Below are 57,671 nucleotides of genomic sequence, written 5' to 3' on the forward strand. Positions count from 1 at the left end.
TTAAGGATAATCGCCATATCGAAGCTGTCGGCATTGATATGCTTGAAGACCTTGCCGAAGGTTTGTGATTGCATTGTGCATTTGCACAAGAATTCCCAAAATTAACTGAATATCTTGTGAAACGGTGGCGGCAAACCAGCCTGCCACGCTTCATGAGGCCAAAGACCTATTTCGCGATTGCGAAAAAACAGTTCCTGCCAATGGCCATCATATTGTAAACATGACGGCACGCCTGACACAGATCAAGCTGCCAAATCCGGTCAACCCGGGGGAGAAACGTCATGAGTGCCACCACAAAAAAACAGGGCCGCATCACGGTTCCTGCCATTCGTGCCCGCAAGGGTGGCGAACCGATTGTTTGCCTGACGGCCTATACCACGCCGATGGCACAACGCCTTGATGAACACTGCGACCTTCTTTTGGTTGGCGATTCATTGGGCATGGTTGTTTACGGCATGGAAAGCACGCTTGCCGTCACGGTCGACATGATGATCAATCACGGCGCGGCTGTGATCCGCGGCAGTTCCAATGCCTGCGTGATTGTTGATCTTCCATTCGGCAGCTATCAGGAATCAAAGGAACAGGCGTTTCGCACAGCATCGCGCATTCTTGCCGAAACCGGATGCGCGGGCGTAAAGCTTGAAGGCGGTGCCGAACTGACCGATACCATCGCGTTCCTGACCCAGCGTGGCATTCCGGTCATGGCCCATATCGGCCTGATGCCCCAACAGGTCAACACCATGGGCGGCTTTAAAAGCCAAGGCCGTGGGGAAGAAGCGGCGACCAAAGTTATCAATGACGCCAAGGCGGTTACCGCCGCCGGGGCATTTGCGGTTGTTATCGAAGGCACGGTCGAGCAAATCGCACGCCGTATCACAGAGGAAATCGATATTCCGACCATCGGCATTGGCGCCTCTGTCGCCTGTGATGGTCAGGTGCTGGTGACCGAGGATATCCTCGGTCTGTTTTCCGACTTCACGCCAAAATTCGTCAAACGCTATGCCAATCTGGGTGATCAGGTCACCAAGGCAGTTGAAAGCTATGCCGCCGAGGTCCGCGCACGTCAGTTCCCAACCGACGAGCATTGCTTTGGCATGACCAAACCCGGCAATTTGCGCGCAGTGAAATAACGGCACCGATCCATATGTCCAATAAACGATCGATACCCATTCAATGACGCTTAAAACCGTTCACAGCGTTGCAGAACTGCGCGCGATTGTTGCCAACTGGCGCGCAGAAGGTCTGCGTATCGCGCTGGTCCCGACAATGGGGGCGTTACATTTCGGGCATATTAGCCTGACCGAGTATGCCCGGCAAACGGCTGATCGCGTGATCGTCAGCATCTTTGTCAATCCAACCCAGTTTGGTCCGGATGAAGATTTCGGTGCCTATCCTCGAACCCTGCCCGATGATCAAAAAATACTTGATGGCGCCGGAGTGGAATTGTGTTTTGCCCCGTCGGTTACAGAAATGTATCCCGATGGCTTTGCCACAAAAGTCAGCGTTGATGGATCCATGACCGATGTGTTGTGCGGGGCGGCCCGGCCCGGCCATTTCGATGGCGTGGCCCAAGTCGTTACCAAGCTTTTACTGCAAGCCCTGCCCGATTGTGCGGTTTTCGGTCAAAAGGACTATCAGCAACTGATGGTCATTCGTCGCTTTGCCGCTGACCTGAACATTCCGGTCAACATTATTGGCGCGCCAATTTTGCGCGAAGATGACGGCCTGGCCATGTCATCACGCAACCGGTATCTAACCGCCGATGAACGCAAGGCGGCCCCAACCCTGAACCGGGTTCTGACCGAAATCACCAATGCGGCCGCACAGGGTGCCGATATCGACCCGCTTCTTGACGCAGGACGCAAAGAAATCATAACGGCTGGTTTCGGGCCGGTTGACTATCTTGAAGTCCGTGACGAAAACACGCTGGAACTTGTGGCAAAACAGGTCATAAAACCCAGCCGTATCTTTGTTGCTGCCCGTCTGGGCAAGGCGCGTCTGATCGACAACCGCGCCATCGAACCTGGCAAAATCGCGGGTTAAACAAAGCACTGGGCGAAATGAATCACGGATTGGGGCTGGATCGGCATCAAAAGCGCAGAACATGGCGCTTTTACGCCTGATTGCACTTGACTCTCTTTCGCCCATCGCATAAACCCAGCCCAACAATGGTCGCCCAAGAGGTGACTCCCCCAGTCCTCGAGTTGTCGAGCACTGGGTTTTAGTTTTTTGTGCGCAGACGGTGGAAACACCGGAAACACAGACGGGATTTGGGATGTTTGAAGGACTAAGCGATCGCCTTGGCGGGGTTCTTGATAAGCTGCGCAAACGTGGCGCGCTGAAAGAATCCGATGTCAAGGAAGCCATGCGCGAAGTACGCGTCGCCCTGCTTGAGGCTGATGTTGCGCTGCCGGTCGTTAAAACCTTTATCACCAATGCCACCGAACGTGCGGTTGGTTCCGATGTTCTGCGTTCGGTCACACCGGGCCAGATGGTCGTCAAGATTGTTCATGACGAACTGAAAAACATGCTGGGCGAAGGCGAGGATATCAACCTTGCTGCCGCCGCCCCGGTGCCGATCTTGATGGTCGGTTTGCAGGGTTCCGGTAAAACCACCAGTTCGGCCAAGATTGCGCTGCACCTGACCAAAAAGCGCAATAAAAAAGTTCTGCTGGCGTCGCTTGATATTTATCGCCCGGCCGCCCAGCAGCAGTTGAAGGTTCTGGCCGACGACAATGGCCTGGGTATCCTTCCGATCGTTATGGGCGAAAAGCCGGTGTCGATTGCCAAGCGCGCCATGGATATGGGCCGCAAAGAAGGTTATGACGCGGTTATCCTTGATACCGCCGGTCGCCTGCATATCGACATGGAACTGATGAGCGAAGTCGCCCAGATCCGTGATGCAGTCAATCCGGCCGAGACCCTTTTGGTCACCGATGCGATGACCGGTCAAGACTCGGTCAATGTCGCCAAGGAATTTGCCGAAAAAGTCGGCATCACCGGTATCGTCCTGACCCGTATCGACGGTGATGCACGTGGTGGTGCGGCACTTTCGATGCGCCAGATTACCGGCTGCCCGATCAAGATGCTCGGCACGGGTGAAAAAATCGATGAGATGGAAGCCTTCCATCCTGATCGTATCGCCAGCCGCATTCTGGGGATGGGCGATGTCGTCAGTTTGGTTGAAAAAGCTGCCGAGACGATCAAGAAAGAAGACGCCGAGAAAATGGCGAAGAAGCTCGCCAAAGGTCAGTTTGACCTTAACGATCTTCTTTCCCAATTAAAGCAGCTTCAGAAAATGGGTGATCTTTCCGGCATCATGGGGATGCTGCCGGGCATGGGCGCGCTGAAAAAACAGATGTCGCAGACCAAGCTTGATCCCAAACTTCTGACGCATCAAGAAGCGATCATCTTGTCGATGACGCCAAAAGAACGTGAAAACCCGGCCCTGATCAAGGCATCGCGCAAAAAACGTATTGCAGCTGGTTGCGGTCTTTCCGTCCAGGATGTGAACAAGCTTCTGAAACAATATCTGACCATGTCCACCATGATCAAAAAGATGGGCAAAATGGGCAAGAAGGGTCTGTTTGGTGGCATGCCGAAAATGGACCCGGCAATGCTTGAAGGCGGCGAGATGCCTGACCTTGGTCAATTACCAAAAGGATTTCCCGGTACCGGGGGCGGATTACCGCCCGGGTTTCCGGGATTGGGCGGCGGTGGATTGCCGCCGGGATTTCCGGGGTTTGGTAAAAAGAAATAACCAAGCCCCCGGTTCTGAAGAATTTATCTAAGAACCAAACACCTCGGTTCGTCGAACCGGATTAAATTGATCCCTCGGGGTCGCAAATTGAAGACTACAAACCCAAGCTGAAAGGAACTTATCCGAATGGCTGTTAAGATTCGTCTTTCCCGTGGCGGTGCCAAAAAGCGTCCGTACTACCGTATCGTAGTTGCAGATGCCCGTGCCCCACGTGACGGCAGCTTCATCGAGAAAGTCGGTACCTATGATCCGATGCTCCCGAAGGATGCCGACAACCGCGTAACCTTTAAAGAAGAACGCATCAAATATTGGCTCGGCGTTGGCGCACAGCCAACCGATCGTGTTGCACGTTTCCTGGGCAAAGCTGGCCTGGCTGATGCGTTCAAACCGACCGTACAGCCGCAGAAGTCTGCTCCGAAAGCGAAAGCCCAGGAACGTCTTCGTGAAAAAGCTGAAAAAGCCGAAGCCGCTGCTGCTGCAGCTGCCGAAGCTGCTGCGGCTCCTGCTGAAGAAGCTGCCAGCGAAGAATAAGCTTTTCGCACGCTTTGATCAGATACCGGAAATTTGTGAACCGAAATGGCTGACATTCGTAAATCCAAAACCGACGATGCATTTGTCTGCGTCGGCATGATCACCGCCCCGCATGGGGTGCGTGGTGCCGTGCGCGTCAAAAGCTATACCGTCGACCCGGATAACCTTGTCGGTTACGGCCCGTTGTTCGACGCCAAGGGACAGGCGAAATTCAAACTGTCTCCTGTCGGGCATGTTCGCGACCAGTTGATTGCCAAAATCGATGGCGTGGACGACCGGGACGCCGCCGAACGGCTACGTGGTACCAAACTTTATGTACCGCGGACGGCCTTGCCGGAAACGGAAGACGAAGACGAATTCTATCTTGCCGATCTTGTCGGCCTGAAAGCCCATCACGTTGATGGATCTCTTTTCGGGACCGTTCGGGGTGTGGCTGATTTTGGCGCAGGCGATGTTATCGAAATCGCGCTGGAAGAAGTCCGTGGCAAAGTCGTCGTTCTGCCGTTTACCAAGGAAGTCGTGCCCAAAGTGGTCCTTTCGGAACGCATGCTGGTGGTAAATCCGCCCGAGGGGCTTTTGCAGGATGAAGAAGGACCGGGAAATCGTACCCGCCGTCCGGGCAACTCTCGCAAGGACTCTCAGGCCGACCGCGATTCTGATGCCGTCACTGCTGATGCAGTAGGCGCGGAAACCGCGACCGGCAGCGGAAAGGAGGCCTGATCGATGTCTGTGTGGCAGGCCAAGGTTGCAACCCTGTTCCCGGAAATGTTCCCGGGCGCGCTCGGCCAAGCTTTGGCCGGACGGGCACTGGAAAACGGGATCTGGTCGTTGGATGTCAAAGACATTCGCGATCATGCAACCGACCGTCACCGCACTGTAGATGACAATCCTTTCGGGGGCGGGGCTGGTATGGTCATGCGCCCGGATATTGTCGACGCCACCCTGTGTGAATTGCATGCGCAAGCACCGCAATTACCGCTGATTTATCTCAGCCCACGGGGAAAAACGCTGAACCAGAAACGTTGTCGCGAATTGGCAGCAGGCCCTGGTGCCATCCTGTTATGTGGTCGTTACGAAGGTATCGACCAACGTGTACTGGATGAACATCAGGTCGAGGAAATCAGCGTTGGCGATTACATCCTCATGGGCGGCGAACTGCCGGCCATGGTCCTGATTGAATCGTGCATTCGCCTTATCGAGGGTGTGGTCAACAAAACCGAATCCGTCGACGAGGAAAGCTTTGAAACCGGGTTGCTTGAATATCCGCATTACACGCGCCCGGCCAACTGGAACGGGCGTGAGGTGCCGGAAATTCTGCTTTCCGGACATCATGCCAAGGTACAAGCCTGGCGGCATGCTCAGGCAGAAGAAATTACCCGTGCTCGACGTCCTGACCTTTGGGATCAGTATGTCGCACACGGGCACATCAAAGAGGGTTAAACCATGACCAACGCAATCATCCAGCAGATCGAAAAAGATCAGCTCGATAAAATCGCTGCAAAACGCGAAGTTCCGGAATTCGACGCAGGCGACACCGTCCGTGTTCACCTGAAAGTTGTTGAAGGTACCCGCGAGCGTATCCAGCAGTTCGAAGGCGTCTGTATCGCCAAGAAAAACCGCGGCCTGAACTCGTCCTTTACCGTGCGTAAAATCGCATCGGGCGAAGGTGTCGAGCGTATCTTCCAGAACTATTCCCCGGCGATCGACAAAATCGAAGTCGTCCGTCGCGGTGACGTTCGTCGCGCAAAACTTTACTACCTACGTGGCCGTACCGGTAAATCGGCACGTATTGCCGAACAGACCACCGGTCACAAAGGCAAACTGACGGCTGCAGAACGCAAGAAATAATCTGCGTTCCTCTCTGTCGGAATAGATCAAGCGGGCTCACCTTCGGGTGGGCCCGCTTCTGTTTGCCGACTTGCCATGAACCCGAGAGACGAACAGCTCCAAAATACGCGCTATGCGTGTGGCATATCGAATCGCCCGTTTTCAGGCCAACCGATATAACGCGCAGAAACCTTGCCAATCACCTATAATTTTTCATTATATCAGATATCTCTTGTTTTCCTCTATATCTCCTGAATTTGATGCTTTTAGCTACTACAAGATGCTTGTTTCTCTTCAACTCTATTTTCGGATGTGCTCACGTAAAAAACACGCGCTCGGTCGCTTGTGATTTGGGGGCTTGAGTGTATAAAGGCACTCCCGCGGCAAAAACGATCAAACCCGCGCGGTTCTGGATAATAATATTTCGCAATTCGGGACAAACCCGAAAACCCGGAGGAACAGGCGTTTCAATGCGCCTTACGGCACAGCAGTCCAAAGATTGCGGCCTTGCCAATATCCCCGGCCGAATGTCCGAAGCCCGCGCATATGTCTGATCGTTGCTGCATACAAGATCGATTTTAAGAGGAGGTCGAGATGGGTGCGCCTAAAACCCTTTTTGACAAGATTTGGGAAAACCACGTGGTCGACACGCAGGACGATGGTACCTGCCTGATTTATATTGACCGCCATCTCGTTCACGAAGTGACCAGCCCGCAAGCCTTCGAGGGGCTTCGGAATACGGGCCGCAAAGTGCGCCATCCGGAATTGACCCTTGCGGTTCCTGATCACAACGTTCCAACCACGGACCGTTCCCAGGGCATCAAGGAAGAAGACAGCCGCATTCAGGTTGAAACCCTTGACCAGAACGCGCGCGATACCGGCATTCATTATTTCCCGATGAACGATTTGCGTCAGGGCATCGTCCATATTGTCGGCCCCGAAGAAGGCTTTACCCTTCCGGGTGTGACGATGGTTTGCGGTGATTCGCATACCTCGACCCACGGTGCATTCGGCGCATTGGCATTTGGCATCGGCACGTCCGAGGTTGAACACGTTCTGGCAACCCAGACCCTGGTCCAGAAACCGGCAAAAAACATGCTGGTCAAAGTCGAAGGCGATCTGCATCCGGGCGTCACCGCCAAGGATATCACCCTTGCCATCATTGGCCATATCGGCACCGCCGGTGGCACCGGTTATGTAATTGAATATGCCGGTTCAGCCATTCGTGCGCTGTCAGTCGAAGGCCGCATGACCGTTTGCAACATGTCAATCGAAGCCGGCGCACGCGCGGGCCTGATCGCGCCAGACGAAAAAACCTTTGAATATATCAAGGGCCGTCCGATGGCACCGAAAGGTGCAGCATACGAACAGGCTGTCGAATATTGGAAAACCCTTCCGTCCGATAAAGGCGCACATTACGATAAAATCATCGAACTTGATGCTGCTGATATCATCCCGCAGGTCACCTGGGGCACCAGCCCGGAAGACGTCGCACCGATAAATGGCAAAGTACCTGCACCATCGGACGCCAAAGACCCGGGCAAGCAAAAAGCCATCGCACGTTCGCTTGAATATATGGGTCTGACGGCTGGCACCAATATCGAAGACATCAAAATCGATCGTGTCTTTATCGGTTCCTGCACCAATGGCCGCATCGAAGATCTTCGTGCTGCGGCTGTGGTTGCCAAAGGCCGCAAAGTCTCCGATCACGTCAGTGCCATGGTCGTTCCGGGTTCCGGTCTGGTCAAGGAACAGGCTGAAGCAGAAGGCCTGCACGAAATCTTCCTTGAAGCTGGTTTTGAATGGCGTGAACCGGGTTGCTCGATGTGCCTGGCAATGAACCCGGACCGTCTGGAACCGGGCGAACGTTGCGCATCGACCTCGAACCGCAACTTCGAAGGCCGTCAGGGCCGTGGTGGCCGCACCCATCTGCTTAGCCCGGCAATGGCCGTCGCAGCAGCAGTGACCGGTCATCTGACTGACGTTCGCAAACTCGGTTAAGGCAGGACCCATGGCAGAACGAGCATTCATCAGTTTCCGTGATGGCGCCACGCGCTGTGGCAGGGCCCCGATCCTCGAACAGTTGCTTCCGCAGCTGACGGGGATCAATTTGCCCGAATTCGTTGCGAAGGATATCGACGCAACCGAGGAACTGATCGAGGCACTCGGTCTTGCCTGGGAAACTGGAAGCAAGGGATAAGATTAATGGATAAGTTCACGACGATTACCGGTGTTGCGGCACCGCTGCCGATGATCAATGTCGACACCGACATGATCATCCCGAAACAATTCCTGAAAACCATCAAGCGTTCCGGCCTTGGCAAGAACCTGTTTGATGAAATGCGCTTTGACGATCAGGGCAACGAAATCCCGGATTTTGTTCTGAATAAACCGGCGTATCGCAAGGCCAAGATCATCGTTTCGGGTGATAATTTCGGCTGTGGATCATCACGCGAACACGCACCTTGGTCGCTGCTTGATTTCGGCATTCGCTGTGTTATCGCACCAAGCTTTGCCGACATTTTTTATAATAACTGCTTCAAGAACGGCATTCTGCCGATCCGCTTGCCGCAGGAAGATGTCGACAAACTGATGGATGATGCGGATCGCGGCGAAAACGCCACCCTGACCATCGATCTTGAAAAACAGGAAATTCATGGCCCGGATGGTGGTTGCATCAAGTTTGATGTTGAACCATTCCGCAAACATTGCCTGTTGAACGGTCTTGATGACATTGGCCTGACCTTGCAGAAAGGCGATGCCATCAACGATTTCGAAGCCAAGCGCGCCGCAAGTCAGCCCTGGCTGTCGCTGTAATTCAAAGTGGCGGCAATCCAGACGGGTTTGCCGCCATTTTTGTCGATACGGGGTCAACGGCCCCGACAAAATCTGGGAAGGATTGTTTGATGACCACCACCAAAAAAGTTCTGACGCTGCCGGGTGACGGTATTGGCCCGGAAGTCATGCGCCAGGTTAAGCGCGTCATGGACTGGATGGCCAAGAAGCGCAGCGTCAATTTTGAAATCACCGAAGGTCTGATCGGTGGCGCATCGATTGATGCACACAACAACCCGCTGACCGACGAGACGCTTGCCGATGCAATGGCTGCTGATGCCGTTCTGCTTGGTGCTGTTGGTGGTCCGAAATGGGATAATCTTCCGTTTGATATCAAACCCGAACGTGGCCTTTTGAAAATCCGCAAGGAAATGGGCCTGTTTGCCAACTTGCGCCCGGCCATTGTGTTTGATGCGCTTGTCGGTGCTTCGACGCTGAAAGAAGACGTCGTCAAGGGCCTGGACATCATGATCCTGCGCGAACTGACCGGCGGGATCTATTTCGGCCAGCCACGCGGCATCGAAGAACGCGATGGTGTCCGTTTTGGTTTCAACACCCTGGTTTATTCCGAACCGGAAGTCGAACGCATCGCACGCGTTGCATTTGACATGGCCATGAAACGCGACAAGCGCCTGTGCTCAGTCGACAAAGCCAACGTTTTGGAATCCACGGTTCTGTGGCGCGAAGTTGTTGAACGTGTTGCCAAGGACTTCCCGGAAGTTGACGTCAGCCACATGTATGTCGATAACGCGTCCATGCAGCTGGTGCGTAATCCGAAACAGTTCGACGTGATGGTTACCACCAATATGTTCGGTGACATCCTGTCTGATTGTGCCGCCATGCTGACCGGGTCACTTGGCATGCTGCCATCCGCATCGCTGGGTGCAACCGATAAAAACGGCGCGCGCAAAGCCCTTTACGAGCCGGTACACGGTTCCGCCCCGGACATTGCCGGTCAAGACATCGCCAACCCGCTGGCAACCATCCTGTCATTTGCGATGATGCTGCGTTATTCGTTCAATATGAGCGATGACGCCACCATGATCGAAACCGCCGTTCAGAACGTCCTGAAAGGAGGCCTGCGAACTGCAGACATCATGCAGCCAGGCATGGCCAAGGTTTCGACCACCGTTATGGGTGAGTCGCTGATCAGTGAGCTGGACAAGATTGCCTGATCTTTATCGATCCGCATGAACTGACAAAGGCCGGGTCATTGATCCGGCCTTTGTTATTGCCCGCATCCAAGGTGCGCCAAAAAGGCAAGCTTGTCCGGATTGCGATGAACAAAGATATCGACCACCAAACCATCTTTTTGCGCCATACAAACCGCGGTCACCAGCCTGTCGTCCTCATGCTGCAGCATCCAGTAATTCGCCCCATCGAAAATGATACTTTCGACCGCATTTTCGGGTTTTTTGCGCCAAACCCCGACAAAAAAGCGTGCAACATTTTCAGCACCATAAATCGGGTTTGCCGATGCAGATGCTTTGCCACCGCCATCGGAGTGCATGATCACATCGGGTGCCAATTGCCCAATAATCGCACTCAGATCCCCCCCGATCAAAGCTTCAACAAAGGCACTAACCTGTTTTTTATCTGCTGTCGCACTGTCGGGGACCGGGGTCGGGTCATGATCATGCTCACGATTGACCTTGCGTCGCGCGCGAAACAGAATTTGCCGCGTGTTGTTTTCTGTACGTTCGATAACCGGGGCGATTTCATCATGCGACCAATCGAACACGTCATGCAGCACAAGGGCAACACGTTCAACTGGCCCTAGGCGTTCAAGCATCAAAACATATGCCTGCCCCAGACCGTCACGTTCAATCAGATTGGTTTCGGCTTCGGCATCAATCACCGGCATCCAGGGCTCGGGTAACCATTGTCCGACATAGCTTTCACGCTGACGCCGTGCCGATTTCAGGACATCAAGGCAGATATTGCTGCAAACCCGCACCAGCCAGCCGGTTACATCACGGATGTCATCGATATTCACCGCCCGCCAACGCAGCCATACATCCTGCACGGCGTCTTCGGCATCGGCATGACTGCCCAGCATGCGATACGCCAGCGCATGCAATCGTCCGCGATGGGCCTCGAAAAGCTGATCGGCCATCTGATCCCCGTCAACCACATGAAGCGATACGGGCCAAGCCCGTATCGCTGTTGGTATTCATCGTGCCCGGTACGATGGATGAACCAAAGTCCGTATCGGGTTGATCATCGTATTCAGGCAAACTCATGCTGTGCAATTCCAAGCCGGTTCCAGGCATTCATCGTTGAAATGATACAGGTTAGCTCGGAAATGGCATCTTCTTCGAAATGATCCAAAAGATGGCGATAGCTTGCGGAAATCGCGTCTTTGCTTTCGACCTTTGTCAGGCATTCGGCCCAATCAAGTGCCGCACGTTCGGCTGTATCAAAACCATTAGCATTACGCCACACCGGCAGCATGGTCAGTTTGACCGGATCACCACCCTGTTCGGCAAAGCTTTTGGAATGCATGCGTAAACAGAACGAACAATCATTGATCTGTGAAACACGACATTCGATCAGATCCCGCAAAACACGCGGGATACGGGGATTATCTTCAAGCTTGCCAGCTAGTACCAGCATGGCTTCGAACAATTTCGGACTGGATTTCGGAAAGGCAAAGCGGCTCATTGTGTTTCTCCGTGATTGCACACCGGGGAATTTCCCCATGTACAATCAGGACGAAACAACAAGCTGCCCCGTTACAGGCCTTGCAGAAAAACTTCACCAAATCGCAAAGACTAGAAGATCCGCGCCTTTTTTAGAGCCTTTGCCACTTCGTCATGCATGACCCAGTGCCAGTCTTCGCTATTTTGCTGCTCGCCATCAGCCAGTGTAAAGACCGCCGCCAAATAATCACTGACATCAGATTTGCACATCGGCAATTCGGCAGCCACCGCAATCTTGTGGGCCAATTTGCCGTATTTCCTGTTACCGATCCGCGATCCGAAATGGCCGATGGTCTTGGCCAGTTGATCCCCGGTGATTTCACGTCCGGGCGCCTTGACATGCGCACGCAACATATCGCGTTCGCAACTCGATATATCAATGGCTTGAAGGGCGCGGACATAGTCATCGACACGGCCAATATGGGGGCCGGTCCGATGGGTGATTTGGGTGGAATATGCACGTGTAACCGGGGTTTCCCGGTGCGTCATGTTCAGCATGTTGTTTCCTCCCGAAGGAACAACCGGATGTTACCGCCGCGTGCCATGCCGGTTGCCCCATGGTCGCGGTATCGGAATGCGGACTCTGTGGTCCGTTTCATCGTTAAATACATATGGGGTGGACCACCGCAAAACGACAGCCCACCTATTGATGTTTCACGTAAAGCGGTATCCGGGTTTGGTGAAAACAAACTGGCCAACACGCATCCCGCCACCGCCTTCGCGTTCGTCAAAGGCGTTGATGCAGCCCGCCAGATAGAACTCCCACATACGTTTGAATTCGGTGTCGTATTTTTCCGGGTCAAGTTGATCGGAAATTGCCCGAAACCGGTCACGCCACGCAACAAGGGTCCGGGCGTAATTCAGCCCTGCATGGAAATGCGATGCCTCGACCTTAAGATCGGCATTTTCCGCAGCCTCGATCACTTCGTGCACGGCGGGAATATATCCACCCGGAAAGATATAACGATCAATCCAGGGAGATGTGAATTCCGGGCGCGGTTTGATGATCGTATGGATCACAGCCCGACCGCCTGCCTTCAACAATTTACCGACTTTTTCAAAATAGGTCTTAAACTGCGGCCGCCCGACATGTTCAAACATGCCAACTGATACCACCCGATCGTATTTTTCCCCATTGGCATCGGCAAACAGGCGATAATCCAACAAGTGGTAATCTAACCCGCTATGGAAATTATCTGGCAGTTCCGCCTTGCGATCCAGTGCCCAGTTATATTGCTCGGTCGAAAGGGTAATGCCGTGAACCTCGGCCCCGGTGCTCCGCCTTATGAAACGGCTTAGCCCACCCCATCCACAGCCGATATCCACCACCCGAAGATCGGGTTGATCAATCCTGAGCCGCTGCGTCGTCAGGGCCATTTTACGGTTTTGAGCTTCTTCAAGTGTTTGCGCCCCGTCATCCCAGAACGCACAGGAATACTGCATGTCCGGGTCAAGAAACCGGGTATAAAGATCGTTGCCAATATCATAATGGTGACGTACGCGACGTGACGCGGCCTTGACCGAAGTGAATTGCGCAATCTGAAATTTAAGTGCCTGGATTTTTTCGATGAACTGACCAAATCCGTTTGTAGAATGGCCACCTTCAAAATTAAGCCGCAATACCCTGATCAGGTCTTCCAACTCGCCCGAGACAACATCAAAACCACCGCGCATATAGGCTTCGCCTAATCCCGGGTCGGGGCTAAGTGCCATTTTCAGCGTATTGGACCAATCAGGTACCGTCATCGTCGCCCTGGGGTCGCTGCCGTCGCCCAGAACAATTTCATGTCTTTCATCTGCCCGGAATACCAATGTTCCGTGCGTGATATGTTCCCGAAAGAAATCGAGAACCTTTTTTTGTGTCCAGTCCAATGTCATCGGGTACGTCATCTGCCGTCCTTTTTAAGCCGGTAATGCCATCGCCCCATGTAGAACCCACCAATGAGTTCCACATAAGCACCGGACCCTAAATCAGGATCGTCTGGCCAATCGTTCGCAAAGGAAATGCCAATAAAGGCGCGGTCAGGAGGCCGTGTGCCCGTGAACCAAGAAAACAGAAGTATCAAAGCCTGCGCCGAACGATTCTGATTTAGGGTTCGATGCTCAAACCCCATTGGTAATTCTGCCAGATTTTTTTGCAATCTCAAGAAGTAAAAGCCAACGATATCCTTGCGTGTTCCTTGAGAAAACCTTACATCTCGCCCCATACTGTACAAAAGATTATCCTCAGGCATAAATGCGAACCGTCCGCCCCACCAAAAAGGGGAAGGCCAACATCGCAATTGCCGCAAAGATTGAAAGAGGCCCCTGATGGGTTACAGAATCGCCGTTGTTGGCGCGACCGGTAATGTCGGGCGCGAAATGCTCAATACGCTCGAAGAACGTAATTTCCCGGCCGACGAAATTTTCGCGCTGGCGTCGTCACGGTCCGTCGGACGCACCGCTTCCTATGGTGACGAAGATCTGATTGTTGCCGATGCCGCGACCTTCGATTTTTCCAAAGTCGATATCGCTCTTTTCTCGGCTGGTAGTGCGACGGCAAAAACACTGGCACCCAAAGCCGCCGCTGCGGGCTGTGTCGTGATCGACAACTCCAGCTATTGGCGGATGGAACCGGGTGTGCCGCTGGTGGTGCCCGAAGTTAATGGCGATGCACTGGCCGGTTATGCCAAGAAAAACATTATCGCCAACCCGAACTGCTCGACCATCCAGATGGTCATGGCCTTAAAACCCTTGCATAACTTGCAGCCGATCAAACGCGTTGTCGTATCGACCTATCAGGCAGTGTCCGGGGCCGGGCGCGCTGCGATGGATGAACTGTTCAACCAGACCAAGGGCATTTACGTCAACGATCTGCCAGTCAAGGAACAGTTCACCAAACAGATCGCGTTTAACGTTATCCCCCATATCGACGATTTCATGGATGACGGTGCGACCCGTGAAGAATGGAAAATGGCGGTCGAAACCCGCAAGATCCTTGACCCCGATATTGCGGTTCATGCGACCTGTGTTCGGGTCCCGGTCTTTGTCGGTCACGGCGAAGCGGTCAATATCGAATTTGAACATCCGGTCACCGTCGAAGAAGCCCGCAAGGCCATGAAGGCTTTCCCCGGTGTTTCTGTCGTCGACTACCGGCGGGACGAAGGGTATGTCACCCCGCAGGAAGTCCAGGGCGAGGACAATGTTTTCATTTCACGTGTGCGCAAAGACCCGACGGTCGAGAACGGTCTTTCGCTATGGTGTGTTGGTGACAACCTGCGTAAGGGTGCGGCCCTTAACGCAGTTCAGATCGCTGAAAAACTTGTCGCAGATTACCTGCCAAAGAAATAAGCGTGCCACTATAATCGTTTTTGAAACCCGCCGCATTCCGGCGGGTTTCTTTTTGCCCGTGTCATTCGCACTGGTCAGAACCGTAAAAAAACGATAGGGAAATTAGGAATGATCGATCAATGCGCCCGCCATCAGCGCCACGATCCATAAAGAAAAATAAATCGAGGATAGGGATGGTGAAACGAACACGTAAAGAAGCTGCAAGGCTTGATGAAGCCGCCCGTGCGGGCTGGCTTTACTATTGTGCGGGCAACACCCAGGATGAGATCGCGACCAAACTTGGCGTTTCACGACCAACGGCTCAACGTCTGGTATCGGCAGCAATCAGCGAAGGTCTGGTCAAGGTCCGGCTTGATCATCCGATTGCTCGTTGCATGGAACTGGCAGCCGCCATCTGCGAGAAATATGATCTGACCAATTGCGACGTGGTGCCCACCGATCCAGCCGCTCCCGATGACATGTTTGGTATGGCGCAAACCGCCGCCGGATATCTTGAACGCATTCTGCAATCAAGCGAACCACAAATCATCGCCGTCGGCACCGGGCGTGCCATGCGCGGCATGGTCGACGAAGTCCAGCGTATCGACGGTCGCCACCACAAGATCGTCTCGCTTGTCGGAACCATTGCCCATGATGGGGCGGCAAGTTTTTATGATGCGGTCACCGACCTTGCAGATCGCACGCGCGCGCCACACTATCCATTGCCCATTCCGGTAATTGTCGAATCTGCTAACGCACGCACAAGCATGCAACAACAGCCACCAATGGATAACATCATGAACCTTGCCGCCAAGGCCGATATCAGGTTTGTCGGTGTCGGTGATCTTGGTGCAGATGCCCCGCTTTATATCGACGGCTTCATCAGCAAGGATGAACTGCGGTCGCTGCAAAATAAGGGTGGTATCGGCGAGGTCGTCAGTTGGTCTTTTGACGAGAACGGCCAAATCCTGGACCATGATGTCAACCACCGCGTCACCAGTGCCCCGATCCAGATTCCGGCACAAAATACAATTGCCGTGGCAAAGGGTGCCAAAAAGGTCGCCGCGATTCGCGGGGCAATGCGCGGAAAATTGATAACGTCGCTGATCACGGATGAAGCGACAGCAGAATCATTGCTGCACTAACACCTCGAATTCCTCCCTTAAAATCAGCGCAGAAAATCACCCCGCCCCCGCATTGGGCGGGGTTTTCTTGCTGCGCTGCAAAAACGATTTCGTTTGACAAGGATAAGCAAAATTGAGTGAATGCTCATTACCTGAACAAATGATCAAACCGGGCAAGGTAATTTGCCCATCGGGTACACAGTCCTTTTGGGAGGAACTATGAAACGCGTAACGGGAGCAGCACTTTGTGCGCTGTTGGCCGGTGGAGTTACATTCTCCGCCAATGCCGAAACGAAACTTACCATCGCTACCGTCAATAACGGTGACATGATCCGCATGCAGAAGCTGACGGATGATTTCACCTCGAAAAATCCTGACATTTCCCTTGAGTGGGTCACACTCGAAGAAAACACCCTGCGCCAGCGTGTCACGACCGACATCGCGACCAAAGGCGGTCAGTACGACATCATGACGATTGGCACCTACGAAGCTCCGATCTGGGCTAAAAAGGGTTGGCTGGCACCGCTGGACAAGCTTGGTGCCGATTATGATATCGACGACCTTATGCCGGCAATCCGTTCTGCTGTAAGCATGGACGACAAGCTTTTTGCAGCCCCTTTCTATGCCGAAAGCTCGATGATGATGTATCGCAAAGACCTGTTTGAAAAAGCCGGTGTTTCGATCAATGGTCGTCTGACATGGGACCAGACCCTTGATATCGCCAAAAAATTGCACGACCCGGATAATGGCGTTTATGGCATCTGCCTGCGCGGCAAGGCTGGTTGGGGCGAAAACATGGCGCTGATTACCACCATGGGCAATGCCTATGGGGCACGTTTGTTTGATGAAAACTGGAATCCGACCTTTGATAGTGCCGAATGGAAAAACGCGCTGTCGATGTATGTCGACATTCTTGGCAATTACGGTCCTCCGGGTGCGACATCAAACGGGTTCAACGAAAATCTGTCGCTGTTCAACTCGGGCAAATGCGGCATGTGGATTGATGCAACCGTTGCAGCATCCTTCGTCAGCAACCCCAAAGAATCGACCGTTGCCGACAAGGTTGGCTTCACCGAAGCGCCTTGTGCTGTGACCTGCACCGGGGCTAACTGGCTCTGGGCTTGGAGCCTCGGCATCCCGACCGGTTCGCAGAAAGTTGAAGCCGCCCAGAAATTTATCGCTTGGGCGACATCAAAAGACTATCTGGAACTTGTTGCTTCCAAAGAAGGCTGGGCAAACGTTCCCCCGGGAACCCGTATGTCGCTGTATCAAAACCCAAAATATCTTGAAGCAGCACCGTTTGCCGATGAAACCCTTCTGGCAATCGACAGCGCAGACCCGATCAATTCGACCATGAAACCGAAACCCTATGTCGGTGTCCAATTTGCCGCCATCCCTGAATTCCAGGGTATTGGCACCGCAGTTGGCCAGCAATTCTCCGCGGCTTTGGCCGGTTCTTCGACTGTAGATGAGGTTCTTGCCGCAGCACAGTCCAGCACCGATCGGACCATGCGCAAAGCTGGCTACTACTGATGAATGACAGACCGGAAATCAACGTTTTCTACCCTTTGAAATGATTTTTGGTCTGAGCCTCCTTGACCTGATGAACTTGGGGTGGCGGCTTGGTTCGCCACCCTCTTTCCATCTGGATTAGGCACACAAAGACACCAAACAGGGAGCACATCATGTCGACACGGTCTTCGACCCTGACCGGGCGCATTATGTCTGCACCGTCGATCATCGGCTTGTTTCTTTGGATGATCGTGCCGCTGGGCATGACAGTTTACTTCTCCTTCCTGCGCTACAATCTGCTTGAGCCGGGAATGGAAGAATGGATCGGCACACTTAACTACGAATTTTTCCTGACCGATCCTGCGTTCTTTGCATCCCTTGCCAACACATTGCTGCTGGTTGGATCGGTTCTGATCATCACGGTGATCGGCGGGGTTCTGTTGGGCCTGATGCTTGACCAGCCCATCTTTGGCCGCGGCATTTTACGCCTTTTGGTGATCGCGCCGTTCTTTATCATGCCAACAGTCAATGCGCTGGTCTGGAAAAACCTTTTGATGCATCCGGTCTCGGGCATGTTTGCCTGGATCGCGAACAGCCTTGGTTTCCAATCCATCGACTGGTTCTCAGCAGCACCGCTGACCGCCATCATCATCATGGTGTCCTGGCAATGGTTGCCCTTTGCCGTGCTTATTCTTCTGACTGCGCTTCAGTCGCTTGATCGCGACCAGAAAGAAGCCGCACAGATGGATGGCGCCGGTCCGGTGTCGATCTTCTTTTATATCACGCTTCCCCATCTCAGCCGGGCGATCACCGTTGTCGTGCTGATTGAAACGATCTTCCTGCTGACTGTGTTTGCCGAAATCTTTGTCACCACCGGTGGCGGGCCGGGTCTTGCAACCACAAACATCGCTTTCCTGGTCTACACGCAGGCACTTCTGCAATACGACGTCGGCGGCGCATCGGCTGGCGGTATCGTTGCCGTTATTCTGGCAAACATCGTGGCGATCTTCCTGATCCGCCTTATTGGCAAAAACCTGGATAGTTAGGGGCACGTTATGGAAAACAAACAAACAGTCCTTGGCCATATCGGGTTTTCGATATTTGCCTGGATCGTCGGATTGCTGATCTTTTTCCCGATCTTCTGGATGGTCCTGACCAGTTTCAAGACCGAACTTGAAGCCGTCAGCATGCCACCGGCATTCTTTGACTTTGACTGGACGCTTGAAAACTACGCCGAGGTTCAGGCGCGGTCAGATTATTTCCGGTTTGCACTGAATTCGGTCATCCTGTCGGTCGGATCGACCTTGGTCGGGCTGCTTTTTGCCGTGCCTTGCGCATGGGCAATGGCGTTTAACCCGACCAAACGGACCAAAGACACCCTTCTTTGGATGTTATCGACCAAAATGATGCCCCCGGTTGGCGTTTTGGTCCCGATCTATCTCGTATTTCGCGATTGGGGGCTTTTGGATACCCGATTTGGCCTGATCATGGTTCTGTTTTTAATGAACCTGCCGATCATGGTCTGGATGCTTTACACCTATTTCAAGGAAATCCCGTCAGATATCCTTGAAGCTGCCCGGATGGACGGCGCAACCTTGCTCAAGGAAATTATCTTTGTGCTATTGCCAATGGCCGTACCGGGGATCGCATCCACCATGCTGCTTAACATCATTCTGGCATGGAACGAGGCATTCTGGACCCTTAATCTGACCACTGCCGATGCCGCACCGCTGACCGCTTTCATCGCGTCTTATTCCAGTCCCGAAGGGCTGTTCTGGGCGAAGCTTTCAGCAGCATCGACACTGGCGGTTGCCCCCATCCTCATCATTGGCTGGTTCTCGCAGAAACAGCTGGTTCGCGGTTTGACATTTGGCGCGGTCAAGTAACCGCCGCCTGACAGAAATTCAAAGAGAAGGAACACCAAAATGGGTGCTATCCGACTGGAAAACGTCAAAAAGACATTCGGCACAATTGATGTGATCCCCGGTGTCGATCTTGACATTAATGATGGTGAATTTGTTGTTTTCGTCGGCCCGTCAGGCTGTGGCAAATCAACACTTTTGCGACTGATTGCCGGCCTCGAAGATGTTACCGATGGCAAAATCCTGATTGACGGGATTGATGTTGCCAACGAACCGCCGGCAAAACGCGGTCTGTCGATGGTGTTTCAATCCTATGCGCTGTATCCGCATATGACGGTTTACAACAACATCGCCTTTGGTCTGAAAATGGCCGGCGAAAGCAAAGCCGTGATTAAGGAAAAGGTTCAGAACGCGGCCAAAATCCTTAATCTGACTGATTATCTGGAACGCCGCCCCGGTGCGCTTTCCGGTGGTCAACGCCAACGCGTTGCCATTGGTCGGGCGATTGTCCGCAACCCGGCTGCCTTCTTGTTTGATGAACCATTGTCAAACCTTGACGCGGCCCTTCGCGTGAATATGCGACTTGAAATCACCGGCCTTCATCAGGACCTTAAAACCACGATGATCTATGTAACACATGATCAGGTCGAAGCCATGACCATGGCCGACAAGATCGTTGTGTTGCAAGCTGGTCGTGTCGAACAGGTCGGTAAACCAATGGATCTTTACAGCAACCCTGCCAATAAGTTTGTCGCCGGTTTCATTGGGTCGCCCAAGATGAACTTCCTGGGCGGTGACTATGCCAAAAAGCATAACTGCTACGAAATTGGCATCCGCCCGGAACATTTCACCATCAGCACCGAAAGTGGCGATATCGCAGCAACGGTCAAGATTGCCGAACATCTTGGTGCCGAAACCTATTTGCATATCAATGCCGACGGGGTTGGCCCGATGACGGTGCGCGCCACCGGCGAAGTGCCGCTAAGCGAACATGACAAAATCTGGCTAACGCCCGAACCCGATCGCATCCATCGGTTTGATGCCCAAGGCACGGCACTTGCCAAACAATAACAAGATTTCCAAACAACCGGGCCACATTGCCCCACACGCCATGGGACCCGGCCTTACCACCACAAAAATGTGAGACCAAAATGTACCTCAAAAAGTTCGATCTTACCGGACGCCGCGCCTATGTCACCGGGGGCGGTCGCGCAATTGGCCTGTCATGCTGCGAAGCACTGGCAGAAGCAGGTGCGCATGTCATTATCGGTGACATCAGCGAAGCTGTTGCCGAAGAGGGGCGTGATTATCTGACGTCAAAAGGCTATAAAGCCGATATTGACATCATGGACGTCACCAATACCGAACAGGTTCGCGCTAGCGCTGAAAAGATGGCCAAAGACGGTGGCGTTGACATTCTGGTCAACAATGCGGGTATTGCACGATCAGAAACCCCGGCTGAAACCGTCGAAGACGAACATTGGCTGAACGTTATTGACGTCAACCTGAATGGAACTTTCTGGTGCTGCCGGGAATTTGGCAAACAGATGCTGGCCAAGAAAAACGGCGTGATTGTCAATATCGGCTCTATGTCGGGCTTCATTGTCAACAAGCCGCAGGAACAGGCCTATTACAATGCATCCAAGGCCGCCGTTCATCATCTGACCAAGTCGCTGGCAGCTGAATGGGGGGCACGTGGCGTTCGTATTAATGCTGTCGCCCCGACCTATATTGCGACACCGCTTAATGAATTCGTGAAATCCAAGCCGGACATGTATGACGCATGGATCAATGGCACCCCGATGGCTCGCTTGGGCGAGACCGAGGAAATCGCATCGGTCGTACTGTTCCTTGCCTCTGACGCGTCCAGCCTGATGACCGGCTCCATTGTCCTGGCTGATGGGGGTTACACCTGTTGGTAAGGCACAGGTAGAACTGTTGATCGCAATGTCCTGAAGCTTTTGCGATCAGGTCAGGATAATGGTGGGACGGGGCGTGGTTGTGGGACCTTCGCCCCGTTCACCTTTTATGCCTTGTTTTGAGCCGCCAGATAGACCGAAAACGGGTTTCCCGCCACCACATCAACACCCGTCAGGCCCAGAAAACGCGAAAGCCGCCCCAAATGCGCCATTAACTCACCGGCAACATCTGTGGCATCACATCCATCTTCAAGATGGGCATTTTGCACCCGCAGGATACCATGCTGTCGGTCAGATTTTAAATCAACGCGAGCAACAAATTCACCATTTTGCATGAATGGCAAAACGTAATAGCCGTATTGACGTTTTTCCGCCGGAACATAAATTTCTATCCGATAGTTAAATCCAAAAATCCGTTCCACCCGCTCGCGTTCCCACATGATCGGATCAAACGGCACCATCAATGCCGTTGGTTTTGCTCGACGACGCGGATTGGTATGCGGGCACAAATATCCCGGCTGTTTCCAGCCTTCAACATCGGCGGTCAAAAGCGCCCCATCCTCGACCATTTCCGCCACGCGGGCCTTGGCATCCACTGTGGGTAAACGAAAATACTTGCGAAGGTCCGCCTCGGTCGCAACCCCCATCGCAGCAACCCCGTTACGGATCAAAGCGCGCTGTGCATCGGCGCGTGAAACAGGGGCTTCAAGTGCGGCATCGCCAATAATCCGTTCTGGCAGGTCATAAACACGTTCAAAACTGGATCGACGCTTGCGCGCCATAACCTGACCGCTCCAGAACAGGAATTCCATCGCGGTTTTGGTGCTCGACCAGCCCCACCATTTTGAACTTGAAGCCCCTTTTTGCTCCAGATCGCTGGCTGCAACCGGGCCATCCTTTGCAATACGTTCAAGAATGCCGCGCACCAGTTCAGGATGATCCTTTATGACCGATGCGATCCGCCCCCATGTCCCCTTACCGTCGGCAGCATCCGCCATACGCCAGCGATACAGACCATAATCCTCGACCGGGATCATTGATGCTTCGTGACCCCAATATTCAAAAAGCTTGCGCTGGCGGGCATTGCCCCAGGTTAGCTGATCCAGATCGGCAATGTCATAAACACCCAGTCGAGAAAAGACCGGCATGTAATGTGCCCGGGTCAACACATTGACACTATCAACCTGCAGCATTCCAGTTTGGCGAATGGCTTTCATGATCCGACGCTTGGTCACAGGACGGCTGTCATCCGGGTCAAATCCCTGCGCTCCAAGCGCAAGATTGCGTGCCTGACCAGCGGATATCGAAATGGCAGGTTTGTCGATAATCATGGCAGCCCTTTAAAATTCGCAAAGAAAAACAGGGTGATGCTAACATATCCTCCTGACAATGGTGGCAGTAGGTTTCAGGAACAATCACACAAACACAATCGTTTCGAATGCTCAATCACGCCTCTGCACGATATCCTCATTTCTGCTATCTTTGATCGCTCTCGAACACATCCCTTACGTCACCCAACCAAACAGGTCCTTATGGAATTCAAGCAAATCCTGATCCTTGCGATCCTTGTTGGAACGGTCGCCATGTTCCTGAGGGGGCGCTGGCGCCACGATATGGTCGCGATGGGATCGCTTCTGACCTGTGTGGTTGTGGGGTTGGTGCCGATCGACGCTGCCTTTACGGGCTTTGGCCATCCGGCGGTAATTACGGTTGCCTGCATTTTGATCCTGTCTTCTGCCCTGCAACAATCGGGCGCGGTTGATACCCTGACCCGGACTGTATTACCCCAATCTGCCGGGCCAATTGTCACCATGGCCGCCCTTAGCTTGCTGGCGGCGATCCTGTCGGCCTTTATGAACAATGTCGGGGCGCTGGCGCTTTTGATGCCGGTTGCGCTTCAAATCGCAAACAAGCAAGGTTTACCACCCGGGAAAATCCTGATGCCGCTTGCTTTTGGCTCCATTCTGGGCGGCATGACCACCCTTATTGGCACGCCCCCCAACCTGATCGTTGCCGGTTTCCGGGCGCAAACCGGCGATGGCGGCTTTTCCATGTTTGATTATACCCCGGTCGGGATCGTGATTGCCGCAGCTGGTCTGATCTTTGTCATGGTCTTTGGCCGCTGGCTCGTCCCAACGCGCCAGCGCGCCGGGGCCGAAGGATTTGAAACCGGTGCTTATCTGACCGAAGCCCGCATCCCTGTCGGCAGCAAGGCAATTGGCATGATGCTGCGCGATGTGAACCTCGAACTGGAAAAAGGCGACGCACAGGTCATTGGCTTGGTTCGCAATGAAAACCGCATCCCTGCCCCCAGCCCTTTTCGCGAATTAAATGAAAATGACATCCTGATTATCGAAGCCGATCCCGAAGCTTTGGCAACGGCCTTGTCAGCACTTGACCTTAAACTCGCCGAGGAATTGCGCGACATCGAAGCTCAGGAAAAGGCTGCGGAAAAAACTGGCGACACATCAAAACCGATCTCCCGCCCAGCCGCCGTAAAAGCCCACAACATTGACGAACGCAAAGATATCGACATTCCAGAAGCTGACGCAAAAGACACCAAGAAACACCCCGACAACCACCGCCGCGAAGCCATCCAGTCGGATGACATTGCCTTGATGGAACTGGCGATCCTGCCAAATTCCGGATTCATCGGAAGATCGGCAACCGATATCCACCTTCGGACACATTATGGGGTTAACCTTCTGGCTGTTTCGCGACAGGGACAAAGATCAATGGCGCGCTTGCGCACCATGTCGATGAAGGCAGGCGACGTCCTTTTAATGCAAGGCCCGCCTGCGGCCATTCAGGATTTTGCGACAAGCCTTGGCTGTGTACCACTTGCCGAACGATCCTTGCGCATTCCCAATAATATCCAGGCGCTCAAGGCATCGGCAATTATGGTGGTGGCCATTGGCGCTGCGGCCTTTGGGATCCTACCGGCTGCCATCGCCTTTGCAATTGGCGTTCTGCTTGCAATGGTTTTCAAAGTGGTATCACCGCGCAACATTTATGATGCGGTTGATTGGCCGGTGATTGTCCTTTTAGCCGCCCTGATCCCAGTCGCCAATGCCATGGAATCAACCGGCACGGCCGATTTAATTGCACGTTTTCTGTTAAACTGGGTTGCACAAGGTAATGCCGTTATTGCACTCGCTTTGATCCTGATCGTCACCATGACACTTTCGGATTTTATGAACAATGCCGCGACTGCGGCCGTCATGTGCCCGATTGCAATTGGCAGTGCGGCCCATCTTGGCGTTAATCCCGATGCGTTCTTGATGGCGGTTGCCATTGGTGCATCTTGTGCCTTCCTGACCCCGATTGGCCACCAGAACAACACCCTGATCCTTGGCCCGGGTGGCTTTCGTTTTGGCGATTACTGGAAGCTGGGCCTTCCGATTGAAATCATCGTGGTTGCCGTTGGTGTGCCAATGCTGCTTTGGGTTTGGCCACTATAACCAACAAGGGCAGCGATAATGCTGCCCTTGGTCAGATTTCTATCCGGGCCTACGTTCGCCAGATTTACGCATCAAAGCCCAAACTCGGCGGGGTTACGCCATTGGCACGACACGCCGCAATCAAGGTATTATTCAGCAGACAGGCAATCGTCATCGGGCCGACACCCCCCGGAACCGGGGTAATCGCACCGGCGACTTTCGATGCTGTTTCGAACTCGACATCACCAACCAGTTTCATTTTGCCTTCGGCACCTTCAACGCGGTTGATACCCACATCAATCACGGTGGCACCCGGGGCGATCCAGTCGCCCTTGATCATATTGGGGCGGCCAACGGCGGCAATGACGATATCGGCACGACGGACTTCATCGGCAAGATCGCGGGTGCGCGAATGGACAATCGTCACGGTGCAGTTTTCTTTCAACAGCAACTGCGCCATCGGTTTACCAACGATGTTCGACCGACCGACAACCACCGCACGCTTGCCCGACAGATCACCAAGGGTATCTTTCAACAACATCAGACAGCCATACGGCGTGCAGGGTGCAATACCGTCGCCACCCGTTGCCAGCGCACCGGCATTGACGACATGGAAGCCGTCAACATCCTTGGCCGGATCAATCGCGGCAAGAACAGCATTTTCATCAATCTGTTTGGGCACCGGCAACTGGCACAGAATGCCATGAACATTCGGATCGGCATTAAGCTTTGCGATCAGGGCCAACAAATCATCCTGCGAAGTATCGACCGGGAGTTTATGCTCATAGGAATTCATGCCGCATTCAGCGGTTTGCTTACCCTTGTTACGGACATAAACCTGACTTGCCGGGTCTTCGCCAACCAAGATCACGGCCAGTCCCGGCGTGACACCATGCGCAGCCTTAAGCTTGGTGACTTCGGTCGCGATATCGCCGCGCAGTTTGGCTGCGAATGCTTTGCCATCGATGATTTTTGCATCGGTCATATGTCTTCTCCGCCCGTCAATTCGTGAAGTTGCGCCATTAGCCTGTCGGGATCGCCCGTGATCTCCAATATCTTGTTGCGGTCTGTATGCCCGGCAACAATTTCGATGGAGGATTTAGGCCATTTGGCCGCTTTTGCCAAAAGCTTTATCAAAGCAGCATTCGCCTTGCCATTTTCGGGCACCGTCGTTACCGAAGCTTTGAGTTGCTGTCGCCCGTTTGCATCTGCGATCAAACCGGCAATGGCATTGCGCGAAGCCTTTGGTGTCAGGCGCAAAAACAACCTTATGCCCGATCCGTCGCCAAGACGTTCGAAGACCGGTTTGTTCACAGCGAAACTCAGTAACCGACCAACGCCATGCGTATGTCGGTCTGGATCAGCATATTGGCAAACTGCAAAATCAGAATCAGGATGATCGGAGAAATGTCGATACCGCCCAGATTCGGAATGATCCGGCGGATCGGTCGCAAGACGGGTTCCGTCACACGATACAGAAAATCGCCAACCATATAAACGAACCGGTTGCTGGAATTGATCACGTCAAATGCCACAAGCCATGACAGGATTGCAGATGCAATCAGCATGAAAATGTAGATACCGATAACGGTGTCAATAAGCCAAAAAATCGCCAGCATCGCCGCTCCTTGCTCTTCCCCGGTCCAGATCGGGCCGATCTGATCGGAATTGTGTTAACACGCTGCAAAACCTAGTCGGCCTTGGCCTTTGGCGCAAGCACCCAACAGTGATTTACTGCCTTTAGGATCAAGTTTTCCCGATAGCGTGACTTACATCACCTTGCATTGCACGCATTTGACCAGATCATTTCGCGTATATGGCCACGTTGCGCCACCATCCCTGACACGTTTCTGTCAGGAGAAATATCAGGATGACGTCAACAGAACTTGTCAGCCCCCCGCAGGCGGTCCAAGAATATGCCCGTTATCAAAACAGGAGGATCGAATATGTCGACCAGCGCGCCAACCCGTTGTAAATGGGCAGAAACCCATCTCGACAAGCCGTTTTACGTCGACTATCACGATCAGGAATGGGGGGTTCCCGTCCATGATGACCGGCACTTTTTCGAAATGCTGATCCTTGAAGGGGCACAGGCCGGGTTGAGCTGGCTGACCATATTGGCACGTCGAGAAACCTATCGTGCGGCCTATGACAATTTCGACGTTCAAAAAATCGCCAATTATGATGATGCCAAGCAACAGATCCTGTTGGCCGATCCCGGCATTATTCGCAACCGCGCCAAGGTTACGGCCAGCATTACCAACGCCAAGGTATTCATCGCAATTCAAAAAGAATTCGGCAGTTTTGATGCTTATGTCTGGAGCTTCATTGGCGGCAAACCGATTGTAAACCACCATAAATCCATGTCCGACGTCCCGGTCAGCACCGAACTCAGCGACGCGCTGTCAAAAGATTTAAAAAAACGTGGCATGAAATTTGTCGGCACCACCATCATCTATTCTTTCTTACAAGCCACCGGCCTTGTGATGGACCACACCACCGATTGCCATTGCTATTCAGGGCTGGTTGGGAAATAGAATTAGCGAGACGATCCACGCACCAAAAGACTAGTCTCAAGAATACGGCTGTCGCCATTGATATCGCCAAGTGCCATCTCGGCAGCCAAACGGCCCTTTTCAACTGAATCTTGCCGAATGCTTGAAAGCGGCGGATCGGTGCGTTCCCCTTCGGCAATGCCATCATAGCCCATCACCTTAAGGTCAGCCGGAACGTTACGCCCCGCCGCACGTGCCCCATCAAGTGCACCAATAGCAATCACATCGGACATTGCCAATATGCCGTCAATTTCAGGATTCCTGCGCAACATCGCCTCGACCATTTGCGCACTGTGGGACGACAGGTTTTCGCATTCAATATGGATGACATCGTCAACAGCAATCCCCGCCTTTTGCAAACTATCGTGATAACCGCCAAGGCGTTCGCGCACCACACGATGACTAACCGCACCGCGACGTTTGGCATTCATCGGGCCAAAATTTTCGGCCTCGTTGGCCTGAAGTGACAGGATGGCAAATTTGCGTGCGCCGCAATCAATCAAATGCTGTGCGGCCATAGCCGCCCCGGCGAAATCGTCAAGCACCACAGTTCCAGCCGCCCCGGCAATATCGGTATCAATACAGACCAATGGCTGATTTCGCCGCTGAATGGCGGAAATAATGTCATTATCGTCTGAATAGCAATGCACCAAAAACGCATCAACAGCCGCATTGTTAATCGCAGCAATTGCCTGTTCGGGGTTCTCAGCCGAAATGATCATCATATTAACAGCCTGACGGGCACATTCACGCCCGATACCGCGCAGTAATTCAATCGCGACCGGGTCGCTGAACGCATATTCAAGATTGTCAGGGAACACCACACCAAGCGCGCCTGCCTTGCCAGTCCGCAACATCCGCGCCATCACATGCGGGCCGCGATATCCCAGTTCCTTGGCGACCTGCAATATCCGTTCACGAACTTCGGCTCGTACCAGATCGGGTTTGCCAAAGGCATTCGATGCCGTGCCCTGCGATACCCCGGCCGCTTTGGCCACATCCAGAAGACGTACCCGTTTCGACATTCCTGCGGTGTCTCCCCTTGTTGCTCATGCTTGTCTGCGGATCGATTGGCGATCACATACCATTTTTTGAATCAGTTCATCGCGATACTGACAGAACCCCTGCTGCACCGCCACACAGCATTCATTGAATCAATTCATTGTTGCAAATGCCGATGGCACAACAATCCATGCCTTCGTTCGTTTTCACCTTTGTGATAACGGTTTTCCCGGCAATCTCGAATTGCTGACCTTTATCATCCTGAACCTGGCGTTTTTAGGGTTCGTGATCACTTTAACGATTCCTGATCCCACCTTCGGGTACCGTATGGCGGAACGTCAAATTAACCCGTGGGCCGATCTGGCGGGCCGTCTTGGGAATTTGATGATGCCAGTGATGCTGTGTTGCGCCACGCATGATAAGTAACGAGTTATGCGGTAAATCGACACTGACACGGTCACCCGTTTCCTTGTGGCGAAAATGAAACCGGCGCTCCTCGCCAAAGGATAGGCTGGCTATCACCGGGTTTTCACCCAAGACATCTTCATCATCCGCGTGCCAGGAAACGCTATCGCGCCCATCACGATAATGATTAAGCAATACGGTGTTAAACGTTGCGCCCGCTTTGTCTTCGGCCAGTTGCCGAAGTGGCACAATGATTTTGGGAAAGGGTGATGCTGGGTGGTAGACACCGCTATAGCGATAGGCAACGTCACCATACCACGCGGTTAAACGTGGTACCGCAATTTCACGCCCCATCATCTTGGCAATTTCCTGTTGCCAGACAATCCCGCTGACAAGCCGATCAAACGCACGATCCGCATCACTTATTGGCATAACATCGCGCAGCAGCAATGCCTCGCCATCAAGGGGCAACAAATTCCGTGGTGGTTCGCTGGCAAACAGATCGCCGGTCGTCATGATATCCTGTTCTGATCCACAGCCTAAACACTCGATAAAATCACTTATTTCAAAGCTATAATAGTTTCCCGAACGTTTGTAGAGAAGTTCATCATTGGTCAGATCGTCAAAAGAAGTATATTATATGCATGTTCATATAATCAAACGACGATCCGTCTGATATAAACAGCAATGGCTTACCCATGCGCCTGACTCATTTCACCGACTACACCCTGCGTGTATTGATTTATCTTGGCCTCAACCAATCCCGATTGGTTACAATCGACGAGATTGCAAACGCCTATGATATTTCACGCAATCACCTGATGAAGATTGTTCATCAACAAGCCCGTGTTGGCGTTATTAAAACAATCCGTGGCAAGGGTGGCGGGATGCAACTTGGCAAAATACCCGACAAAATCTGTATCGGCGATATCGTCCGGAATACAGAACAAAACATGGCACTGGTGGAATGTTTCGATCCCCAAAATACCGGTAAATGCAAGATTGAAAGCGCTTGCGCACTACGTCATGCGCTAATGCAGGCAACGATAGCTTTTTATCGCGTGCTTGATGACTATAGCCTGAATGATCTTTTGCATCCCAAGGCACAACTTTCTGCCTTGCTTGATATCCCGACCAAAACGGCATGACCCGTCCCATCCGGACCGATTTCATCACCCTGTTTGTTCTAAGCGGCTGTCTGGCAGCGATCACGATCTCGCTCAAAGCATTGTCGTGGGTATCGGGTGATGCATATGGCATATTGGCATGGCTGATCCCAGCAGGTTCTTTTTGGCATGGGCATGAAATGCTTTCTGGCTATGCACAGGGATTACTCGCAGGGTATTTGATGACCAAGGCATCCCGCCGGGACATTGCGATATTCATTGCCCTATGGCTTGGTGCCCGCATCGCAGTCTTTGCGCCTGCATTTCCCGGATTGTATCTCGCAGCCGTTTGCAATTTCTCTGTGATCGCCCTTTTATTCTATCATGCCGGATTGATGTTTTTTCGCGCAGCAAAACGGTTCCGCTCCGCCATACCCGGCATTGTCATCCTGTTATTGACCGTCGCTGAACTTATGTTTCAAGTCGGGTTGATCATGGATCTGCCTCGTCTTTGCGAGACCGCCTTGCTTGGCGTTATATGGTTGCTGATCATCATGCTGTTTCTCATGGGGGGGCGCATTACGGCTGCGGCAACATCAGGTGTTTTACAAAGACGCAATGCCTATCGCCATGGCCTTGCGCAAAGCCGCTATGAAACCTATGGATTGGTTGCTTTGGCAACTGCCTTGTTTTCCGAATTATTAGGCCAAACACCTTGGTTAACCGACATTGCGGCCTTGAGCACCGCAACAATTATGACCTTACGACTGTTGCACTGGCAAATATGGAAAGCATGGGATCAGCTTGACGTTTCATCCCTTCATCTGGGTTATGCAATGCTGGCAATGGGCTTGTTTTTCAAAGCCTTCTGGAGCCTGTCAGGGCATGGCAACGGTCTGGTTAGCTTTCACGGAGTAATGATTGGTGGATTTGGTATCTTGTCAATTACTGTGATGACCCGCACCGTTCTGCAAAGGCTGCGCCATCCAATCGTGTTGCCCATCACCATTCGATTTTGCAATCTGGCGCTTGTTGCCGCGGCCTTCATACGCATAACCGATTTTTACGTCCAGACACCATTCCTGATCAGCAGTTCTGCGGTTTTATGGACGCTGGCTTTTATCACTTTTGTCAGCACACTGATCATAATCCGCATGATGTTTCATCGTCAGAATTGATCATGCTGCCATGTTTTCAACATGGATTGACTCTGCATCTTTAAACATATATCAAAAATACATGTTTAAAGATGCAGAGAAGGGAACATCAAATGTTTGACAGCAACAGAAACATAAAAATGGCTCCAACCAACCAAACCGAGCCCACGACGGCCTCTCTTCTTGCACGCATCGCAGAGCTGGAACAGCAGCAAGCCATCACTCAATCAATTTTTGGCAGCCTTGCGGCATTCGGGGATTCATTAATGACATTGCGTGAATCCTTTTCCGATCTGTCAGCTTTGCTGATCAAGAACAGCCGCGCCAATGAAGACACACGGATTCAATCTGGCGAAAGCCAGGAAGGATTACAAAAAATGACCCGGAACATCAAAACCATCAGCGATCATATTGGCGCTGCCTCTGAACAAATCAGCACCCTAAATGGCAATGCCAGCCAGATCGGCGCAATTTTATCGATGATTGACGATGTATCCCGACAAACCAAGCTTCTGGCCTTTAATGCCAGCATCGAAGCCGCCCGAGCCGGCGAAGCTGGTAAAGGATTTGCCATCGTTGCTACCGAAGTCCGTGCTCTTGCCGGGCGGGCAAGCACCGCAACACTTGATATCAGCAAACTGGTCCGAGAAATTCAGAACCAGGCAAATCATGCGGATCAAGACATGCAAAACAATGCAATTTCGACCGAAAACCTCAAAGGTGAGGCTGATACGTTGCTATTCCGAACCGAACATATGCTGGATATTGCCAAACAAAATGGTACCGCGTTATCAACCGCAGCAATCCTGAGTGAAATTGAACTTGCCAACCTTGAAGAACTTGAACTCAAGCTCGACGTATATCGTGTATTCATGGGACTTTCAGATGCGACAGAGGCTGATTTCCCGCCGGAAACCGATTGTCGTCTTGGTCAATGGTACTATGATGGCAGCGGTCAGGATCTTTTTGCCGGATCAATTGATTTCACGGCACTGGAATCCCCTCATCGGGAAGTTCACGAAAATGCCCGAAAAGCAGTCGCCTTTTATCGAAAAGGTCAGCTTAACCTTGCTCTTGATGCCCTACGCGCGATGGAAACCAGCAACCTTGATGTCATGCAACGTCTGCGTAAAATGATCCGCGAACGTAATCGCAAAGAGACGTCAAACATTCCCCAATTTCAAGGATCCAAAGCAGCGTAACCCAGAAGTACCGGGTATCGCAGGGCGGCAAAATTCCGCCCTGCTTTGATTTCAAATCAAAGATGCCCAGAATCGACACCGGCATCTTCAAAACTTGCCATCCCGCTATGACAGGCAACCGCCGCACGTGCAATCAACCCCGCGATGACAGCACCCGTGCCTTCGCCCAACCGCAAATCCAGATCAAGTAATGGACGCTTGCCAATTCTTTCAAGTAGCAAACGATGACCGGGTTCTGAAGAACCATGCCCGACCATGCAATGCATCAAGCTATCGCGCGACGTTGCAAACAGGGTTGCCGCGGCAGCTCCGCAGATGAACCCGTCAAGCATCACTGGAATCCGCAGCCATCGCGCACCGAAAATGGCACCTGCCATTGCAACGATTTCCAACCCGCCAACCCGCTGCAAAACATCCAAACCATCGGTAACAACGTCACCATGAAGTTGATAGGAACGCGCAACAACATCGACCTTTCGTTCATATTGCGCCTTGTCGATACCAGTCCCGATACCAATCCAGTCCGCCGCACGACCGCCCCAAAGCAAATGACATATAGCCGCAGCCGATGTTGTATTGCCTATCCCCATTTCCCCCGGACACAATAATGTTGCATCCGGGTCAACCGCATCAAAACCAACGCAAAAGGCTTCCACGCAAGAAGCCTCGCTCATTGCAGGTTCAATTGTGAAATCCTGGGTTGGTTGATCAAGATGCAGCGCACGCACCGTTACTTCAGCCCCCAATACGCCGGCTAATTGATTGATTGCGGCACCACCACGGGTGAAATTTTCCACCATTTGACGAGTTACCGCAGCAGGAAAAGCCGACACGTTATAGCATGCTATTCCATGATTTCCTGCGAACACACAACTCTGAGGACGCCCCATCACGGGAACATCTCGCGACTGCCAGCGGCTAAGCCAAAGAACAATTTCTTCCAACCGACCCAAGCTGCCGCGCGGCTTGGTCAAACGGGAGTCATGTTTGACCGCCTGGATTGCAGCTTCTTCATCAGGTCCTGGCAAGACCTTCAGTAATCGCCGAATATCATCCATCGATGTAATGGATCGTAAAATTTCCGATTTCTTCTTTGAACCCGCAGCATTTGACATTTCAACCGTCTCCGAGGTTGTCGGAAATTGCGGTTGTATATGACCCAATCCTTTACCATCAGCATACAATCTCCGTGATATATGCCTTTGTTCGTCTTCTGGCTCTCGGGATAATCGCAGCAAACAGCCTTCCCGTACGGGTCCCCCCGCCAGTGGCCGCCAAAATTGACATGTTTGATACGCCTCGATTACAGCGGCGGGACCACTACGGATTTTCACCGTATTCCGTTCACAAAGGCAAAAATACCCAATCAAACTAATGCAATAACGACCCAATCAACCTGCCACAAAGAACATTGAAGCGAAGCCGGACCGATATATGCATTCTTAGTTTGACGAGTAGCTTGACGGGTATTAATGCGGGCTCGAACATGGGATAGCATTGACGATGATCAAACACATTTCTCGGTTTGATCCTGTTGTGAAGCCTTCGCCGCGAAACGCAAATTACAGACCCATTTGCTTGGCCTCATGCTCAACCTCATCAACACTAAGCCCGACCGCGGCATAAAGATTGATGGTTTCAAGTTCCAGATCGGTTTCGGCATCGGCAAGGTCCTGTTCGGACTTGGTCAGGGTTCGCTGTGAATCAAGAACATCAAGGAAATTTGACAACCCTTGAACATAGCGGACACGCGACTGTTCAAATGCCTGACGGTGATATTGAACCGATAAAATCAGGGAATCACGTTGTTGCACGGCACCTACATAACCGTAAATCGCACTTTCAACATCCTGAACAGCCGCAAGCAATGTTTGCTGATAGCCATAAAATGCCTGCAGCGCCTTTTGTTCAGCAACGTCGATATCGGCCTGTCGTGCCCCGCCGTCATAGAGTGTCGCATCAATCACTGCCCCAATGGCAGCCATTGCTGTCCGAATAATCGGGCCGGTGCCATACCCGGTCGCCCCAAGCGCCAACGACCCGTCCAATGACAGCTCAGGATAAAGATCAGCAGTCTCAACCCCAATCTGGGCAGTGGCCGAAATCAACGCCAATTCTGCCGCCCGGACATCGGGACGACGACGCAAAAGATCAGCGGGAATGCCAATTGGCGGGGCGCTGTCGAATTCCGGAAGGGGTTGCGTATCAACCAAACGATCCCGATAGGTTCCGGGCTGACTGCCCAGTAAAATCGCAATCACATTGATCGAACGATCTATACTGGTTTGCAAGGTCGGCAGGGTCGCTTCGATATCAGAAACTTCACCCCGGGCACGTGACAGATCAAGTTCGGAGGCAAGCCCCGTCTGCATGCGTATCTGCACAAGATTGCTGGTCTGACGTTGCAGATCAAGCGAGCTTCGCAACAGTTCCTGACGTTTTTGCGTGCCACGCAATTCAATATAATTCCGCACAATATCGGCAATCACGGTCAGATAAACATCTTCGCGCAGATAGACCTGCTCCAGATAGTCGGCAAGGGCAACTTCATCTTCGCGTTGCTGTCCGCCCCAGACATCTGGCGTCCATGAAAGATCAATTCCGGCACTGTATCCAAGGTCGGTGACTTGACTGCCGCTTGCCCGGCTTGATGTGCCACGTTCAGCGTCACCAGACAGGCTGGCACCAATTTCAACACCATTTTCCCCCGATACACCATTGGCAACCGCACGGGCTTCTTCAATCCGGCTGGCGGCAATCCGAAGGTCAAGATTATTGGCAAGGCCAAGCGCAATCAGATCCCGCAAAACCGGGTCGTTCGTGCTTTCCCACCACCGGCCGTGATCAACCTGTTGGCTGGCGATGACCGGCACAGACGGCGTATAGGCCCCGATCAAATCAAATTTCGGGGCGACATAATCCGGCCCAACCGACTGACAGGCCGACAGCCCCGTCATCAGCGAAAGCACACAAATCAAAGGAAAACGTTTCATCGCCATTCTAGTTTGCATTTCCTTCAACCTCGCCTGTATCGGGAATGCTTTCTGCCGCGCGAAGCTGACTTTGCAATTTTTTGCCACCATCCGCGCGGGCCGATACCAGCGGCGCCAAAAGCAGATAAAGAACCGGTGTTAGGAACAGAGTAAAGATCGTTGCAAAACCAAGTCCGCCAAACACGACCCAGCCAATAGCGGCACGGGCTTCGGCACCGGCACCAGAGCCCAACACCAGCGGCAAGCCGCCCAACACGGTTGAAATCATCGTCATCATGATAGGTCGTAACCGGATCATCGCCGCATCATGGACGGCTTCGCGGACCGATTTTCCGGCATCGCGCAACTGATCGGCAAATTCAACAACCAGAATCCCGTTCTTTGCCATCAGCCCAACCAACATCACCAACCCGATCTGGCTATAGATATTGATCGATGTCCCACTGATCCCCAGCGCATAAATCGCCGCAGCAAGACCAAACGGGACCGTAAGGACCACCACAAGTGCAGAAACAAAGCTTTCGAACTGGGCCGCCAGAACAAGCAACACTACCAAAACCGCAATCAGGAAAGTCACCTGAACATCATTTGATGTTTCACCAAGGGTCGCAGCATCGCCCAGAAATAATACGCCCACGCCAGGTGGCAGGACCTTGTCTGTCACCTCGTTGATATCCGCCACCGCCTGTTGCAGGGTATAATCTGGTGCCAGATTGCCCGAAATTTTAACGGCACGTTGCTGACCTTCGCGTTCAAGTTCCGATGCAACGGCTTCTTCCCTAAGGCTGATGACCGATGATAGCGGTAAAATGCGCCCTTCGCTGTTACTGACAAACAGGTTTTCCAGATCGGACGGATCATTGATACTGCCAAGACTGCTGCGCAGTTTAACCGGAATATTTTCGTCATTCACCGTTATTTCGGTGACTTCATAGCCCTCGATCATCGCGCGCAGCGTCGTATCAAGACTGTCAATCGGAATGCCCAAATCAGATGCGCGTTTCCGATCAATATTGACCATCAATTGTGGCTGGGTCGTCTGATAGGAAACCCGAAGCCCGGTCATCTGAGGATAATTTGCCTCAATCTCTTGTTGAACCGCACGTGCATTGGCCGCCAACGTGCGATAATTGGTTCCCGTCAGGGCAAATTCAAATCCTTCGCCCGATCCACCACGCAATCCAAGACTGTTGGGCTGATAGACAAAGGCTTGCACACCGGGAATCGCATTCAGTTTGCCACGGATCGAGTTGCTGATATCCTGTTGACTGCGGTCGCGATCGCTCCATGGCACCAATGGTGCAATCACCAATGCACGGTTACGATCCCAAAGACCCACGATGGTGAAAATGTTATCGGCCTCTCCGGCATCGACAACCGGGCGCAGAATGTCTTCGATCGCTTCGACCTGGCGGTCCATATAATCGATACCAACCCCGTCCGGCCCGCGGAGCGATACCAGAATACGGCCACGATCCTCGTCGGGTAAAAGTTCCTGTGTGACCGTATTATAAACACCAAACGCCAACACCCCGGCAACGACCGACGCAATCAAGGTGATATAAGGAAACCGCAGAACCCATTCCAGAATATGCTTGTAGATACCGGCACAAACAGCCCCGATCCGTTCCAGAAAATTGGGTTTGGCATTCGGATCATTGTCATGCGGATCAATATGTTTCAGGCGCGATGCCAGCATTGGACACAATGACAGCGCAAGGAACGATGATACCGCCACTGAAAAAGCCAAAACGAACCCGAATTCACGGAACAACCGCCCCGCTGTGCTTGGCAGGAACGAAATCGGAATAAAAACCGATACCAGCGTCAGGGTTGTCGCGATCACGGCAAAGAATACCTGACGCGTACCAAGAACAGCGGCAGCCATGGAACCAAGCCCCTGATGACGACGGCGCTGAATGTTTTCCAAAACCACAATCGCGTCATCAACAATCATTCCTGTTGCCAGAACCAAGGCAAGCAAAGTCAAAATATTGATCGAAAATCCCATCATCCAGATCGCGGCAACCGTCCCGATCAGGGCAATGGGAATGGTGATGGTTGGAATAAGGGTGGCGGTAAACGAGCGCAGGAAAAGATACAGAACGCCAATCACGATAAGGACCGCAAGCACCAGACTGTTTAACACTTCCCAAAGGGCGCCTTCGATGAACACCGCATCATCGGAATTGAGCAAAACATCAATATCGTCGAGCTGATCATTCAGTCGGTCTGCGACCTGACGAACCCCGTCGGAAATAGCAATGGTGTTTGATTGTGCCTGTCGTACAACACCCAACCCGATCACCGCACGCCCATCAAGACGGACATAGGAACTGGCGTCATCGGGCCCGTAATAGATATCTGCCACATCGCCCAGACGCACCTGGTTACGGATCATCATCTGATTGATATCTTCAACTTCCCAAACAGATGCATCCGCGCGGACAAAAAGCCGCTGATCACTGGAATCAAAACTTCCGGCCGGGATATCAAACTTCGCCGTTCTCAGAACATTGGCTACGTCCTGAACCGAAAAGCCATAACTTGCCAAACGCAACGGATCGACCCGGACATGAAGAACCTTTTCACGTTCGCCGTTAACCGTAATTTCCGCAACACCGGGAACGGCAAGCAACGCCGGGGTGATCTGATCATCAACGACATTGGCCAGTTCTTCTTCTGTCAGGCGGTTGCTGACCACGGCAAGGCGCATGATCGCACTGGCATCGGCATCGGCCTTAACCACGCGCACATCTTCGACCTCGTCCGGAAGGCTGCGGCTGGCCCGGCTGACAGCCTCGCGGATGTCATTGGCCGCATCATTGATTTCAACATCAGGATAAAATTCGACGCGAACCCGGGCACTGCCTTCTTCACTGTTCGAACTGATGCGTTTGACACCGCTTACACGCGATGCCGCCCCTTCAAGGATGTTGGTAACCTCGGCGTCAACCGTTTCGGGTGATGCCCCGTCATAGGTGGCATAAACGGTAACTGTCGGTTGATCGACATTGGGCAATTCGCGAATTTCAACGCCCATCATTGCAGCCAAACCAGCCAGAATGATCAAAAGCGACACCACCGAAATCAGAACGGGGCGACGAATACTCAGCGAAGCAAGATCGTTCTGATTTTCATCTGACATGTCACGATCCTTCGCCGGTATTGTTGCGCTGGGCAACGCCGGTTTCATCATTGCTTCGGATAGTGGCGGCAACGTCACGTCCGGGGCGCAAACGAAGCACCCCTTCAACAACAACCAGATCGCCCTTGGCAATCGGTCCATCCAAAAGAATACGCCCCCGGGTACGTTTCACCACACGAACCGATACGCTTTCGACCTTGTCATCCTTTATCCGCCAGACATAGGTACCACCATCGCCCCACAGAACCGAAATTTCCGGAACGGACGGATAAGTCTGGCCGTCAATATCGACATAAACGGCAAAAGACATTCCAGCCAAAAGTCGACCAGTTGGATTGGGAACACGGGCGCGAACCTGAAAGGTGCGACTTTCGGCATCTATGCGACTGGCAATCGCATCAACTGTGCCCTCGAACCATTCACCGGGCAGGCTCCATGTTTCAACGCGCAGTGACTGACCAATACTGACATTGTCAAATCGGGTTTCAGGAACTTCAAAATCGACAAGGATGCTTTCGACATTATCAAGTGTGGAAATCAGGGTTGAACTGTCAACACGATCCCCCGCCTCGACCTGCGGGATACCAACCGTGCCATCAAACGGGGCCAGAATGGTCCGATCGGCAAGATCAACCTCGGCCTGATCAAGGCGAATTCTGGCCTCGGCAAGGGCTGTACGGGCGGTATCAACTTCGCTTTCGGAAACCGCGCCCAATGGCCGGGCCTGTTCATAACGATCCAAAAGCTGTTTGGCGTCTTTCACCTGAACAGCGGCAAGATCACGCGCCAGACGTTCCCGATCTGCATCAAGGATCAGCAGAACCTGTCCCCGTGCCACCTGCTCGCCCGCATGAAACAACACGTCATCAACTTCACCGGAAACCGCAGGATAGATCGACACGCCAAGGGCGGATTTACCGGTCCCAACCGCTTCGACAACGGTTTTTTCCTCCATCATGCTGGCATATTCAGCAATCACCGGAAGCCCCGGGTTTGCACCGCGCTTTGCGTTTGCGCCATCCGCCTCGGTCCCCAGACCAAATGGCCGCAGGCCCGCATCATAGGCGTACCAGCCGCCACCAGCGGCAACAACACCCAACAGAATTACAATTAACTTACCTGTCCGTGACATGAAATGCCTGTTCTTGCGCAATCTGGAACCATGTGAAGACATCGCTAAAAATGTCTAAAAATCAGTATCATAGAACTTACGTTAGTTCCCACAAAGCAGCGACCGAAAAAGTGTATCAGAAATGTCGCAAGTTGTATTGAGCAGGTAATCGGCAACACCTTGTTTATCCGACATAAAATACTGAACAATCAGCAAAAAGCCCGCACAGTTTCCTATGCAGGCTTTCACATAAATCCGGTGTTTATCCAGATGTCGTTTTAAGCACGAGCACGCGCAGCAATTCCTGACCGCGACAAAGGGCTTAGGCAGCCCCGCGAATATATTCGCTTGGGAAATCCACAAGGTTCGATGTCTCATCCCCGGATGGCTCGATCACGTCATCATCGATAACGCGGTCTTCATCACCTGCCGCCGATGCCACCGCCCGATCCAAAGACCCCGACAATGCCGCAACATTACGATCAACTTCATCGGCACGACGTGTCAGATCAACACTAAGGGAACGGGTGGTTTCAATATCGCGCGATACCTCGTGAATCGCATTACTGACATTAAGAGCCGCATCACTGGCCGAGGCAATCGCCAGTGTAATTTCCTCGGTCTCGCGGCGTTGATGTTCAACATCACCCGCGACTTCTTCAGAAATCGACATCATATCGCGAACTGTTACGCCAACATCTTCCATCGACCGAACACAACGATCCGTGACATCCCCCATCGCCGAAACATGGGCTGTAATCTGTTCGGTAGCCTGCGCCGTTTGACCGGCCAGGTTTTTGACCTCGGCTGCGACCACGGCGAACCCCTTGCCGGCTTCCCCGGCACGTGCGGCCTCAATGGTAGCATTCAGCGCCAGAAGGTTGGTCTGGCCCGCAATACCACGGATCAGATCGACAATCTGTTCGATACTGGTCGCAACTTTGCGCAGATCATCCACGGCCTCGGCCGATTGTTGTGTTGATCCAACGGCATTTTGCGCAATCGAACGTTGACGGTCGACACGATTGGCAATCGACCCGATGGCACTGGACAAACGCGTTGCCGCCTCGCTGATTGAATGCGCATGCGATCGGCTTTGTTCGGCAGCAACGGTTGCCGTTTCAGTCTGACCGGTAACACGTTCTGCGGCGGCGGCAACTTCGCCAACGGCGTCGCGCATCCGGGTGACCTGATGGGTGACGGACTGAACAAGCCCTGCTGTTTCACCCTCGATCGTTTCGGCCATCGCCCCAAGTGACGCACGGCGTTTTTCTTCTTCCTCGCGTTGAAGGGCAATACGCTCTTCGGCCATGCGTTCGATTTTAAACGCATTTTCCCGGAAAATTTCGACTGTTCGCGACATAGCACCGAATTCGTCACGGCGTTTGATATCCATCAGATCAATATCGGTGTTGTTTTCACTAAGCCGGGTCATATCGCCATTCACCCGTCTAAGTGGCCGCAAAATGCTAAGCGCAATGCCAATGGCCAGACCGCACGCGATCAGCGCCCCAATCCCGGCTACCAGCATATTGGTCATGGCCTTGGTTTCAGAATCGCTATGTGCGGCTTCAACCAATGCGTTCTGATCGGCAACAGCTTCCGCGCGGACATTTTGCGTAATCGTCTGAACTTCGCGCACAGCAGCTTTAAAGTCATCCATCGACTGACGGAACCCGCCGATTGACCCTTCAAGCTGATTGGCCCCCTGTTTCAAAAGGTCATTGTCGCGAATGGCATAGGAAAACAGCTTCTTGTCTGCGCGCTTTAATCCATCAACGGCATTTTTAATCTCGTCCTGAAGATCCGTCAGCGCCGATGTTTGCGCACGTGCATCATCAAGAGATTGCGGAGTGCGAAGAATAGCGTATTGCAGGCTGTTAACAATCGCGTTCAGATTGGCAACGCCGAGCTTGTCGGCATATTTCTCGGCCAAAGCCGGATCACGCTTGGTAATAAAATCAACCAGTTCCCCCGCCGACTTACCAAGCTGATGCGCGCCCAACAACATAGTATCCGATGCCGCAGTCAAATTCTCGGCACGCAGGACCAATGGTTCCAGCGTTGCGATATATTCGGCATTCAGGCTTTCAAGGGCATCGGCCTTTGCCGCATCCCCCTCAAGACGAAGCTGGGTTATCAATGCCGCACCACTGACCTTGGCACTTGCACGAATGGTCGCGATGCCTTCACGATCCAGCGGATCAACCGTCTGGGCAAATAGCAAAACCTGGTTCGACAGGCGTTCAAGCTTTAACGCATATTCATTTGCCGCCCCGACAAGCAGGGTGCTTTTGGCAATGCGATCAGCATGACCACCGAACCCCATCAGATACACCGATGACAGTGCACTCAGGCCCATCAACATAACGACAAGAACGAAAAAACCCGCAAAAATACGGGAACCGATGCGAATACGGTCCAGAAACATGGAATCTCCAATGATCCGTTATGGGACATTGGCCCGATCATTACTCCGTCCTGCACGGCAAATTTGTAACAGTTAGATGAAATCCATTTTTGTCTATACCAACGCGCAAACATTGCTGTTCCGATGCGTTCAATTGAACATTTTGAACAGGTAAAAATCACCATCTGAACCAAGGCTATACGATCAGGCAGGCGCGTATAAGCCATTTGGAAGTACAGTAAAAGTGCTAGAAAACTGCTGGATTTAGCGAGTCGAATCGCAATTTTGACCGGCTTGTGAGCCCCCGGATTGTCTGGTGACAATATTGTGCAAGCCGCAATGCATTTCACTGTTTATAATTGCCCGATGGCACAGCCGCACCGATGCAATCATACACAAACACCACGCCCTAGACCCCTGCCACCGGAAATCGCCCGTCACTGGCGGGCGGCAGATGGGATTGATTTGTTCGAAGCCGACTACAAACGATTTACCTTCCCAAAGCACAGCCACGATTATTATGCGTTCGGCACCATCCTTAACGGGGCTGAACAATTCATAACCGGTGGCACAAGCTATGTCGCCAGACGTGGTCAATTGCTAATGATGAACCCGATGCAGGTCCATGATGGCGGTCCGGCCTGTGATGATGGCTACCAGTATCAAATCATGTTCATCGCCCCCAAGGTGTTTGGTAACCTCGTTGACGAACTCTCACCGCACAGCACCGGTTTGCCATTCTTTGGCAATTGCGTGGTAGATGACCCGGAATTGCATTTACAGCTGCAATCACTGCATCGGATGTTCCGCCCCGATCTAAACCAGACTGCCACCCGGCTTGAACGCGATAGTCAGCTGCTGTACAGCGCCGCACGTCTGGCCCTGCGCCATGCCGATGCACCGCCCTATTCCTATCGTCTTGGCGCCGAGGACAAACGCGTTAAAGCCGCCATCGACTATATGGCGGATCATCTGGATGAAAATATATCGCTTGATGAACTGGCCATTTTGACAGGGCTAAGCCGGTTCCACCTATTGCGGGTCTTCCGACAGGCAACCGGATTGCCACCGCATACCTATTTCAATCACATGCGTTTGCGTCGTGCCAAGCGCATGCTGTTTGACGGCAACAGCATTGCTGATGTTGCCGTAGCCACCGGATTTTCTGATCAAAGCCACCTGAACCGGCATTTCAAGGCAATGTGGGGCGTCAGCCCCGGCGCCTTTATCGCAAGCCTCGATCATCGACCATCCAAAAGACCGAAATAATCTCCGGCCTGGGCCTTCATCATCGCAGGCCCTACCATCAAGCACCATCAGAACATGGTTTTTTGGTTTACTTGCCACCTTTACGAATTCTAAGCGCCTCGGTACACAGGCAAAGTTCCTCGAACAGAACCTGCGCACCGACATGGGCTGTGTTTGACGTCGCATCATATTGCGGTGCCACCTCGACCACGTCAGCCCCCACGAAATCAAGCCCCCGAAGACCACGCAGGATTGCCAGCGCCTCACGCGAGGTAAGTCCACCAATTTCCGGCGTTCCAGTGCCCGGGGCAAAGGATGGATCAAGACAATCAACATCGAATGAAAGATAAACCGGCCCATCACCAACCACTTCACGTGCCTTGGCAATCACAGCCTCAACCCCCATTTGCGGGACTTCTTCAGCATGAATAACAGTCATACCGCTGTCATAGGAAAACTCCCACAGATATTCCACCCCGCCGCGAATGCCGATCTGGATCGTCCGTTCCGGGTCAAGAACGCCATCCATCACCGACTGACGGAACGGCCCGCCGTGGTGAAATTTGGCACCTTCATATTCACCGCTGGTATCACAATGAGCGTCCAAATGAATCATGCCGATCGGGCGGTCCCTACCCACCGCGCGCTGGATCGAATAACTGATTGAATGATCGCCACCAACCGCAATCGGGATGACACCGGCATTCACAATCTGGGTGAAATAACTTTCGATATCCTCGTGACAACTTTCCAAAGAAAATCGGCTTCGAAAGGGTACATCACCTATATCGGCAACATTGCAATGCGCGCCCGGAACCATGCGCAGAACATGCTCATATGGACCGATCCGTTCAATATTGCGTACCGCACGCGGGCCAAGCCGTGCCCCGGCACGGTTGGTCACCCCCAAATCCATCGGCACGCCAACCAGCGCTATATCAAGCCCGCCAAAATCGTCACGATTGGCCGCATCGGGCGCAAAAGCCGCATCCAAAAGAGTTGGCACACCGGAAAATGGCCATTTGCGTTCGCCACTGGCAGAAAACTGAGTTTCCGCGACTTCCTTAAAATGCGGGTCAAACACGTCCCCGCCTTTGGCATTGGCGTATTTTTCTCGCAGTTTGGCAAGTTTATCGTTGGTGAACATGGTGGCCTCCTCGAATTCGGCAAATTGATTTAGTTATTATTGGCTTTTAGGCAAAGCAACTGGATCTCTTCATTCTGCACGGGATACCCGCACCGTTTACCCTGTTGACGATATCCTGACGTCAACAGATCAAATTGCCCGCGTCGGAAAAATAACGTATTTCTGAAACTTACTTTGGGAATCTTCAAACTATTGATCAAAAGGGCACAAACTGCTGTGGTGATGGATCAGACCGACCTGAAACTTTTGCGGATATTTGCGACCATCGTCGAAGCTGGCGGTTTTGCTGCGGCACAAAGCGACCTAAACCTGTCGCTTTCAACCATTTCAAGCTATATCACCAACCTTGAAGCGCGACTGGGCTTTACCCTTTGCAAACGCGGACGTGGCGGCTTTGCCCTGACACGCGAAGGACAAGTGGTGTTTGAAGAAGCCCATCGGCTTTTCAAATCCGTTCATCAATATGAAACCAAAATGCGCAGCCTGCGCAACAAACTTGATGGCACGCTGACCATCGGGCTGACGGATAACACCATCACGGACCCCGAGGCCCGCAAGATCGAAAAAACCATTGCCCGTTTTGTCGAACAAGCGCCCGATGTCACCCTTAATGTCGTCACCCATCCGCCAAACGACCTTCTGCGCGAAGTTGTAACCGGTGGTATTCAGATTGGCATTTGCAGTTTTCCGAAAACCGTTCTCGGATTGCGCTACGTTTCGCTTTATAGCGAAATACACCGATTTTATTGTGGCGCGGATCATCCGCTGTTTGATCAGCCAGATGACAAGATCGATATCGACGAAATACGACGTTATCGCATTGTCGGACGCAAATCCTGGTTAGGCCGGGATCTTAAAGATTTTGCGATTGCGCACCCCCATGCCGTTGTGTCGGATATGGAGGCCGAGGCCCGCCTGATCCTTTCCGGCGCCTTCCTTGGCTACCTTCCCCAACATTACGCCCAACAATTTGTCGATGCCGGGCGTATGCACGCCATCCGACCCGAACAGTTTTGTACCACATCCATGTTTCAGGCCAGCTTCGATGACAACCAGCAACTTGAACCGATCACCAAACTGTTTCTTGATATGCTGATCGAGGATTTCGGGGCAGAACGCATCTGATTTTCCAAACAGCAATATCGTCCAATATTCCGGTTTGGAATTGACCTAGGATCACGACAGGCTCCTCGCCTACCACTGTGCGCTCAGCAGTTGCACCATAATAACAAGACTAAAACGGAAACGAAAAAGATGTCTCGCCCCGAACCTGCTCCAAACCGGCATTTCGATACGGATGCCATAAGACGTGGCGCAATCGCCTGCCTGCCGTTGTTACCCAGCACCATGATCTTTGGCGCTGTGCTGGGCGTTCTTGCGACCCAGCGTGGTCTGTCACTTGGTGAACTCCTGTTCATGAGCCTGACGGTCTTTGCCGGGTCTGCACAATTTGTATCGGTCGACCTTTGGCGCGAAACCATTCCGGTTGCGACCATCATCATCGCCACCGCCGTGATCAATTTGCGCTACGTACTGATCGGGGCGTCTTTGCGGCCGGTATTTCGCGGTCGTCCGCTTTGGGTAAAAATCTGCGGGATGCACATGGTCGCCGATGAAAACTGGGCCGTAACCATGACCCAGAAAAACCTTGCCAATCCGGGGTTCTTGCTTGGTGGCGGGATATTCCTTGGTATTGTCTGGGCAATCGGCAACACGGCTGGTTACCTGTTGGGCGGTGGCATACCCGATCCAAATGTCTATGCGCTTGATTTTGCCTTTACCGCCGTCTTCGCTGCACTAACAGTTGGCACATGGAAGGGCAAGATTGACCTTCTTCCATGGACCGCCGCCGCCATCGGATCATTGATCGGGCATTACACCCTGCCGGGCACCTGGTCGATCCTGGCCGGCGCTGGTGCCGGGGTGATTGTTGCGGCACTCACATGGCGCAAAGACATAGACGGTCCCTCGCCCAAAGGTGAAATTGCACCGGATGGCTTTAGTGCGACGGAAGGCAACTATTCTACGGAGGCCGGCAAATGACATTTCCCGATTTGACCCATTTTGAACTCGAAGCCGTTCTGACCATCCTTGGCATGGCCGCCGTCACCTATAGCATGCGCCTGGGTGGGCTGATCATGGCTGATCGCCTTCCCCAAACGGGTCGTTGGGCGCATGTATTGGAACGTCTGCCCGGTGCTGTCCTGATTTCCGTCTGGGTGCCGAGCGCCCTATCCGCCGGACCGATTGGCATCGCCGGGGCGGCCACCACCGTAATCACAATGATCATCTCCCGCAACCTGTTCGCCGCCATGATCGCCGGTATGGTTCTGGTTGCTGTGGGTCGTTATTTCATCGGAAACTAGGTCGCCGATTTTGCCAGCCGATTAAACTGTAACAGCGCGAAAAGCCACGCAAAAAACCGGTTGGCCACTTTTCGCACATATCGATTTTCGCACAGGACATATAGCCCAAGTGCCAATATAAACGTGCCAACAACAGCGGCCGCAATCGCGGCTCCATTACTAACACCTTCGGCTGTAAGTGACCTTATGATGAGCAGGCCAATATTCTGGTGCAGCAGATACCAGCTATATGACACCAACCCAACCGGCCAGAGACGATCAAGGATCGGCAGTTTACGACTGGCAACGACCAGACACCCCAAACCAAGTGTCGCTGCGGCATATGGAATGACCGCGTCATAATACCCCGTGGTGAAGCTAGCGGCAAAACCGCAAGCTGCCCAAAGATAATAGAAACGTTTTTCCGTTGCATGGCCAAAGAACAACGCGGCCCCGATCAGGAACAAGATAATATATTGCGGCTTCATGATCCGCGAAATTGCTGGGTTATCGGCATATTGCAAGCCCATGGCCAAGGCAAACAGCACCGAAAGCCCCGTCATGATCGCGAAGGGCCGACGATCAATGCACAAGATAAGCCCGTAAAGCATATAAAACTGCAGTTCGACAATCAGGCTCCAATATACGCCATCAACCGGTGGGACAAATACCGCATTCAAGAACAGAAGGTTCCCTAGCGCTTGCAATCCGCTAACTTCTTTTTCCGGCAACCCAAAATAGCTGGTCAGAGCCCAGGAAACCATGCACCCAACGGCGAAAGCCGGATAAATACGTCCAAAACGCCGTCCCCAGAATGACGCCAAGTCCGGGGTTCGCGATGCCGTCATCGCAATACAATAACCACTGATGATGAAAAACAGATCGACCCCAAGCCAGCCAAACGTAAAGATCGGCGCGAGCGAAAGACCTGTATAATCATTTGGATAACGTCCCAGAAAATGGAACGCCACCACCATCAAAACAGCAATGGCGCGCAATCCATCAATTGCGGCCATTCTATTTTCGGCTTTGCGTGCGACAGCCGCCACCCTCAGGCCGCAATCATATTCTGTTCACGGGTGGCTTCGAATTTCAAATTCGGCCAATCGCGCTGTGCCGTTTCAAGATGCCAGGCATTGCGCGCAATAAAGACCAGCGTTTCATCATGATCCTCGAACAAAGCAGATTGGTTTGTATCGCGGAATTTTTTAAGTTCCAGCGGATCATCGCCAATCACCCAGCGCGCGGCATAGGCCGGGGTCTGTTCGAAATGAACCTTGATGCCATATTCCGCCGAGATCCGTTCTTTCAAAACTTCAAACTGCAACTGACCAACCACGCCAACGATCCAGTCGGCCCCCATCATCGGTTTGAACACCTGTGATGCGCCTTCTTCGGCAAGTTGTTCCAGTGCGCGCTGAAGGTGTTTACCTTTCAGCGGATCATCAAGACGCACCTTCTGAAGCAATTCCGGGGCAAAAGCCGGAACCCCGCGGAACCGAAGGTCTTCGCCCTCGGTCAGCGTGTCGCCGATCCGCAATGTGCCATGGTTCGGAATGCCGATAATGTCACCCGGCCATGCTTCTTCGGCAATGTCACGTTCATTGGCAAAGAACAGCATCGGGTTATGCACCGCCATCTGTTTGCCTGCGCGAACATGTTTAAGTTTCATGCCGCGTTTGAAATGACCGGAACATAAACGGATAAACGCAATACGGTCACGGTGGTTCGGGTCGATATTGGCCTGAACCTTGAACACGAAACCGGAAACCTTGTTTTCCGATGCCTCGACCACGCGGGTGGCGGCTTCTTGCGGGCGCGGGGTCGGCGCGATATCGCCAATACCGCGCAGCAACTCACGCACACCAAAGTTATTGACCGCTGATCCAAAGAATACCGGGGTCAAATGCCCTTCGCGGTAGCTTTGCAAATCAAATGGCGGGCAGATGGCACGTACCATCTCGACCTCTTCACGCAATTGCGCCAAAAGATAGTCAGGAATCAATTCGTCAAGTTTGGGGTCATCCAGACCTTTAATCTGGATCGCTTCCTTGACGACATTGCCGCCTTTTTCCATGAACAAAAGCTGATCATTGACAAGATCATAACAGCCATGGAAATCACGGCCCGATCCAATCGGCCAGGTGACCGGCGACACATCAAGCGCAAGATCGCGTTCGATCTGGTCGATCAGTTCAAAGAAATCGCGCGTTTCACGGTCAAGCTTGTTGACGAAGGTCGTGATCGGCACATCGCGCAGACGACAGACTTCAAACAGCTTGCGGGTCTGGGCCTCGATCCCTTTGGCAGCATCGATCACCATAACGGCCGAGTCAACGGCGGTCAGAACGCGGTATGTATCTTCGGAAAAGTCTTCGTGGCCCGGCGTATCAAGCAAGTTGAAAATATTATCTTCGAACTCGAATGTCATCACAGCCGATGACACCGAAATACCGCGATCCTGTTCGATCTTCATAAAGTCCGAACGTGCGCCGCGCTGTTCCTTTTTTGCCTTCACCGCACCAGCCATCTGGATCGCCCCCCCGAAAAGAAGCAGCTTTTCAGTCAGGGTGGTTTTACCCGCATCCGGGTGGGCAATGATGGCAAAGGTACGACGGCGCGATACCTGCTGGTCGATCGGCGACATGGTTCATCCATTGATCATGATTTCGGGTTGGCGCGCACTGTACTGATTTTTACCGCCCGTGCCATCCCGAAATCGTCATATCGGTCATGTGCCCTGGCAATTATCCAAGCCAGAGTTGCGCCGCAAGCCCAACCAGAAATGAACCAACCAGCGCATACCCAAGATAAAGCGCAAATACCGCACGCTTTACCAAGGCAAAAACTGCAATTGCCGCCGGGATTGATGAAACACCGCCCGCGACCAAAAATGCCATTCCGGCACCGGCCTGCATGCCCTGATCCATCAACCCCGAAACCAAGGGCAAGGCTGCATAACCATTCAAATAGGCTGGCACGCCAACAAGTGTCGCCGTCGCAATCGGCCAGATCCCTGATCCCCCCAACCAATCGCTGATACGATCAGCCGGGACATAGGCAATCATCAAGCTTTCAAGCAAAAATGCAAACGCCAGCCATTTACCCAAAAACAAAGTTGTCGAAATCGCCGTTTTGCGAAATTTCGCGACACGTTCCTCATCATGCCAAAACGCCCAAACGGGTGCCTTTGGCACACGCATCTTTGCACCACCGCATCCACCATTACCAACGCCATCACGCAACGGATCGCCAAGCATGCCCAAATGCGCCAGCCACATGGTGGCAAACCCACCAAACAAACCCAGAAAAATTGCCGCAATCAATTTGATAACCGCAAATTCAGAGCTGATCGTTCCGGCCGTCAAGACAAACATCGCCGGATCGATCACCGGGGAGGCCAGCCAAAACGCCATCACGGGGGCCAGCGGAACCCCCATGCTGAGCAAGGCCGCGATCAGCGGTATCACCCCGCAAGAGCAAAACGGCGAAAGCGCGCCAAAGGCGGCGGCGGTAAACACCATTTTAACCGGGTGCCCCGAAAACGCGCGCGAGATAATATTATCCGCCCCGCTGGCCCCGGCATAAGCCGCAATTCCGATCGACAGGAATAAAAACGGCGCCGTATCCCAAAGCGACACGGCGGTGAAGGTCAAACTTGTACCAAGCTGGGCTGGATCAAGCAAAGCAACCAGACCACAGCCAATCACGAAAGCCACAACCACCCGGTCAATCTTGCGGGCATTCAGGCCAAAACGACGAAGTTGAAGGGCAAGATCAGACATATCTATATCCCTAGAATAATGGTTATATTTTAACAAAGAAAAAGGCACATCTACCCGGCCGTGCTCAATTCCTCACGGGCTGAATCAGTTTCATTGTCATCGGCAAGATCGACACCGATACAGCATTCATCTGTCATAAATTCAACAACCCGGCGCATAACGTCATAATCGGCACGGTTCAAAACCTCGCGACCATTCTTTACCTGATGAACAAGGCCTGCTTGAACCAATGCCCCCAAATGGTGGGCAAGAGTCGACGCCGGTAAGCCGATCAGCCGCCCGATATCACCAATATTAAGCCCCCCGTCGCCTGCCTTGACCAACTGGCGATAGATTCTCAAACGAGCTTCATGCCCAAGGGCAGCAAAGGCGGGTGCGATGTCTTTTTCTTTCATTTCGCCATTATAACCAAAAAACTAGTTATTTAAACATTTTTCTTCGTGAAACATAGCCAATTGAAATATAACTATTCTCCATAAAATTGCATCGCAACATTCAAGGTTGAAACACAAATGTAACTTGCCAGATCATCTATATGTCGATATTTCTGGACATATGGAAATTAATAACGCAATCGGCGCACTTGGCGCATTGGCACAGGAACATCGACTGAGCGCATTTCGCCTGCTTGTTCATGCAGGACAGGATGGCTTGGCCGCAGGTGAACTCGCACGGCAACTGTCGATCCCGCACAATACTATGTCGGCACATTTATCGACCTTAAGTCAGGCCGGGCTGATCACATCCCAACGCCATGGGCGATCCATCATCTATCGGATCGTTCCCGATGCAATGCGCGACCTGATGGGGTTCCTTGCCGATGATTGCTGTCAGGGGCAACCTGAACTGTGCGGCCTGACACCAACAAGCCTGCGATCCACCTGTGGTTAACGCCTGTAATCAGAATATCTTAACGGAGATACCAAAATGGCAACTGGCAGTTATAATATTCTGTTCCTGTGTCAGGGGAATTCTGCGCGATCCATCATGGCAGAGGCCATCATGAACAACGCCGGGCAAGACCATTTCCGCGCCTATAGTGCTGGCGCTTATCCGCGCGGATCATTGCATCCCTATACCATTGATCTTCTGCAAAACCTTGGCTTTGACCCGTCTGTGTTTTCGTCCAAACCGATGGAAACCTATTCGGATCAGAACATGGTCAAATTTGATTTCATTTTTACCGTTTGTGACCAGACCGCACGGGAAAGCTGCCCGGTTTTTCCCGGCACCCCGATGACGGCCCATTGGGGCGTTCCCGACCCCGCAATGGCCACCGGAACAAACGCAGAAATCCGTCTCGCCTTTGCCGATACATTCCGCATGCTGCAAAACCGGATTTCAATTTTCACCAGCCTGCCGTTTGCATCGCTGGATCGAATGTCTTTGCAAACGAAACTTGATGATATTGGCAAAACCACTTTGCCCGATAACGAAAGCGCCTGATCATGACTGCCTCTTCGACTAAAACGGCTTCTCCGATGGGGCTTTTTGAACGCTATCTGACACTTTGGGTTGCCGCCAGCATCGTGGTCGGCATCGGCCTTGGCGAGCTATTCCCGACTGTCTTCCAAACGATTGGCAATCTAACGGCCTATGAAATCAATCTGCCGGTCACGATCCTGATCTGGTTGATGATTGTTCCCATGCTGATGAAGGTTGATTTCGGGGCGCTTCACGAAGTGGGTCGTGAATGGCGCGGCATCAGTGTGACGCTGGGTGTGAACTGGCTGATCAAACCCTTTACCATGGCCGCCCTTGGCTGGCTATTTATCGGGATTGTGTTTCGCCCATTCCTGCCCGAGACCGAGATTGAAAGCTATATCGCCGGGTTGATCCTGTTGGGGGCGGCACCCTGTACGGCGATGGTGTTTGTCTGGTCGCATCTGACAAAGGGGGATGCGAATTTCACGCTAAGCCAGGTCGCCCTGAATGACACGATCATGATTTTCGCCTTTGCCCCGATTGTTGCCCTGTTGTTGGGCATTTCCGCAATCACCATTCCGTGGGAAACCCTGACCATTTCGGTCGTGGCATTCATTGTTATCCCCCTGATCGCAGGCCAAATCATTCGCAACCAGGTTTTACGCAGTGGCGCCACTGCCCTTAAAATATTCGAGGCCAAATTGGCCCCGGTATCGATGATTGCCCTTCTGAGCACATTGGTGTTGCTATTTGCCTTTCAGGGCAAACAAATCATCGACCAGCCATTGATCATTGCGATGCTTGCGGTTCCGATCATTTTGCAGACCTATTTCATTGCCGCCCTTGCCTATGGCGCCAACAAGATCCTAAAGGTCGAACATCGGATTGCAGCACCCTCGGCCATGATTGGGGCATCAAACTTTTTTGAACTGGCTGTTGCCACCGCCATTGGCCTGTTTGGTTTTTCATCTGGCGCTGCCCTTGCCACCGTGGTGGGTGTTCTGGTCGAAGTGCCGGTCATGCTGTCCCTTGTCGCAATTGCCAACCGGTCACGTCATTGGTTCCCGGCACCACAGAACACCCCAATTCCAAAGGAACCAAAATGACCCGCAAAATTCGTATCGGCATCAATGGTTTTGGGCGCATGGGCCGACTGGCCCTGCGGGCAGGATGGGGCCACCCCGATCTTGAATTTGTTCATATCAACGAAATCAAAGGCGGGGCAAAGACGGCAGCCCATCTTCTGGAATTTGATTCCGTGCATGGTCGCTGGCCAAATCGGGTTGACTGCGTTGATGGGCGGGTTGTGATTGATCAAACCCACAGCCTGACATTTTCCGAAAACGCCACACCGGGCGAAACTGACTGGGTCAAACTTGGCTGTGACATTGTTTTAGAATGTACCGGCAAATTCAAAACCCCGGAAATCCTGCAAGCCTATTTCGATCAGGGTGTGAAAAAGGTGATTGTCGCCGCCCCGGTCAAACAAGGCGCGTTAAACATCGTTTATGGCGTTAACGATAACCTTTATGATCCGGCCCGCCATCACCTTTTGACCGCGGCAAGTTGCACCACCAATTGCCTTGCCCCGGTGGTCAAGGTCATCCATGAAAAACTTGGCATCGTCCATGGTTCCATCACCACCATTCATGATGTGACCAACACGCAAACCGTGGTCGACCTGCCACATACCGATTTACGCCGCGCCCGTTCCTGCCTGCAATCCCTGATCCCGACCAGTACCGGATCGGCAACCGCAATCACCATGATCTATCCGGAACTTGCCGGAAAACTTAACGGTATTGCCGTCCGCGTGCCGTTACTCAACGCATCGCTGACCGATTGTGTTTTCGAAGTATCGCAAGATACCACTGTCGAGGGCGTCAATCAGGTACTGCACGAAGCATCGGAAACCTATCTGGCCGGTATTCTTGGTTACGAGGAACGCCCACTGGTCAGTGTTGATTATCTGAACGATCCCCGATCTTCGGTCATCGATGCCGGATCGACCATGGTGATCGACAAACGTCAGGTCAAAATCCTTGCCTGGTATGACAATGAATGGGGCTATGTCTGCCGCATGGTTGATCTGGCGGCCAAAGTCGCGCAAAGCCTTTAGGAACACCGAAAATGTCCTCAGCCATTCGTAATTATGCGCTTGTGACCTCTGCCTATTGGGGGTTTACCCTGACCGATGGGGCGCTGCGCATGCTTGTGCTGTTGCATTTCAATGCGTTGGGTTATTCGGCGTTTGAAATCGCCTTGCTGTTTGTTCTGTATGAATGTGCCGGTGTTGTTACCAATCTTGTCGGTGGCTGGCTGGCACAAGTACGCGGTTTGCGTTTCACGCTTTTTGCCGGGCTGATCCTTCAGATTGGGGCGCTTTCTGCCTTGTCACTAACCAACCCGGACTGGTTGCCATGGATATCGGTGGCCTATGTCATGGGCCTGCAGGCAGCCTCAGGCGTCGCCAAGGACCTGACCAAAATGTCGAGCAAGTCGGCAATCAAAGTTCTGGTCCCCAAAGACGCCGACGGTGCCCTGTTTCGCTGGGTTGCGCTGCTGACCGGGTCAAAAAATGCCCTAAAAGGGGCTGGTTTCTTCATGGGCGGTGTTCTTTTGGCTTGGCTTGGTTTCTCGGGTGCATTGCTGTTAATGGCTGCTGGATTGACAATCATCCTGATTGCGGTTGCACTGTCAATCGGATCGGAAATGACCACCCCGGCGGGCAAGACCAAGGCCAAATTTCGCGACGTTTTTTCCAAAGACCGCAAGATCAATGTCCTGTCGGCGGCCCGTCTGTTCCTGTTCGGATCACGCGATATCTGGTTTGTTGTCGGCTTGCCGGTATTTCTGGCCACAAAACTGGGTTGGGACCACATCGAAATCGGCACCTATATGGCAGCATGGGTGATCGGCTATGGCGTGATACAGGCCATAGCCCCAAAATTGCTGCGCGCCGGATCACATGCCCCGGACGGACGATCAGCACGATTGTGGATTTTTGGGCTTGTTCTGATCACAGTTCTGATCGCACTGGCCGTGCAGTTTGGCGTTGCCGCCGAAATTGCTGTTCTGGGTGGATTACTGGTGTTCGGTCTGGTCTTTGCCGTCAATTCATCACTGCACTCTTATTTAATCCTTGCCTATGCCGATGGCGATAAGGTCGCGATGAATGTCGGCTTTTATTACATGTCAAACGCCATCGGCCGGTTGACCGGAACTATTCTGTCCGGACTGGCCTATATGTATGGTGGTCTGGTGGGCTGCCTTGTGGCGTCGGCAGCGTTTCTTTTGGTCGGATGGGTGATCAGTTTTGCCTTGCCTGATGCCAAATCGGCAGCAGCCTGACCCCTCAATCAGAAAAAAGTTATCTCGCAGATGCAGTATAAATCGCTGAAAAGACTCAAACTTCCGATTTCACGAAAATTTAATCACGTAAAAACCCGTGACAAAACACAACATGTAGGGATACGATTCGAATGTACGGTCAATAACTAGACCGCAGGAGGGGTTCCCGAGTGCCGCGAGAACACGTTGTAAAACGAAATGTTTCGCCCCCCGGATCGCAGATGCAACATGCAGATGCGAACGGCGGAGAACCCACCCGCCACTTCTATCTCAAGATGAAAATTAAATGCGCGCCTTTCCATGATGGAATGGCGCGTTTTGCTTTTTGGCTCAATTGATGAGGTGATCGTTATGGGTAAGCGCGCAGCACGCCGTCGTAGTCGTCCGCAACAGGCAGATACCAACGTCCATGACCTGTTTAACGGCGACAAATCAAACTGGCATCCATTGGATACACCAGGTACCGCTCCGCAAAGCGAACAACGCGATCAAAGCTTCCGTCGCCATATTCGCCCCAAAAGCGAAAATCAAGCCGCCCTTATGGAAGCCATTGATGCCTTTAACCTCATCCTTGCTCTTGGCCCGGCAGGAACCGGGAAAACATTTATTGCCGTATCCAAGGCTGTCGAAGCCCTCGACAAAGGAGAAATCGGCCGTATCGTTCTGGCCCGCCCCGCCGTCGAGGCCGGTGAAAACATCGGTTTCCTGCCCGGCGACGTCGAAGCCAAAATGGCACCGTATCTTCGCCCGCTTTATGACGCGCTAAATGATCGCCTTGGGGCCAAACGCCTGCGCCAATACCTTTCGGATGGTACCATCGAAATCGCCCCGATCGGCTATATGCGTGGCCGTACGCTGAACAATGCCTTTGTCGTCATTGACGAGGCCCAGAACTGCACCTATGGGCAACTTAAAATGCTAGTGACACGCCTTGGCTGGAATTCAACCATGATTCTGACCGGCGATCCGGATCAAACCGACCTTCTGCCAGAAATGTCCGGCCTATCGGAAATGTCTGACCGGCTTGAAAATGTCGAAGACATTTCCTGCGTCAAATTGGCCGACCAAGATATCGTCCGCCATCCCTTGGTCGCAAGCATGCTGACCGTTCTGTAAGTTTCGACACGGCAAACAAAAGAAGATGGCGGGCCCATATCCGGGCCCGCCATCTTTGTTACCGGATCTTATGATCGACATTCATATAAAGATCGCCACCATCGCGATATTTTTCGGCCATCGCGACCAGACCTTCTTTCTGCACATCGGCGCGAATTTCATGAGAAATCCGCATCGAACAGAATTTCGGCCCGCACATCGAACAAAAATGCGCCACCTTATGGGCCTCTTTCGGCAAAGTCTGATCATGGAAAGACCGGGCTGTTTCCGGATCAAGCGACAAATTAAACTGATCCTCCCAACGAAATTCAAACCGTGCGCGTGACAGCGCGTCGTCACGTGTCTTTGCCGCCGGGTGGCCCTTGGCCAGGTCGGCGGCATGGGCTGCAATCTTATAAGTAATCACCCCGGTTTTAACATCGTCACGATCTGGCAGGCCAAGATGTTCCTTTGGCGTGACATAGCAAAGCATCGCCGTTCCAAACCAGCCGATCATCGCCGCCCCGATCCCCGATGTGATATGATCGTAACCCGGTGCAATATCTGTAGTTAGCGGACCAAGGGTGTAAAACGGCGCCTCGCCACAGATTTCAAGTTGCTTGTCCATGTTTTCGCGAATCTTGTGCATTGGCACATGCCCAGGCCCCTCAATCATCACCTGGCAATCCTTTGCCCAGGCGATTTGGGTCAGTTCCCCCAATGTCTCAAGTTCGGCAAACTGGGCGGCGTCATTGGCATCTGCAATCGATCCCGGCCGCAACCCATCCCCCAGTGAAAAGGACACGTCATAAGCCTGACAGATATCGCAAATTTCGGAAAAATGCGTGTATAGGAAACTTTCGCGATGATGATACAGGCACCACTTGGCCATGATCGATCCGCCACGCGAAACAATACCGGTGACCCGATCCACTGTCAGCGGGATGTGGTGCAGGCGCAATCCGGCATGAATGGTAAAATAATCCACCCCCTGCTCTGCCTGTTCGATCAGGGTGTCACGAAAGATTTCCCATGTCAGATCTTCGGCAATGCCCGCGACCTTTTCCAACGCTTGATAGATCGGCACCGTTCCAATCGGCACCGGTGAATTGCGGATGATCCAGTCCCGGATATTGTGGATATTGCGCCCGGTCGACAAATCCATCACCGTATCCGCACCCCAGCGCGTCGCCCAGACCATTTTTTCGACCTCTTCGGCCATGGAGGATGTCACCGCCGAATTGCCAATATTGGCATTGATCTTAACCAGGAAATTACGCCCGATAATCATTGGCTCGGCTTCGGGATGGTTGATATTGGCCGGGATAATCGCCCGGCCACGCGCAATTTCATCGCGGACAAATT

The 57,671-nt window shown here is 52.7% G+C and carries 56 protein-coding genes and 1 riboswitch (2 of these 57 running past the window's edge); of the genes, 34 read left to right on the plus strand and 22 right to left on the minus strand.

Features of this window, described 5'->3' with window-relative positions; genetic code table 11:
- The 12 genes from TALK_RS14015 to leuB form a co-directional block, all read left to right on the plus strand.
- On the plus strand, window positions 1-68 hold the 3' end of the coding sequence (locus TALK_RS14015) for a cyclic nucleotide-binding domain-containing protein (RefSeq protein ID WP_085619753.1). The gene continues 631 nt to the left of window position 1, outside the view; the window shows 68 of its 699 coding nt (coding positions 632-699); its start codon lies off the left edge, out of view; it ends in the stop codon at window positions 66-68.
- A gap of 213 nt (window positions 69-281) precedes the next feature.
- Window positions 282-1,130: a 3-methyl-2-oxobutanoate hydroxymethyltransferase gene (panB, locus tag TALK_RS14020; RefSeq protein ID WP_085619754.1), complete on the plus strand. Its 849-nt coding sequence runs from the start codon at window positions 282-284 to the stop codon at window positions 1,128-1,130.
- Window positions 1,131-1,173: 43 nt separating this feature from the next.
- Window positions 1,174-2,043 (plus strand): pantoate--beta-alanine ligase, encoded by an 870-nt coding sequence (gene panC / locus TALK_RS14025; RefSeq protein WP_085619755.1) that lies wholly within the window; start codon window positions 1,174-1,176, stop codon window positions 2,041-2,043.
- Window positions 2,044-2,275: 232 nt separating this feature from the next.
- Window positions 2,276-3,760, plus strand: coding sequence for a signal recognition particle protein (gene ffh / locus TALK_RS14030; RefSeq protein ID WP_085619756.1), 1,485 nt, complete (start codon window positions 2,276-2,278; stop codon window positions 3,758-3,760).
- A 126-nt stretch (window positions 3,761-3,886) separates the two neighbouring features.
- Window positions 3,887-4,291, plus strand: a complete 405-nt coding sequence (rpsP, locus tag TALK_RS14035) for a 30S ribosomal protein S16 (RefSeq protein WP_085619757.1) — start codon at window positions 3,887-3,889, stop codon at window positions 4,289-4,291.
- A 45-nt stretch (window positions 4,292-4,336) separates the two neighbouring features.
- Window positions 4,337-5,011: a ribosome maturation factor RimM gene (gene rimM / locus TALK_RS14040; RefSeq protein ID WP_085619758.1), complete on the plus strand. Its 675-nt coding sequence runs from the start codon at window positions 4,337-4,339 to the stop codon at window positions 5,009-5,011.
- Window positions 5,012-5,014: 3 nt separating this feature from the next.
- Window positions 5,015-5,731, plus strand: a complete 717-nt coding sequence (trmD, locus tag TALK_RS14045) for a tRNA (guanosine(37)-N1)-methyltransferase TrmD (RefSeq protein WP_085619759.1) — start codon at window positions 5,015-5,017, stop codon at window positions 5,729-5,731.
- Between the two features lie 3 nt (window positions 5,732-5,734).
- Complete coding sequence (gene rplS / locus TALK_RS14050; protein WP_085619760.1) at window positions 5,735-6,139, plus strand: 50S ribosomal protein L19; 405 nt, start codon at window positions 5,735-5,737, stop codon at window positions 6,137-6,139.
- Between the two features lie 573 nt (window positions 6,140-6,712).
- Entirely contained in the window at window positions 6,713-8,119 is a 1,407-nt protein-coding gene (leuC, locus tag TALK_RS14055) for a 3-isopropylmalate dehydratase large subunit (RefSeq protein ID WP_085619761.1), read from the plus strand.
- 10 nt (window positions 8,120-8,129) lie between these two features.
- On the plus strand, window positions 8,130-8,318 hold the full coding sequence (locus TALK_RS14060; RefSeq protein ID WP_085619762.1) for a hypothetical protein: 189 nt from the start codon (window positions 8,130-8,132) through the stop codon (window positions 8,316-8,318).
- Window positions 8,319-8,323: 5 nt separating this feature from the next.
- Window positions 8,324-8,935, plus strand: coding sequence for a 3-isopropylmalate dehydratase small subunit (gene leuD / locus TALK_RS14065; RefSeq protein WP_085619763.1), 612 nt, complete (start codon window positions 8,324-8,326; stop codon window positions 8,933-8,935).
- 89 nt (window positions 8,936-9,024) lie between these two features.
- Window positions 9,025-10,128 carry a 3-isopropylmalate dehydrogenase gene (gene leuB / locus TALK_RS14070; protein ID WP_085619764.1) on the plus strand — a complete coding sequence of 368 codons (1,104 nt, stop codon included), beginning with the start codon at window positions 9,025-9,027 and terminating at the stop codon, window positions 10,126-10,128.
- Between the two features lie 53 nt (window positions 10,129-10,181).
- Here leuB and sigJ read toward each other — a convergent pair whose 3' ends face one another.
- The 5 genes from sigJ to TALK_RS14095 all read right to left on the minus strand — a co-directional run bounded on the left by sigJ (window position 10,182) and on the right by TALK_RS14095 (window position 13,889).
- Window positions 10,182-11,069, minus strand: coding sequence for an RNA polymerase sigma factor SigJ (gene sigJ / locus TALK_RS14075; RefSeq protein WP_085619765.1), 888 nt, complete (start codon window positions 11,067-11,069; stop codon window positions 10,182-10,184).
- 113 nt (window positions 11,070-11,182) lie between these two features.
- Entirely contained in the window at window positions 11,183-11,617 is a 435-nt protein-coding gene (locus tag TALK_RS14080; protein WP_085619766.1) for a carboxymuconolactone decarboxylase family protein, read from the minus strand.
- 110 nt (window positions 11,618-11,727) lie between these two features.
- Complete coding sequence (locus TALK_RS14085; RefSeq protein ID WP_085619767.1) at window positions 11,728-12,153, minus strand: hypothetical protein; 426 nt, start codon at window positions 12,151-12,153, stop codon at window positions 11,728-11,730.
- A gap of 156 nt (window positions 12,154-12,309) precedes the next feature.
- Window positions 12,310-13,545, minus strand: a complete 1,236-nt coding sequence (locus TALK_RS14090) for an SAM-dependent methyltransferase (protein ID WP_245829917.1) — start codon at window positions 13,543-13,545, stop codon at window positions 12,310-12,312.
- Window positions 13,542-13,889, minus strand: coding sequence for a hypothetical protein (locus tag TALK_RS14095; protein ID WP_085619768.1), 348 nt, complete (start codon window positions 13,887-13,889; stop codon window positions 13,542-13,544). The genes TALK_RS14090 and TALK_RS14095 overlap by 4 nt, the downstream gene beginning before the upstream one ends.
- A gap of 76 nt (window positions 13,890-13,965) precedes the next feature.
- Between TALK_RS14095 and TALK_RS14100 the strand changes: the two genes are divergently transcribed.
- From TALK_RS14100 to TALK_RS14130, 7 genes are all read left to right on the plus strand, one after another.
- Complete coding sequence (locus TALK_RS14100) at window positions 13,966-14,985, plus strand: aspartate-semialdehyde dehydrogenase (protein ID WP_085619769.1); 1,020 nt, start codon at window positions 13,966-13,968, stop codon at window positions 14,983-14,985.
- 173 nt (window positions 14,986-15,158) lie between these two features.
- A complete protein-coding gene (locus TALK_RS14105) occupies window positions 15,159-16,109 on the plus strand; it encodes a sugar-binding transcriptional regulator (protein WP_085619770.1) in 951 nt (316 codons plus the stop codon).
- Window positions 16,110-16,307: 198 nt separating this feature from the next.
- A complete protein-coding gene (locus tag TALK_RS14110; protein ID WP_085619771.1) occupies window positions 16,308-17,621 on the plus strand; it encodes an ABC transporter substrate-binding protein in 1,314 nt (437 codons plus the stop codon).
- Window positions 17,622-17,773: 152 nt separating this feature from the next.
- Window positions 17,774-18,646, plus strand: coding sequence for a carbohydrate ABC transporter permease (locus tag TALK_RS14115; RefSeq protein WP_085619772.1), 873 nt, complete (start codon window positions 17,774-17,776; stop codon window positions 18,644-18,646).
- Between the two features lie 9 nt (window positions 18,647-18,655).
- Window positions 18,656-19,486, plus strand: coding sequence for a carbohydrate ABC transporter permease (locus TALK_RS14120; RefSeq protein WP_085619773.1), 831 nt, complete (start codon window positions 18,656-18,658; stop codon window positions 19,484-19,486).
- 39 nt (window positions 19,487-19,525) lie between these two features.
- Window positions 19,526-20,533, plus strand: a complete 1,008-nt coding sequence (locus TALK_RS14125; RefSeq protein WP_085619774.1) for an ABC transporter ATP-binding protein — start codon at window positions 19,526-19,528, stop codon at window positions 20,531-20,533.
- Window positions 20,534-20,613: 80 nt separating this feature from the next.
- Entirely contained in the window at window positions 20,614-21,384 is a 771-nt protein-coding gene (locus TALK_RS14130; protein ID WP_085619775.1) for an SDR family NAD(P)-dependent oxidoreductase, read from the plus strand.
- Between the two features lie 104 nt (window positions 21,385-21,488).
- On the opposite strand, the gene TALK_RS14135 is transcribed toward TALK_RS14130, so the two are convergent.
- Window positions 21,489-22,712 (minus strand): winged helix-turn-helix domain-containing protein, encoded by a 1,224-nt coding sequence (locus TALK_RS14135; protein ID WP_085619776.1) that lies wholly within the window; start codon window positions 22,710-22,712, stop codon window positions 21,489-21,491.
- Between the two features lie 201 nt (window positions 22,713-22,913).
- On the opposite strand from TALK_RS14135, the gene TALK_RS14140 reads away from it, so the two are divergent.
- The gene (locus TALK_RS14140) at window positions 22,914-24,842 is read left to right on the plus strand and encodes an SLC13 family permease (RefSeq protein WP_085619777.1); all 1,929 of its coding nucleotides are present in this window, start codon (window positions 22,914-22,916) and stop codon (window positions 24,840-24,842) included.
- Between the two features lie 64 nt (window positions 24,843-24,906).
- Here TALK_RS14140 and folD read toward each other — a convergent pair whose 3' ends face one another.
- From folD to TALK_RS14155, 3 genes are read right to left on the minus strand one after another with little or no spacing between them, the layout of a single operon-like run.
- Window positions 24,907-25,806 (minus strand): bifunctional methylenetetrahydrofolate dehydrogenase/methenyltetrahydrofolate cyclohydrolase FolD, encoded by a 900-nt coding sequence (gene folD, locus TALK_RS14145; protein ID WP_085619778.1) that lies wholly within the window; start codon window positions 25,804-25,806, stop codon window positions 24,907-24,909.
- Complete coding sequence (locus tag TALK_RS14150; protein ID WP_085619779.1) at window positions 25,803-26,135, minus strand: DUF167 domain-containing protein; 333 nt, start codon at window positions 26,133-26,135, stop codon at window positions 25,803-25,805. Before TALK_RS14150 ends, folD begins: the two co-directional genes overlap by 4 nt.
- A gap of 8 nt (window positions 26,136-26,143) precedes the next feature.
- Window positions 26,144-26,440 (minus strand): YggT family protein, encoded by a 297-nt coding sequence (locus TALK_RS14155; RefSeq protein ID WP_085619780.1) that lies wholly within the window; start codon window positions 26,438-26,440, stop codon window positions 26,144-26,146.
- Between the two features lie 327 nt (window positions 26,441-26,767).
- Here TALK_RS14155 and TALK_RS14160 point away from each other — a divergent pair, with 327 nt between their 5' ends.
- Window positions 26,768-27,358 carry a DNA-3-methyladenine glycosylase I gene (locus TALK_RS14160; protein ID WP_085619781.1) on the plus strand — a complete coding sequence of 197 codons (591 nt, stop codon included), beginning with the start codon at window positions 26,768-26,770 and terminating at the stop codon, window positions 27,356-27,358.
- Window positions 27,359-27,360: 2 nt separating this feature from the next.
- On the opposite strand, the gene TALK_RS14165 is transcribed toward TALK_RS14160, so the two are convergent.
- Both TALK_RS14165 and TALK_RS14170 read right to left on the minus strand, forming a co-directional pair.
- On the minus strand, window positions 27,361-28,401 hold the full coding sequence (locus TALK_RS14165) for a LacI family DNA-binding transcriptional regulator (protein WP_085619782.1): 1,041 nt from the start codon (window positions 28,399-28,401) through the stop codon (window positions 27,361-27,363).
- A gap of 271 nt (window positions 28,402-28,672) precedes the next feature.
- Window positions 28,673-29,299 carry an alpha-ketoglutarate-dependent dioxygenase AlkB family protein gene (locus tag TALK_RS14170; RefSeq protein ID WP_085619783.1) on the minus strand — a complete coding sequence of 209 codons (627 nt, stop codon included), beginning with the start codon at window positions 29,297-29,299 and terminating at the stop codon, window positions 28,673-28,675.
- Window positions 29,300-29,481: 182 nt separating this feature from the next.
- Between TALK_RS14170 and TALK_RS14175 the strand changes: the two genes are divergently transcribed.
- The 3 genes from TALK_RS14175 to TALK_RS22350 all read left to right on the plus strand — a co-directional run bounded on the left by TALK_RS14175 (window position 29,482) and on the right by TALK_RS22350 (window position 32,248).
- A complete protein-coding gene (locus TALK_RS14175) occupies window positions 29,482-29,931 on the plus strand; it encodes an Rrf2 family transcriptional regulator (RefSeq protein WP_085619784.1) in 450 nt (149 codons plus the stop codon).
- Entirely contained in the window at window positions 29,928-31,067 is a 1,140-nt protein-coding gene (locus TALK_RS14180; protein ID WP_085619785.1) for an NnrS family protein, read from the plus strand. The genes TALK_RS14175 and TALK_RS14180 overlap by 4 nt, the downstream gene beginning before the upstream one ends.
- Window positions 31,068-31,186: 119 nt before the next feature.
- Window positions 31,187-32,248 carry a methyl-accepting chemotaxis protein gene (locus TALK_RS22350; protein WP_169715040.1) on the plus strand — a complete coding sequence of 354 codons (1,062 nt, stop codon included), beginning with the start codon at window positions 31,187-31,189 and terminating at the stop codon, window positions 32,246-32,248.
- Window positions 32,249-32,304: 56 nt separating this feature from the next.
- Here the strand turns inward: TALK_RS22350 and cobT are convergent, their stop codons facing one another.
- The 5 genes from cobT to TALK_RS14210 all read right to left on the minus strand — a co-directional run bounded on the left by cobT (window position 32,305) and on the right by TALK_RS14210 (window position 41,931).
- Window positions 32,305-33,363: a nicotinate-nucleotide--dimethylbenzimidazole phosphoribosyltransferase gene (gene cobT / locus TALK_RS14190; RefSeq protein ID WP_085619787.1), complete on the minus strand. Its 1,059-nt coding sequence runs from the start codon at window positions 33,361-33,363 to the stop codon at window positions 32,305-32,307.
- A 71-nt stretch (window positions 33,364-33,434) separates the two neighbouring features.
- A riboswitch (cobalamin riboswitch) is annotated at window positions 33,435-33,615 on the minus strand.
- A gap of 195 nt (window positions 33,616-33,810) precedes the next feature.
- Complete coding sequence (locus tag TALK_RS14195; RefSeq protein ID WP_085619788.1) at window positions 33,811-35,247, minus strand: efflux transporter outer membrane subunit; 1,437 nt, start codon at window positions 35,245-35,247, stop codon at window positions 33,811-33,813.
- A 1-nt stretch (window position 35,248) separates the two neighbouring features.
- A complete protein-coding gene (locus TALK_RS14200) occupies window positions 35,249-38,389 on the minus strand; it encodes an efflux RND transporter permease subunit (RefSeq protein WP_085619789.1) in 3,141 nt (1,046 codons plus the stop codon).
- Between the two features lies 1 nt (window position 38,390).
- Window positions 38,391-39,521 carry an efflux RND transporter periplasmic adaptor subunit gene (locus tag TALK_RS14205; RefSeq protein WP_169715041.1) on the minus strand — a complete coding sequence of 377 codons (1,131 nt, stop codon included), beginning with the start codon at window positions 39,519-39,521 and terminating at the stop codon, window positions 38,391-38,393.
- A gap of 301 nt (window positions 39,522-39,822) precedes the next feature.
- The gene (locus TALK_RS14210) at window positions 39,823-41,931 is read right to left on the minus strand and encodes a methyl-accepting chemotaxis protein (protein WP_085619790.1); all 2,109 of its coding nucleotides are present in this window, start codon (window positions 41,929-41,931) and stop codon (window positions 39,823-39,825) included.
- A gap of 288 nt (window positions 41,932-42,219) precedes the next feature.
- Between TALK_RS14210 and TALK_RS14215 the strand changes: the two genes are divergently transcribed.
- Window positions 42,220-43,179, plus strand: a complete 960-nt coding sequence (locus TALK_RS14215) for an AraC family transcriptional regulator (RefSeq protein ID WP_085619791.1) — start codon at window positions 42,220-42,222, stop codon at window positions 43,177-43,179.
- A 67-nt stretch (window positions 43,180-43,246) separates the two neighbouring features.
- Here TALK_RS14215 and speB read toward each other — a convergent pair whose 3' ends face one another.
- Entirely contained in the window at window positions 43,247-44,305 is a 1,059-nt protein-coding gene (gene speB, locus TALK_RS14220) for an agmatinase (protein ID WP_085619792.1), read from the minus strand.
- A 192-nt stretch (window positions 44,306-44,497) separates the two neighbouring features.
- Between speB and TALK_RS14225 the strand changes: the two genes are divergently transcribed.
- The 3 genes from TALK_RS14225 (at window position 44,498) to TALK_RS14235 (ending at window position 46,671) form a co-directional block, all read left to right on the plus strand.
- Window positions 44,498-45,430, plus strand: a complete 933-nt coding sequence (locus TALK_RS14225) for a LysR family transcriptional regulator (RefSeq protein ID WP_245829919.1) — start codon at window positions 44,498-44,500, stop codon at window positions 45,428-45,430.
- Window positions 45,431-45,559: 129 nt separating this feature from the next.
- On the plus strand, window positions 45,560-46,348 hold the full coding sequence (locus tag TALK_RS14230; RefSeq protein ID WP_085619794.1) for an AzlC family ABC transporter permease: 789 nt from the start codon (window positions 45,560-45,562) through the stop codon (window positions 46,346-46,348).
- A complete protein-coding gene (locus TALK_RS14235; protein ID WP_085619795.1) occupies window positions 46,345-46,671 on the plus strand; it encodes an AzlD family protein in 327 nt (108 codons plus the stop codon). The genes TALK_RS14230 and TALK_RS14235 overlap by 4 nt, the downstream gene beginning before the upstream one ends.
- Here the strand turns inward: TALK_RS14235 and TALK_RS14240 are convergent.
- The 4 genes from TALK_RS14240 to TALK_RS14255 all read right to left on the minus strand — a co-directional run bounded on the left by TALK_RS14240 (window position 46,668) and on the right by TALK_RS14255 (window position 50,830).
- On the minus strand, window positions 46,668-47,666 hold the full coding sequence (locus TALK_RS14240) for an acyltransferase family protein (RefSeq protein WP_139833839.1): 999 nt from the start codon (window positions 47,664-47,666) through the stop codon (window positions 46,668-46,670). The two genes, TALK_RS14235 and TALK_RS14240, sit on opposite strands and share 4 nt — an antisense overlap.
- A 35-nt stretch (window positions 47,667-47,701) precedes the next feature.
- Entirely contained in the window at window positions 47,702-49,297 is a 1,596-nt protein-coding gene (locus TALK_RS14245; protein ID WP_085619797.1) for a peptide chain release factor 3, read from the minus strand.
- A 100-nt stretch (window positions 49,298-49,397) separates the two neighbouring features.
- On the minus strand, window positions 49,398-50,435 hold the full coding sequence (locus tag TALK_RS14250) for a permease (protein WP_085619798.1): 1,038 nt from the start codon (window positions 50,433-50,435) through the stop codon (window positions 49,398-49,400).
- 50 nt (window positions 50,436-50,485) lie between these two features.
- Complete coding sequence (locus tag TALK_RS14255; protein WP_085619799.1) at window positions 50,486-50,830, minus strand: ArsR/SmtB family transcription factor; 345 nt, start codon at window positions 50,828-50,830, stop codon at window positions 50,486-50,488.
- Between the two features lie 160 nt (window positions 50,831-50,990).
- On the opposite strand from TALK_RS14255, the gene TALK_RS14260 reads away from it, so the two are divergent.
- The 6 genes from TALK_RS14260 (at window position 50,991) to TALK_RS14285 (ending at window position 56,327) form a co-directional block, all read left to right on the plus strand.
- Entirely contained in the window at window positions 50,991-51,326 is a 336-nt protein-coding gene (locus TALK_RS14260) for an ArsR/SmtB family transcription factor (RefSeq protein WP_085619800.1), read from the plus strand.
- Window positions 51,327-51,362: 36 nt separating this feature from the next.
- The gene (locus TALK_RS14265; protein ID WP_085619801.1) at window positions 51,363-51,881 is read left to right on the plus strand and encodes an arsenate reductase ArsC; all 519 of its coding nucleotides are present in this window, start codon (window positions 51,363-51,365) and stop codon (window positions 51,879-51,881) included.
- A gap of 35 nt (window positions 51,882-51,916) precedes the next feature.
- A complete protein-coding gene (gene arsB, locus TALK_RS14270) occupies window positions 51,917-52,966 on the plus strand; it encodes an ACR3 family arsenite efflux transporter (RefSeq protein WP_085619802.1) in 1,050 nt (349 codons plus the stop codon).
- A complete protein-coding gene (locus TALK_RS14275) occupies window positions 52,963-53,979 on the plus strand; it encodes an ArsJ-associated glyceraldehyde-3-phosphate dehydrogenase (RefSeq protein WP_085619803.1) in 1,017 nt (338 codons plus the stop codon). The genes arsB and TALK_RS14275 overlap by 4 nt, the downstream gene beginning before the upstream one ends.
- Window positions 53,980-53,990: 11 nt before the next feature.
- Window positions 53,991-55,211 (plus strand): organoarsenical effux MFS transporter ArsJ, encoded by a 1,221-nt coding sequence (gene arsJ / locus TALK_RS14280; RefSeq protein ID WP_085619804.1) that lies wholly within the window; start codon window positions 53,991-53,993, stop codon window positions 55,209-55,211.
- Between the two features lie 351 nt (window positions 55,212-55,562).
- Window positions 55,563-56,327 carry a PhoH family protein gene (locus TALK_RS14285; protein ID WP_085619886.1) on the plus strand — a complete coding sequence of 255 codons (765 nt, stop codon included), beginning with the start codon at window positions 55,563-55,565 and terminating at the stop codon, window positions 56,325-56,327.
- Window positions 56,328-56,385: 58 nt separating this feature from the next.
- Here the strand turns inward: TALK_RS14285 and thiC are convergent, their stop codons facing one another.
- Window positions 56,386-57,671, minus strand: partial view of a phosphomethylpyrimidine synthase ThiC gene (gene thiC, locus TALK_RS14290; protein ID WP_085619805.1) — the 3' portion only. It continues 529 nt past the right edge of the window; only the last 1,286 of its 1,815 coding nucleotides appear in the window; the start codon falls outside the window, past its right edge; the stop codon is at window positions 56,386-56,388.

Origin of the sequence: Thalassospira alkalitolerans (assembly GCF_002115745.1) — a bacterium.
In the GTDB taxonomy this organism is placed as follows: domain Bacteria; phylum Pseudomonadota; class Alphaproteobacteria; order Rhodospirillales; family Thalassospiraceae; genus Thalassospira; species Thalassospira alkalitolerans.

Bases quoted from the DNA above. Each gene is read 5' to 3' on its own strand.
- panB (WP_085619754.1), top strand. From the start codon at position 282: ATGAGTGCCACCACAAAAAAACAGGGCCGCATCACGGTTCCTGCCATT.
- panC (WP_085619755.1), top strand. From the start codon at position 1,174: ATGACGCTTAAAACCGTTCACAGCGTTGCAGAACTGCGCGCGATTGTT.
- ffh (WP_085619756.1), top strand. From the start codon at position 2,276: ATGTTTGAAGGACTAAGCGATCGCCTTGGCGGGGTTCTTGATAAGCTG.
- rpsP (WP_085619757.1), top strand. From the start codon at position 3,887: ATGGCTGTTAAGATTCGTCTTTCCCGTGGCGGTGCCAAAAAGCGTCCG.
- rimM (WP_085619758.1), top strand. From the start codon at position 4,337: ATGGCTGACATTCGTAAATCCAAAACCGACGATGCATTTGTCTGCGTC.
- trmD (WP_085619759.1), top strand. From the start codon at position 5,015: ATGTCTGTGTGGCAGGCCAAGGTTGCAACCCTGTTCCCGGAAATGTTC.
- rplS (WP_085619760.1), top strand. From the start codon at position 5,735: ATGACCAACGCAATCATCCAGCAGATCGAAAAAGATCAGCTCGATAAA.
- leuC (WP_085619761.1), top strand. From the start codon at position 6,713: ATGGGTGCGCCTAAAACCCTTTTTGACAAGATTTGGGAAAACCACGTG.
- TALK_RS14060 (WP_085619762.1), top strand. From the start codon at position 8,130: ATGGCAGAACGAGCATTCATCAGTTTCCGTGATGGCGCCACGCGCTGT.
- leuD (WP_085619763.1), top strand. From the start codon at position 8,324: ATGGATAAGTTCACGACGATTACCGGTGTTGCGGCACCGCTGCCGATG.
- leuB (WP_085619764.1), top strand. From the start codon at position 9,025: ATGACCACCACCAAAAAAGTTCTGACGCTGCCGGGTGACGGTATTGGC.
- sigJ (WP_085619765.1), bottom strand. From the start codon at position 11,069: ATGGCCGATCAGCTTTTCGAGGCCCATCGCGGACGATTGCATGCGCTG.
- TALK_RS14080 (WP_085619766.1), bottom strand. From the start codon at position 11,617: ATGAGCCGCTTTGCCTTTCCGAAATCCAGTCCGAAATTGTTCGAAGCC.
- TALK_RS14085 (WP_085619767.1), bottom strand. From the start codon at position 12,153: ATGCTGAACATGACGCACCGGGAAACCCCGGTTACACGTGCATATTCC.
- TALK_RS14090 (WP_245829917.1), bottom strand. From the start codon at position 13,545: ATGACGTACCCGATGACATTGGACTGGACACAAAAAAAGGTTCTCGAT.
- TALK_RS14095 (WP_085619768.1), bottom strand. From the start codon at position 13,889: ATGCCTGAGGATAATCTTTTGTACAGTATGGGGCGAGATGTAAGGTTT.
- TALK_RS14100 (WP_085619769.1), top strand. From the start codon at position 13,966: ATGGGTTACAGAATCGCCGTTGTTGGCGCGACCGGTAATGTCGGGCGC.
- TALK_RS14105 (WP_085619770.1), top strand. From the start codon at position 15,159: ATGGTGAAACGAACACGTAAAGAAGCTGCAAGGCTTGATGAAGCCGCC.
- TALK_RS14110 (WP_085619771.1), top strand. From the start codon at position 16,308: ATGAAACGCGTAACGGGAGCAGCACTTTGTGCGCTGTTGGCCGGTGGA.
- TALK_RS14115 (WP_085619772.1), top strand. From the start codon at position 17,774: ATGTCGACACGGTCTTCGACCCTGACCGGGCGCATTATGTCTGCACCG.
- TALK_RS14120 (WP_085619773.1), top strand. From the start codon at position 18,656: ATGGAAAACAAACAAACAGTCCTTGGCCATATCGGGTTTTCGATATTT.
- TALK_RS14125 (WP_085619774.1), top strand. From the start codon at position 19,526: ATGGGTGCTATCCGACTGGAAAACGTCAAAAAGACATTCGGCACAATT.
- TALK_RS14130 (WP_085619775.1), top strand. From the start codon at position 20,614: ATGTACCTCAAAAAGTTCGATCTTACCGGACGCCGCGCCTATGTCACC.
- TALK_RS14135 (WP_085619776.1), bottom strand. From the start codon at position 22,712: ATGATTATCGACAAACCTGCCATTTCGATATCCGCTGGTCAGGCACGC.
- TALK_RS14140 (WP_085619777.1), top strand. From the start codon at position 22,914: ATGGAATTCAAGCAAATCCTGATCCTTGCGATCCTTGTTGGAACGGTC.
- folD (WP_085619778.1), bottom strand. From the start codon at position 25,806: ATGACCGATGCAAAAATCATCGATGGCAAAGCATTCGCAGCCAAACTG.
- TALK_RS14155 (WP_085619780.1), bottom strand. From the start codon at position 26,440: ATGCTGGCGATTTTTTGGCTTATTGACACCGTTATCGGTATCTACATT.
- TALK_RS14160 (WP_085619781.1), top strand. From the start codon at position 26,768: ATGTCGACCAGCGCGCCAACCCGTTGTAAATGGGCAGAAACCCATCTC.
- TALK_RS14165 (WP_085619782.1), bottom strand. From the start codon at position 28,401: ATGTCGAAACGGGTACGTCTTCTGGATGTGGCCAAAGCGGCCGGGGTA.
- TALK_RS14170 (WP_085619783.1), bottom strand. From the start codon at position 29,299: ATGACGACCGGCGATCTGTTTGCCAGCGAACCACCACGGAATTTGTTG.
- TALK_RS14175 (WP_085619784.1), top strand. From the start codon at position 29,482: ATGCGCCTGACTCATTTCACCGACTACACCCTGCGTGTATTGATTTAT.
- TALK_RS14180 (WP_085619785.1), top strand. From the start codon at position 29,928: ATGACCCGTCCCATCCGGACCGATTTCATCACCCTGTTTGTTCTAAGC.
- TALK_RS22350 (WP_169715040.1), top strand. From the start codon at position 31,187: ATGGCTCCAACCAACCAAACCGAGCCCACGACGGCCTCTCTTCTTGCA.
- cobT (WP_085619787.1), bottom strand. From the start codon at position 33,363: ATGTCAAATGCTGCGGGTTCAAAGAAGAAATCGGAAATTTTACGATCC.
- TALK_RS14195 (WP_085619788.1), bottom strand. From the start codon at position 35,247: ATGGCGATGAAACGTTTTCCTTTGATTTGTGTGCTTTCGCTGATGACG.
- TALK_RS14200 (WP_085619789.1), bottom strand. From the start codon at position 38,389: ATGTCAGATGAAAATCAGAACGATCTTGCTTCGCTGAGTATTCGTCGC.
- TALK_RS14205 (WP_169715041.1), bottom strand. From the start codon at position 39,521: ATGTCACGGACAGGTAAGTTAATTGTAATTCTGTTGGGTGTTGTTGCC.
- TALK_RS14210 (WP_085619790.1), bottom strand. From the start codon at position 41,931: ATGTTTCTGGACCGTATTCGCATCGGTTCCCGTATTTTTGCGGGTTTT.
- speB (WP_085619792.1), bottom strand. From the start codon at position 44,305: ATGTTCACCAACGATAAACTTGCCAAACTGCGAGAAAAATACGCCAAT.
- TALK_RS14230 (WP_085619794.1), top strand. From the start codon at position 45,560: ATGTCTCGCCCCGAACCTGCTCCAAACCGGCATTTCGATACGGATGCC.
- TALK_RS14235 (WP_085619795.1), top strand. From the start codon at position 46,345: ATGACATTTCCCGATTTGACCCATTTTGAACTCGAAGCCGTTCTGACC.
- TALK_RS14240 (WP_139833839.1), bottom strand. From the start codon at position 47,666: ATGGCCGCAATTGATGGATTGCGCGCCATTGCTGTTTTGATGGTGGTG.
- TALK_RS14245 (WP_085619797.1), bottom strand. From the start codon at position 49,297: ATGTCGCCGATCGACCAGCAGGTATCGCGCCGTCGTACCTTTGCCATC.
- TALK_RS14250 (WP_085619798.1), bottom strand. From the start codon at position 50,435: ATGTCTGATCTTGCCCTTCAACTTCGTCGTTTTGGCCTGAATGCCCGC.
- TALK_RS14255 (WP_085619799.1), bottom strand. From the start codon at position 50,830: ATGAAAGAAAAAGACATCGCACCCGCCTTTGCTGCCCTTGGGCATGAA.
- TALK_RS14260 (WP_085619800.1), top strand. From the start codon at position 50,991: ATGGAAATTAATAACGCAATCGGCGCACTTGGCGCATTGGCACAGGAA.
- TALK_RS14265 (WP_085619801.1), top strand. From the start codon at position 51,363: ATGGCAACTGGCAGTTATAATATTCTGTTCCTGTGTCAGGGGAATTCT.
- arsB (WP_085619802.1), top strand. From the start codon at position 51,917: ATGGGGCTTTTTGAACGCTATCTGACACTTTGGGTTGCCGCCAGCATC.
- TALK_RS14275 (WP_085619803.1), top strand. From the start codon at position 52,963: ATGACCCGCAAAATTCGTATCGGCATCAATGGTTTTGGGCGCATGGGC.
- arsJ (WP_085619804.1), top strand. From the start codon at position 53,991: ATGTCCTCAGCCATTCGTAATTATGCGCTTGTGACCTCTGCCTATTGG.
- TALK_RS14285 (WP_085619886.1), top strand. From the start codon at position 55,563: ATGGGTAAGCGCGCAGCACGCCGTCGTAGTCGTCCGCAACAGGCAGAT.